We start from the raw sequence: 57,671 nt of genomic DNA on the forward strand, positions 1-57,671 counted from the left end.
TGCGGGTCTGCTTGCGCTTACCTGCGTACTCGGCGTCGGCGAAGGTCATCTGCTTCATGGAAAAACTCGGCTGGCGGGATCAGCGTATTTCAACAGATTCGGGAAGTCTTTTTCAGACCATCCTTAGGTCAATGCCTGTATATGAGTGAATAGGCTAGGCGGCTGAGAATGTACGAGACGTTTCCAGCGTTCCTTGTTAGCTGTATATGCCTCCCTCACAACCAACTCCAAGAAACCCCCGTATACACCCCAAACCCTTCCCCAGGCGTGGAGCGCGCTATATCCGCGCCGTTGTCGTTATAGCCCGGCGTCACGGTGGCGGCGTAGCGTTTGTCGGTGAGGTTGCGCAGGTCGAGCCAGGCTTGCCAGTCGTCTTTTGGCGAGGCGTAGCCGAGGGTGGCGCCGAAGGTGGCGTAGGCGTCGGCGTAGTAGGAGTTGGCGTAGTCCACGGCGACCTTCGAGGCGTACTGGGTATTCACGCCAGCGTAGAAGCCGCTCGGGTGGTCGTAGCGGACTTCGGCTTGGTAGTAGTGGCGCGGCAGGCCGGGCAGGCGGTTGTCGCCGAAGGCGTCGTCATCCCGGTAGTGGAAGTCGCTGAAGGTGTAGGCCTGGCGCAGGCTCAGGGCGCCCGCCGCGCCGCCTTGCCACAGCGGGCTGCTCAGGCCGACTTCGATGCCCTGGTGCACGGTGGGGCTGGCGTTGGATTCGGCGAAGACGTTGGGCTCGATTTCGACGGTGAGCAGTTCGTGGCGTACCTGCGAGTAGTAGTAGGTCAGCTCCCACTGGCCCAATGCGGAATCACCGCGTCCGCCGACCTCGAAGGTGGTGGCGGTTTGGTTGTCCAGCGAGATTGGCGCCCGCTGGCGGTTGCTAGAGGGCAGATTGCTGTCCGGGAAGCGCAGCGGCGAGCTCCAGAGCATCGACCAGGCATGCGGCGGCTCCACCGAGCGGCTGATATTGCCGAATAGCTGTACGTCGGGGGTGAGCTGGTAGCGCAGGCCGAGGCGTGGGGCGTAGTCCCAGGTGTGCTGGCTGAGTGTGTCGTCGGTGGCTGGCTGGGTCACTTGCACTTCGCGGCGGGTGTAGATCAGTGCCAGGCCGCTGGTCAGCCACAGATCCGGGGCCAGTTCGGTGTCGTTGCTGAGGTGCAGCACGTTGTCCGAACCCAGGTGTTCGTAGGCGCGCATCAGGGTGCCGGCTGGGTAACTTGCTGGCGAGCCATTACCGGGTCTAGGTGTCACGGTCAGCGGGCCGTCGGCAGTTTCTCGGGATTGGCTACTGGGCAGGTTGGTCGTCGAGCGAAAACCGATGGTGGTGGTGCTGTCCAGGCCGAACAGGGTATGCCGACGGTTGTAGTTCAAGGTGCCGCTGATATCGCTGTAATCCACTCGTATGCGGTAACCGGTGTTCTGGTAGCGGTTTTCGACGATATCCATGGGGTAGTGGTGGTAGGCCAGGCCGGCCACCAGGGTGGAGTCGTCGTCGATTTGCCAGGTGGTCTTGTTGGCCAGCCAGGTGCTGCCGGGTTGGTCGCGGTGGGCATCGATGCTCAGGTTGCTGCTGGCGGCGGTGCGTGGGTCATGCTCGATCTGTGCCTTGCTCAGGCGGCCGGGCGTTTCGTGCTCGGTTTCGCGGTAGCGCAGGTAAAAGCGCGTTTCCAGGGTGTCGTTGAGGCGATAGCCGAAGTTGGCGGCGATGCCTTTGCCCTGGCCCGATGAGTGATCCTGATAGCCGTCGGTTTCACTGTCGGTGAGGGCGAGGTAGTAGTCAAAATCGCCCAGCACCTGACCGGAGGCGATGTTGCGCTTCTGGTAGCCATGGCTGCCGACTTCATAGCGCAGTTGCAGCTTGGGCGCGGTGTAGCCGGTGTGGCTGATGTAGTCGATGGCGCCGCCCAGGGCCAGCGAACCACGTGTGAGGCCATTGGCGCCACGCAGCACCTCGGCGCGACTTATCCACAAGGGTTCCAGCAATTCGTAGGGCGTGCCGCCAGAACCCGTCAGCGGCAGGCCGTCGAGCAGGATATGGGTGCCGGAGGCGTGCGAGCCGGGGCCTCGGTTGATGCCTGAGCCACGCACGCTGATCTTCACCCCTTCGTTGCCGGGCGATTGGGCATAGACGCCGGGCTGGTAGGCCAGCACATCGGCAACGCCGCCCACGCGCCCCTGCTCGACCTTGGCCATGTCCACCAGGTTGCTGGCGCCGGGTACCTGTGCGAGGTCTTCGCGCGCGGCTTGTGCCTCGCTGGGCTGCATGTCATCGATGTGCAGGGCGTCGAGCTGCAAGGGTTGTGCGGCGAGGGCGATGTGGCTGGTGACGCAGGCGAGAGTCAGCAGGCTCAGACGAGCGGTAGACGGCAGAGGCGGCATGCAGGGGTCCGTTGAACAGGCGCAGAGTGTGTCTGATGACGATGGCGAGGGATGGGTCACGCTGGCGCGAAGGCTGGGTGGGCGCGGTGCTAGGCTTCCTGGCGCGACGCCAGCCACTCGATCAGCCGTGCAGGGGGCATCGGCTTGGCCAGGTGGTAACCCTGCATTTCGTCACAACCGAGGCTGGCCAGCAGGGCTTGCAGTTCAGCCGTTTCCACGCCTTCGGCCACCACGTGGTAGCCAAGCTGTTTGGCCAGTTGGGCGATTGCCTGCACGACGCTCAGGGTGCGGCTGTCGTGGAGCAGGTTGGCGGTCAGTGAGCGGTCGAGCTTCAGGCAATTGGCTGGCAAGTCGCGCAGGTAGATCCAGTTGCTGTAGCCGGTGCCAAAGTCGTCGATGGCCAGCCCTACGCCGAGTTCACGCAGGCGCAGCAAATTACGTCGGGCGTCTTCGGGGCGCGTCATCAGGGCGCTTTCGGTGAATTCCAGTTCGATGGCTGCAGCGGGCAGCGAATGCGTTTGCAGCAGGTCGATAAGCTGATCGACGAACTGGTCGTCCTCCACATCCGCCGCACAGAGGTTGAAGGAGACTTTCCAGGCGCGGCCTTGCTGCCACCAGAGCGCGGCTTGCGCGATAACGTGGCGAGCGACCCAGAGGCTTAGCGGGCGCATCAGGGCGGTTTTCTCCGCCAGCGGGATAAATTCTGCCGGGCTCACCGCGCCCAGTGTGGGGTGCCGCCAGCGCAGCAGGGCTTCGGCACCAGTAATCTGACCGTTGGCCAGTTTGGCCTTGGGTTGGTATTCGAGGTGGAGCTGGTTCTCGCTGTGCACCGCTGTACTGAGGGCGGTGAGCAGGAGAAAGGCACGCTGCTGCGTGGCATCGAGAAGCGGGTCGTACTGGTTCCAGCTCTCGCCATGCTCGCGGGCGTGGTCGGCACTGCTGACCAGCAGGCGCAGCCAGTCATCGTTGCTGTCGTCGGCCTTCAGGTGAAAAACCCCAAGCCCTGGCGAGATCTGAATAGGGATACCGTCGCAGTCGATTGGATGTTCGAACTGGCGAGCCACTGCCGCCGCCAATTGCTCGATATCGGTCTGCGCGGGCAGGATCAGGCCGAAGCGGGTCAGACTGATCTTGTACATCGGGACATCGTGCAGCGCTTCCAGGCGTTGCTTGATGCCTTGCAACAGTTGGTTGGAGAAGGGGTAACCGAGCACCTTGACGATACGATTGAGAAAACTCGGTGCCACCACATCGGCAGCGACGACCAGGGTGTTCTGCTGGCGTTGCCGATGGGCCTGTACGTCCTGCTCGAAACGCAGGCGATTGAGCAGTCCGCTCGCGGCGTCGATGTAGTTGCTATGACGCAGCTCCTCGATGCGCGTCATAACCATCGCCGCGAAACTTTTCAGCATGGCCCGTTCTGACTCGGACATGGGCGGGCGAGGTCGGGTATCGATCACGCACAAACTGCCGAGCGCCAGCCCGCTCTGTGTCACCAGTGGGAAGCCGGCGTAATAGCGGATGCCGGGCTCGCCGGTAACCAGCGGATTGTCCTTGAAGCACTTATCGAGGGTGGCATCGCAGATCTCGAAGAGATCCTGGCCGAGGATGGCGAAGGCGCAAAAAGAGTCCCCTCGTGGTGTCTCACTGGCCTTCAGGCCAGTCCGTGCCCAGAACCACTGGCGGTTGTCGTCGACAATGGAGATCAGCGCGATGGGCAGATTGAAATAACGGGCGCTCAACGAGACCACTTGCTCGAAGATCGGATCTTCGATGCCCTCGAAGCAACGCAGTCGATACACGAGTGCCTGACGTTCCGACTCGTTGAGCGCAGAGGGGGGCAGAATACGCACGGTGTGGCCTGCTCAATGATGATAACGACGTGACATCATCACGGATGGCGTATGAGGCGACAAGCCTTCTAGTCGCCTCAAACGATATAGCGCATAACGCCGAGGATGCCGCGTGCGATCAGCGTACTAGACAGGCGGCGTGATAACGCTTGGCGACGCTCACAAGCGCCTCACTGTTGGTAGTTCAGTGGCCGCTTCGACGACTCCGGTAGCGCCATGCCGCCGATCAGGGCGATCAGGGCCATAACGATCAGATAGTAAGCCGGTGCCATGCGCTCGCCGCTCTGCTCGATCAGCCAGGTGGCCACCAGCGGCGCGGTGCCGCCGAAGAGGGTGTAGGCCACGTTGTAGGTGAAGGCTGAGGCGGTGTAGCGCACCCGCGTCGGGAACTGCTCGGAGAGCAGCACGGCGGTGACCACGCCGCAGATCACCGCGCCAACAGCCAGCAGCATGGCGCCGAATGCCGAGGGCAGCAGTAGCCCCGAGCTGGCCAGGGAAAACGCCGGATACACCGCGACGATCAATGCCAGGCAGGCGGTCAGAATGGTGCGGCGCCGACCGACCCAGTCCGAGTAACGCCCGACGAATGGGCACAGCAGAGCGGCGAAGACCAGCGCCATCAGGTTGGCCAGCAGGGCGGTGGAACGGCTGGCGCCGCCGACCACCTGCATATAGGTGCTCAGGTAGGTGCTGAACATGTAGAACGACAGGGCTGTGGCCGAGATGAATGCGCCTAGGCAGGCGATGGTCGCGCCATGGTTGCGCAGGGTTTCGCGCAGCGGCGAATGCTCCGGCGCTGGTTCGGCGGCCATGGCCCGGAAGGCGGGCGACTCATCCAGGCGCAGGCGCATGTACAGACCGACCAAGCCCAGCGGTGCGGCGATCAAAAATGGCAGGCGCCAGCCCCAGGCCTTCATCTGCTCGTCGCTGATCAACAAATCGAGGCCGAACACCAGGCCGGCTGCCGAGGCGAAGGCGAGAAAGGTCGACACCGGCACGAAGCTGCCATAGCGCGCCTTGCGCTCGGTAGGTGCGTGTTCCATAACAAAGGCGCAGGCACCTGCATACTCACCCCCAGCGGAGAAACCCTGCAGGCAGCGCGCCAGGGCCAGCAGCAGCGGGGCGAGCAGGTTGATGCTGGCGTAGGTTGGCAGTAGACCGATCAGCGTGGTGCTGGCGGCCATCATCAGCACGGTGATCGACAGCACGCGTTTGCGCCCGATGCGGTCGCCAAGCGTGCCGAAGAAGATCCCGCCCAGTGGGCGCAGGGCGAACGATACGGCGAACACCGCGAAGGTCTGCAAGAGCGCTAGCGTCGGATTGCCTTGCGGAAAGAACAGCCCGGAGATGGTCACGGCAAGAAAGCCATAGACCGCAAAGTCGAACCACTCAACAAAGTTGCCGATGGCCGAGGCGGCTATCACCTTGCGCAAGGTGGCTGGGCTCACCTGCGCACTCGTGTGGATGGCATTCATACGGCGCTCCTGATCCCTGAGTTAGACGGCTTCAGGCAGGTTACGGAGCGCGTGGGCTGGCGAACGCTTTGCAGGCGACGACGACGTTGCTGTGAGCGACCTGGCGGCGGGCTGCGCCTCGCACTGGCCGTTGGTTCAGGCCGTAGTGCGGGGCGAGGGTGGCAATCCGGGTTAGCTGTATTGCGGCTGCTTCGAGGCGATGCGCGTCTGATTGCGCCCCGAGCTCTTGGCCTGGTAGAGCTGTTCGTCTGCCAGCTTGAAGAGTTGCTTGAAGCTGTTGCCGTGCTCGGGCCAAAGGGCGATACCGATAGACAGGGTGATCGTACCGATGCCTTCAATCGGCGTGTTTGCCACCTGCTCGCGTAAGCGCTCGGCGACCTGCTGCGCGGTTTCGACGCTGGCATTGGGCAGGAGCATGGCGAACTCTTCGCCGCCCATGCGGCAGAGCAGGTCGCCACTGCGCGAGTTGTCACGCATGAGTGAGGCCAGCCAGATCAGCACCCGGTCACCGGCATCGTGGCCGAAGGTGTCGTTGATACGCTTGAAGTGATCGATGTCCAGCATCAGCAGGGCGAATGGACGCTCTTCGGTTTCCCATAGCGTCAGTGCCTGTTCCAGGCCACGGCGGTTGTACAGGGCCGTCATCGGGTCGGTCTGTACGTCCTGGTGCAGCTTGCCGATGCGTTCGTGCAGCAGATTGACGCCGACCATCAGAGCGCGCTGAATTTCGGCGGACTCCTGATACCAGGTATTGACCGTGCCGATGCGCGCGTCGGACTGCAGTTCGCCCATCTTGCTGGCGCCTTGAGCCAGCTCATGCAGGGGGCGGGTGATGATCTTCGAGTACCACAGGATCAGGAGCAGAGCGATCAATGCCAGCGGCACGGTGTTGATGATCACATCGCGCATTTGATACTTCAGGCCCTTCAACGAGCTCTCCGTGGGCTTCTGCGCGACGACTTCCCATTCGGCCATGGGCACCTGAGCGAAGCCGCTGAGCATATCCAGGCCGTCTTCATCGGTAAGGCGCCTGGAGCCGTTTTGGTTGCCGGACAGGCCGTCGTTGAAGGTGCTGCCGATACGCTCTTGCTGGGGATGAAAGAGCAGGCGTTCGCTTTTGTCGACAACGTAGACCTGTGATCCGTCGCGGTAGTAATGATCGGCCAGTAGTTTGTTGAGAATGCTGGGTTCCTTGAGGTAGATACTGCCCCCCACGTAACCCAGGTATTGGCCGTTCTGATCGACGATCGGTTGCGAAATGAAGATCAGCAGTCGGTTGGTGCTCGACACGTAGGGTTTGGAGATTAGCGGGCGTTTTTCCTGCAACGCTTGCAGCGCGCCCTGGGTTTTCAGGTGCTTGCCACGAATGCTCAGGGCCTCGGGCGAGGTCGCCCGCACGACGCCTTGCGCGTCGACGATGACCACGGAGTTGAAGCTCTCTGTTTGCAGGCGCAGGCGGTTGCTCTCATTGAGCAGTTCGTCGTAATTGTCGAACTTGCGTGCGATTTGCTCGGCGTTATAGGCCAGTTGCTGTTGCGCGACGCGTAAATAGATATCGATGCTGGAGGCAAGCTTGGCCGCATAAGCCTGGTTGGCTTCCAGCGTGGTATCGATCAGCGTTTGCTTCTGTACGCGGTAACTGGCGTAGAAGCTGTTGGCCAGGGTGATCAGGTAAATGAATGACGCAAGGATGACAATGAGGCTGCGCAAGTTCCATTGCAGCCCGGATAGGTAGCGTATGGCCACGGGCATGTCCTATTCAGCGATTTAGACGTCGCGCAACTGTGCCACGTTGAGTGTGTAAAGTGTTGAATTTACAGCGGTGGATATTTGACGGGGCGCCAGATTTTTCAGCGCGCCAGCGGCAGAGCCACGCCGATCAACACGAAGAGCACGCCGCAACTGCGCTTGAAGGTGCGGCCGCCGCGCTGCAGCCATGGGCGTACGCGCACGGCGGTCAGCGCCAGCAGCCGAGATTGGCGTCAGCGATGCCAGCCTGGGCAAGCTGTTTCGCCAGCGTTTCGGTAGCACGCCTGGGACGATGCGCCGCCAAGCCAAACCCACGGCGTAGAAGCGGCTTCAGCCGCGACCGCTCCAAACGCTTGGCAAGCCTGCTGGAGGGCGATGGTTTAGTCGGCCTGGGCGGGATACCAGCGCGGCGTATACACCCACTCGCCGCCGTCGGCGCGGGGGAAGCGACGGGTCTGGCTGGAGCCGATGATCACCAGGGTACGCATGTCGACCATCTCCGGCGTCAGCTCGCCGAGGGTGAGGCTGCGCAGCGCTTCGGCGGGGCGGCCGATATCGCGGCCGAGCACCACCAGGGTGTCGGCGGCGCGGTGCTGGCGCAGCAGCTCCAAGGCGCGCCCGAGCTGCCAGGGGCGGGACTTGGAGATCGGGTTGTAGAAGGCCATGGCCAGATCCGCTGCGGCGGCATGTTCCAGGCGCTTCTCGATCACCGCCCAGGGTTTGAGGTTGTCCGATAGGGAGATCAGGCAGAAGTCATGACCCAGTGGCGCGCCGGCCTTGGCGGCGGTGGCCAGGGCGGCGGACACGCCTGGCAGCACTTCCAGTTCGACGCCGTGCCAGGCTTCGTTCTGCGGGCTTTCCAGCGCCTCCATCACGGCGGCGGCCATGGCGAACACGCCAGGATCGCCGGAGGAGATCATCACCACCCGCCGACCGCTGGCCGCCAGTTCGAAGGCATGGGCAGCGCGCTGCAACTCCTCGCGGTTGTCGCTGGGGTGCAGGCACTGGTCGGCGCGCAGCGGCCCGGCCATCTTCACGTAGGTGTCGTAGCCGAGCAGGTCTTCGGCTTCATCGAGGGCGCGGCGCACGGCGGGGGTCATGTGTTCGGCGGCGCCTGGGCCGAGGCCGACCACGCTGAGGCGGCCACGGCGTTGGCCGAGACGCTCGATATCCAGCGGCTGCTCGCCCAGCAGCAGGCGCAGGCCGTCGCCTGCCTGCTGCTCGGGCGGCAGCTCGGCAGTGCTGTGGATAAAGCGCAGCGGCAGATTCAGCTCACGGGCTGCTGTGTGCAGTTCGGCGTTGGCCATCCAGCTTTTGTCCGCGAGCAGGCAGGCCAGCGCTTGCGGCGCCAGGTTGGCGGCGCTCAGTGCTTGTTGCAGGCGCGCGGGCAGATCGGCGCCGGGGCGTTCGATCAGCACGGCGGCGCTGCGTGGGTGGATCAGCAGTTCATCGGGCTGCGCCGGACGGGCTTGCGCGGTGATGTGGATAACCCGGCTGGCGGCGTTATCCACAGGTAGCTGCGCGTTCTCCAGCCAGGGCGCCTGGCCTTCGATGCGTACGGTTTCGCCGCCGAGCAGGTCGCTGACGAAGCGCTTGCCCTGCTGGATATCGGCTAGCGCATAGCCTGCCGGTGGCTCCAGCAGACAGGTGCCGAAGCGCAGCTCGCCGCTGGTGGTGATGGCGGGCGTGACGCCCAGGTGCGCGGCGATCTCACGGGCCAGGCGGTTGACCCCGGCCAGGCCGCCGAGCAGTGGCACCACGGCGCTGCCGTCTTCGGCCAGGGCCAGTACCGGCGGCTCGGCGCCTTTCTCCGCCAGCAGCGCCGCGAGGCTGCGGATGACGATACCGGCGGCGCACAGCACCACCAGCGGCTGACCGGCGCGATAGAGGGCGCGCAGGTGTTCGCCGAACTCATCGTAGTGACGCTCGGCGCCATCGGCACGCCCGCGCAGGCCGTGGATCACAGCCTGTGGATAAAGCGCCTGGAGGCGTTGTGCAGTGGCCAGCGCGCTGGCGCCGAGGATGACGATGTTCATGCGGCAAATCCTGTAGCCCGGATGCAATCCGGGGATGGGGCGTGATCCGTGGGAGGCGCTTCAGCGGCGACTGTCGCGGCTGAAGCCCCTCCCACAATGAGACGGGTAGGGCGGGTGCAACCCGCCAGTTCGCTGTCGGCGGGTTGCACCCGCCCTACGGGATTAGCCCCGCCACTTCTGGCCGGGCACCAGAATCATGGAGAAATACGGCGAATCCATCGGCTCCACTTCGTCCAACGGCACGATCTTCTGGCTGGCCATGGTCGCGCGTTCGACGTAATGGGCGCGCTCGTCCAGGCCGAGCTTGCGCAGCACGCGGCGCACCTTGTCGAAGTTGCGTCCGAGCTTCATCACCACCGCCGCTTCGGCGTCGCGCAGGCGCTGTTCCAGCTCGTCTTCCGGCAGTACGCCGGAGAGCACGCTCAAGGATTGGTTGCGATACACCAGCGGCGTGCCGAGCACCGAGGCGCAGCCGAGCATCGAGCACACGCCAGGCACCACGTCCACCTCGTAGCGCTCGGCCAGGCGGTCGTGCAGGTACATGTAGGAGCCATAGAAGAACGGGTCGCCCTCGCAGATCACCGCCACGTCCTGGCCTGCGTCCAGTAACTGGGCGATCTGCTCGGCGCAGGTGTCGTAGAAGTCGGCAATCACATCCTCGTAGCTCAGTGGCGCGGCGAGCTTCTCGGTGGTCACCGGGTAGACCAGCGGCAGGCGCTGTTGGGTGTCCTCCAGGTGCTGCTCGATGATGCCAAAGGCGTTACCACCGTGCCCGGCGTTGTGTTTCGCCTTGGCCACGAAGTAGGCCACCACCGGCGCGCCTTTGAGCAGGCGCAGGGCCTTGAGGGTGAGCAGCTCGGGGTCGCCGGGGCCGACGCCCAGGCCAAGCAGACGACCGGCCATCATTCCACCTCCGAGGCCAGCGCGTTGACCGCGGCCACCGCCATGGCGCTGCCGCCGCGACGGCCCCGCACGATCACGTAGGGCACGCCACGGCTGTCGGCGGCCAACGCATCTTTCGATTCCGCCGCGCCGATAAAGCCCACCGGCATGCCGATGATCAGCGCCGGTTTTGGCGCCCCGGCGTCGAGCATTTCCAGCAGGTAGAACAGCGCGGTGGGGGCGTTGCCGATGACCACCACGCTGCCTTCGAGATGTTCGCGCCAGTGCTCCAGGGCCACCGCCGAGCGGGTGTTGCCGACCTCACGGGCCAGCTCCGGCACACCGGCATCGTGCAGGGTGCAGATCACCTGGTTGCCTGCCGGCAGGCGCGGGCGGGTGATGCCCTCGGCAACCATGCGCGCGTCGCAGAGGATCGGCGCCCCGGCCAGCAGCGCGGCGCGGCCAGCGGTGCCAGCGCCGGGTGAGAAGCGTAGATCCTCGACCACATCGACCATGCCGCAGGCGTGGATCACCCGCACGGCGAGTTTTTCCAGGTCGGCGGGAATGCTGTCGAGATTGGCCTCGGCGCGAATGGTGGCGAAGGAGCGGCGGTAGATTTCCTGGCCGTCGCGGATGTAATCAAGCATCGGGTTGTCCTGCGCGAAGGTGGTCGGCGAACCAGGCGCCGACCTCGTCGATGGTCATGGAGGGCACCAGCAGTTGACCGAAACCGGTCGCCTCGGTGGTGCGTCGATAGAGTTGGTAGTGCTCGGGCGAGCAGGCCAGCAGGGTGTAGGGCTGCACGCGGGCGCTGGCACAACTGCGCGGGCAGGCGCTGAGGTGCACCTGCGGGCGGGCGCCGTTTGTGCGCAGCAGCTCGGCCAGGTGCAGGGCGTGCTGCTTGCTGTCGGCCAGGCCGCGCGCGCAGGCCGCTGAGCCAGTGCAGGCGACCAGGCCGAGCAGCGGCTCGGCGGTTTGATTGATCACACCCAGTTCGCTCAGCGCTGTCATCAGCGCCTGGGCGTTGTTCACGGGCACGTTGCCCAGCAACAGACCTTGCCAGGGCGTCAGGCGCAGTTCGCCGTCGCCATAGTGTTCGCTCAGCTCAGCCAGGGCGAGCAGTTGTTCGGCTTGCAGGCGGCCGAGCTGGGCGCCGGCCACCACCATGCACAGGTCAGGTTGCGCCTGTGGATAAATGCCGGCCGGTGGGCGCACGAGTGCAGCACTGGGCTGCCAATGGCGTGGTGCCGGTTGCAGCGGGAAGTCCAGGCGCGCCTGCAGGCGTTGCAGCAGCTCGCTGGCCGGAATCTGCGCCAGCAACTGGCGCATGCGCCTTTGTTCGGGCGTGGCCAGGTCGAGGAACAGCAGCAGAAGTTCGCGCACCAGTTCGAGCGCTTGTGCTGCTGCGATGCGCGCCAATGGCGCGTCAGTCGGGCAGCCAGCCAGGCCCAGCAGCAAGTGCTGATCATCTTCGGCGGCCAGCCACAGGTCGTGTGGGTGTTCGCGCATGGCCAGGGCTTCGCCGCCGTCCAGTTGCAGGGCGAACTTGGGCGACAGCACGTGCAGCGCCGGGGTGTCCTGCAGCAGGTCGAGCAACTGGCTGGCCAGCGGGCGTACGTCCATCCGCGCCTGCGGGTCGAGGCCGACGGCGGGGCTGAGCATCAGGTTACGCACATCGTCGGCGGCGGCCACCCGTGGGCCGAGATTGGCAGCGAGCAGGGCATCGATCAGCGCGCTTTCCTGGCCGGGCAATACGCCGCGAATCTGCAGGTTGCTGCGGTTGGTCAGCTCCAGCACGCCGCTGGCGCAGCGTTGCGCCGCCTCGGCAATCGTCCGCGCCTGGGCACTGCGCAGCACGCCGCCAGGCAGCTTGACCCGGCAGATGCCGCCGTCCAGCGCAGGCACGATGCGCAGCAGACCGGGGCAGGCAGAAGGGCGGACGGATGTGGGCAAAGGATCACCTGTGGATAACGACGCGGCGACCGAACCAGCGAAACCCCTCAAGAGGATTTCATGGCATCGGTACACCCCGCCCGATGTGGGTACTCGCGACCAGCGTTCGTCGGCAGGTCTCCTGGCTGACAGGTCTTCGTCCGCCGCGCCTTCCCGGTTGCCCAGTGGCCGATTGCATAGGACTCGCTGCTTACAGTTGCGGGGGCAGCCACGGTTTGACCGTGTTCCCTCTTCGATCCTGTCTACGATCTGCTGCGCGTCGGCCCTGCCGCGTTAAAAGCAGACTCGGAATGCTCATGTGCTACAGCACACTCCGCTTCCTCGCCTGCTTTTGCCTTGCATGGCTCTAGCTCGCGAGATCGTAAACAGACTCGTAGGCCCGATTCATGGGGCGCCGACGAAGGCGCTATTATGCCCGCTTTGCCCGGCGCCGCGACACGCGCCCTGTCGGCTACTTGTGAGGAAGGTGGATGAAACCCTGGTTGACCCTGGTGGGCATCGGCGAAGACGGCTATCCCGGTCTGGGCAAGGCCGCGCGCCGTGCACTGCTGGCGGCTACACGCATCGTCGGTGCGCCACGGCAACTGGCCTTACTGCCGCCATGCATCGCGGGTGAGCGGCAAACCTGGCCGAGCCCCTTCGACCTTGTGCCACTGCTGGCTCGACGCGGCGAGGCGGTGTGCGTGCTGGCCAGCGGCGATCCGATGTTCTACGGCGTCGGCGCCAGCCTGGCGCGCCAGGTGCCTGCCGACGAGTTGCAGGTGCTGCCGGCGCCGTCTTCGGTGTCGCTGGCGGCGGCACGTTTGGGCTGGCCGTTGCAGGAGGCGCAGGTGGTCTCCTTGGTCGGTCGGCCGCTGGCCACGCTCAACGGCAAATTGTTCCCCGGCGTGCGCCTGCTGCTGTTGAGCGCCGATGGCGACACGCCTGCGCAGGTCGCCGAAGCTCTGCGTACGCGTGGCTTCGGCGCCAGCCGCCTGACTTTGTTGGAACACCTTGGCGGCCCTGAGGAGCGCCGCCTCGATGCTCTGGCCGCAAGCTGGAACCTGCCACGCGCCGCCGACCTCAACCTGCTGGCCATCGAATGCCTGGCCGATGCCGGGGCGCAAGTGCTGCCACCGACCTGTGGCCTGCCCGACGACGCCTATCGTCACGACGGGCAACTGACCAAGCGTGACGTACGCGCCGTCACCCTGGCGCGCCTGGCGCCGTTGCCCGGCGAGCTGCTGTGGGATGTCGGCGCCGGTTGTGGCTCCATCGGCATCGAATGGATGCGCGCGCACCCGGCCTGCCGCGCCATCGCCATTGAGGCCAACGAGGGGCGCCAGGATCATATCCGCCACAACCGCGACGCCCTCGGTGTACCCGCGCTGCAACTGGTCGCCGGGCATGCGCCCGAGGCGCTGGCGGGGTTGCCCGCGCCGGATGCCATCTTTATCGGCGGCGGCGTCACCGTGCCCGGCGTGCTGGATGATTGCTGGGCCGCGCTCAAGCCGGGCGGGCGCCTGCTGGCCAATGCCGTGACCATTCAGAGCGAGGCGGCGCTGGTGAATTTCCGTGAGCAGCACGGCGGCGATTTGCTGCGTCTGACCGTGGCCCAGGCACAGCCGCTGGGCGGTTTCGACACCTGGCGCGCGGCGCTGCCGATCACCCTGCTGACGGTGCGCAAGCCGTGAGTGCGCGCATCCTGCTGCTCGGCGGCACCACCGAGGCGCTGCGTCTGGCCCGTCGGCTGGGGCCGGAGACGATGTACAGCCTGGCTGGCCTGGGCCGCGTGCCGGATGACCTGGCCTGTCGCGTGCGCGTCGGTGGTTTTGGCGGCGCCGAAGGCCTGGCGGCGTTCATGGTCGCCGAGAGCATCGAATTGCTGCTGGATCTGACCCACCCCTACGCCGCGCAGATCAGCCATAACGCTGCCCGCGCCGCCGAAATCGCCTGCGTGCCCTGCTGGGCGCTGCGTCGCCCTGGCTGGCAGCCCGGCCCTGGTGACGACTGGCGCGAGGTGGACGGCTGGGATGAGCTGACCCGCGCATTGGCGCCGTTCAGCAGGCCGTTCTTCACCTCCGGGCGCGAGCCGCTGGCGCATCTGCACGAGATTCCTGAGCACCAGCACTGGACGGTGCGCTGCCTGCAGGCCGAACCGGCGCCGCCACGTGCCGAGATCATTGGCGCGCGCGGGCCGTTCTCTCTGGATGAGGAGCGCGCGCTGTTCGCCCGCATTGGCTGTGACGTGCTGGTGAGCAAGAACAGCGGCAGCGCCTCCACCGAGCCGAAGTTGCAGGTGGCGCGGGAGCTTGGGTTGCCGGTGTTGTTGCTGCGCCGCCCGGCGCTGCCGACAGTGACGCGTGAGTTCGCGGAGTTGGCCGCACTCTGCGAGGCGCTGCCCCTGTAGGGCGGGTGAAACCCGCCAATGCCGATCTGGCGGGTTGCTCCCGCCCTACGGTGCTTTATCAATCCACCGCCTTGGTGGACGTGAAAAGCGACGTCCACCCTACACGCGCTGCTAGACTGCCGCCCCGTTTTGGAGACTGTCATGAGCCAAGCCCCCTACGCGCGCATTCTGTTTATCGGCCCCGGCCTGGGGCGTGGTGCATCGTCCGAGCGTCTGCAGCAGCGTATCGAAGCGCTGCTGGGTGAGGCGCATCTGCATGACACCGAGCAGGATGGTTTCTGGCAGGCCATCGATGAAGCTCCACGCCCGCTGCTGGTGGTCGACCTGGAGCCGCGCGCCGATGCTGCGCACCGCGACTGGCTGCGTGAGCGCATCGCCGAACGCGGTAACGGGAGCGAGGTATTCGTGGTTTGTAGCGCCATGGAAGATGCCTGGCTCGATGGCCTGGGCGTGTTGCTCGAACGCCGCGAAGCGCATCTTTCCTGCAGCGACGTGCCGCCCGTGCCGGAGCACCACGCCTGGTCGCAGATTCCGCCGCATGCTCAGCGCCTGCTGCTGTGCAACGGCCCGCGTTGCACGCGCAAGGGCGCGCTGGGCTTGTGGAAAACCCTGCGCCAGCGGCTCAAGGCGGCGGGCAAGCTGGAGTGCGAGGGCGGCGTGCATATCACCCGCAGCCAGTGCCAGTTCCCCTGCGATCTGGGCCCGACCGCGAGCCTTTATCCACAGGGCGAGTGGTATGGAGTCAAGGATGAAGCAGCGGTGATTCGCCTGGTCGATGAGCGTCTGGTGGCGGGTAGGGCAGTGCCGGAGTTGCGGATCGATGGGCCGGGTGGCAACTAGCCGCCATGGTGGACAAGCTGCGCGTTGTCCACCCTACGTCTGAGTCCAACCCACAGTCGGCCCCGCGCCTTGACTTGAGCGGGTGCGGGTGGTCATATCCGCCCCGCTTCAGGTGTCTTGCGCCGCCGTGCGCAAGGTGAAACGGGAAGTCGGTTGAAGTCCGACGCTGCCCCCGCAACGGTAAGCGAGCGACCGCATCGATACGCCACTGTGCGCCACGCGCATGGGAAGGCGATGCGGTCATGACCCTCGCAAGCCCGGAGACCGGCCTGGAGTCGTTTGTGTCTGGCAACCCGCGGTGGGCGGGCGTTGACTCCAGTAGGGCGCTTCGCGCTCCTGTCTGCTGTTGCGCATTTCCATCGGATTGCCGTGCCTTTTCCCTGACGATGGAACACTCATGGCGCGCCATTTCCGCTTCACTCAACCGTTTTCGGCTGCTATAGCAGCACCGTCCGTACGCCTGCAAGACAGGCTGCGAAGATCAATAATGTTATGTTATAACACTTGCGTTTCATTCATCGATTCTCCGCGCAACAACGGAAGCTCTACCGTGCGAAACCCCGCTCTGCATTGCACCTGGCCGCTGGCCCTGCTATTCAGCAGCCTGGCCCTGGCTGATGGCGCTGTCGATCTGCCCGCGCTCGATGTGCAGGCACAGGCCGCCGAGGAGGGCGAGAGCGATTTGCGCACGCCCACCAGTAGCGGCTCGCGGCTGGAGCTTTCGGCCCTGCAAACCCCGGCCAGTACCAGCAGCCTGAGCGGCGCCGAGGTGCGCGGGCGCAACAACCGCAGTGTGCAGGACGCGGTCACGCGCACGCCCGGTATCACCTTTATCGGCTCGCCCGGCAATGGCGGCACCGCGCTGTCGGCGCGCGGCTTCACCGGCCACTCGGCGACCATGCAGCTCTACGACGGCACTCGCCAGTACGTCGGTGCCGGCACCGTGACCTTCCCGGTGGACACCTGGTCGGTGGCGCGTATCGACGTGCTGCGTGGCCCGGCCTCGGTGCTCTATGGCGAAGGCGCCACCGGCGCGGTGATCAACGTGGTGCCGAAGAAGCCCTTCGCCGGCCCGGTCGAGAATCACCTGCGCCTGGGCTATGGCAGCGACGACCGCCGCCAGGCCGCGCTGGACAGCGGCGGCTCGCTGAGCGACGCGCTGAGCTATCGCTTCAACCTCAACCAGCAGGCCAGCAATGGCTGGGTCGACCGTGGTGATTCCAACAGCCTGGCGCTGAGCGCCGCGCTGCGTTGGGAGGCGAATGACGATCTGAGCTTCACCCTGTTCCACGACCAAGGCGAGCAGAGCCCGGAGCGCTACCTCGGCACGCCGCTGGTCGATGGCAAGTTCCGTGAGAGTCTGCGCGAGCGCAACTACAACGTCGCCAACGCCGATATTCACTACAACGACCAGATCACCCGCCTGGTGACGGATTGGCGCATCAACGACGCGCTGACGGCCAACAACCAGCTCTACTACATCAAGACCCAGCGCTACTGGCGCAACAGCGAGGCCTACCGTTGGCAGCCGGGCGATACGATCGCGCGCAGCGAGTTCTACCGGATCAAACACACCCAGGAGCAGGTCGGCGACCGTCAGACCTTCACCCTAGAGCATCCGCTGTTCGGGCTCGATAGCCGCACAGTGGTGGGCGTGGATTACAACCGCATCCACTTCGCCCGTCAGCATGACTTTGCTAGCGATTCTTTTAATGAATTCAGCGACAGTGTGCCGCTGGCCGGCTCCGGTGGCGGCAACTACCAGAGCAATGAACCGCTTGGTTACCGCCCACGCGAGCGCAACCTGGCCCAGCAATTCTCGCTGTTCGCCGAGAACCGCACTCAGCTCACCGAGCGCTTGTCGCTGGTTACCGGCGTGCGCCGCGATCAGGTGCACCTCGACCGTAGCAATCGGGTCGACGACAGCCGCGTCGACCGCAGCCTCACGGGCGACAACTGGCGTGCCGGGCTGGTCTTCGCCCTGACCCCGGAGCGGTCGCTGTACGGCCAGTACGCCACCAGCACCGAAGGGGTGAACAACCTGCTGACCTTGAACCCGACGCAGCAGCAGTTCGACCTGAGCGAAGCCAAGCAGACCGAGATCGGCCTCAAGCAACTGTTCTGGGACGGGCAGGGCGAGTGGACGCTGGCCGCCTATCATATCGTCAAGAAGAAGCTGCTCAGCCGCGCCACGCCGACTTCGCCCACCGAGCAGATCGGCCAGCAGTCTTCGGATGGCCTGGAGGCCTCGCTGGAACTGGCGCTGGGGCAGGGCTGGCAGGTGTCGGCCAACGCGGCTTTCGTGCGCGCCGAGTACGACGACTTCGTCGAAGGCGGTGGTGATCGCAGCGGCAATCGCCCGGTCGACGTGCCCAAGCGCACGGCCAACCTGTGGCTGAACAAGGATCTCGGCAGTGGCGTGGAGGCCGGCATTGGCGCGCGCTATGTCGATGCGCGTTATGTCGATACGGCCAATACCGAGAAGGTGCCGGGTTACACCGTGATCGATGCGAATATCGCCTGGCAGGTGCTGTCGGACGTGCGCCTGGGCCTGGAGTTGAATAACCTGTTCGACCGCCAGTACGCCACCAGTGCCAGCAGCGATGGCCAACAGTGGTTCCTCGGCGCGCCGCGTTCGCTGTTCGTTACGGCGGATTACAGTTTTTGAAGCGCGCGTGCCTGTGCTGGCGCGCCGCATGTGGAGAGTTCTTGTGTCAGTGAGTAGCGCCTCGGGTTGGTCGTTCAGCCTGTTCTCGCCGCCTGCGAGCCGCCGTACGGCGGCGCCTGAGCCGCGTTTGCGCATTCGCGATCTGGCCTGGTCGCCGGACGGCCAGCGCGCCCTGCTCGACGCCATCGACTTGGAGATCGGCGATGGTGAGCTGCTCGGCCTGATCGGCCCCAACGGCAGTGGCAAGACCAGCCTGCTGCGCTGCGCCTATCGTTTTCAGCGGCCTTGCAGTGGCAGCGTCGAGCTGGGCGGTGAAGCGCTGTGGCAGCGCCCGCCGCGCTGGAGCGCGCAGCGCGTGGCGGTGGTGTTGCAGGAATTCCCGCAGGACTTCGGCCTGCGCGTGCACGAGGTGGCGGCCATGGGGCGTACGCCGCACAAGGGGCTGTTCGACGGCGACGATGGTGAGGATCAGCGTCTGGTCGATGAGGCGCTGGCGCGGGTCGGCCTGAGCGAGCGGGCGCAGCAGGATTTCGCCCATCTGTCCGGCGGCGAGAAGCAGCGCGCCTTGCTCGCCCGCGCCCTGGTGCAGCAGCCGCAACTGCTGATTCTCGACGAGCCGACCAACCACCTCGACCCGCGTTACCAGATCGAGCTGCTGCGGCAGATCAAATCGCTGGGCCTGGCGACCCTGGCCAGCTTCCATGATCTGAACCTGGCGGCGGCCTTCTGCGACCGCCTGTGCGTCATCGACCAGGGCCGCCTGGTGGCCGTCGGCACGCCCGCCGAGGTACTCACTGCCGAGCTGCTGCAACAGGTGTTCGGTGTGCAGGCGCTGGTCGACACCCATCCACTGGCGGGTTATCCGCGCATTACCTGGATAGTCTGATGACTCTGTGCCCTTCGCGGCTGAAGCCGCTCCTACCCATGCTTGTGCTCTCGGTGCTGGTGCTGGCCAGCCCCGCCTGGGCCGTCACCGTCACCAGTTGCGACCGGCAAATCACCATCGACCAGCCGCCGCAACACGCGGTCAGCCATGACGTGAATATGACCGCCATGCTCCTGGCTCTGGGACTCAAGGAGCGCATGGCCGGTTACACCGGCATCAGCGGCTGGAAGACCCTCGATCCGAGCATGCGTAAGCAGCTCGATGGTTTGCCCGAGCTGGCCGCGCGCTACCCGTCGCTGGAAAACCTGCTGGGCGCTGGCACCGATTTCGTCTTTGCCGGCTGGAATTACGGCATGCGTATGGGCGGCGAAGTCACGCCGGCCAGCCTGGCGCGCTTTGGCATCCCGGTGTACGAGCTGAGCGAGTCCTGCGCGCATGTGATGCCGGGCCGCGTCGCCAGCCTCGACGATGTCTACACCGACCTGCGCAACCTCGGTCGAATCTTCGCCGTCGAGGATCGCGCCGAGGCGCTGGTGCAGGGCATGCAGGCGCGGGTGGCGGCGGTGCAGGCGCGCCTCGGTGGGCAGCCGACGCGGCCACGCGTGTTCGTCTACGACAGCGGCGAAGACCTGCCTTTCAGCGCCGGGCGCCAGGGCATGCCGCAGCCGCTGATCGAGGCGGCCGGCGGGCGCAATGTGATGGATGGGGTGGCCGGTAGTTGGATCAAGGTGGGCTGGGAGGCGGTGGTCGAGCAAGACCCCGAAGTCATCCTGATCGTCGACTACGGCGAGCGCACGGCGGCGCAGAAGCGCGACTTCCTGCTGCAGCACCCGGCGCTGCAGGGCGTCACCGCGATCCGTGACAAGCGCTTCGTGGTGCTGCCGTATCTGGCGGTGACGCCAAGCCTGGACAACGCCGCCGCCATCGAAACCCTGGCCGCCGCGCTGCACCCCGAGGCCTTCGCCCGGTGAGTCGCTATCGCCTGCTGTTGCTCGGGCTGGCTGTGCTGCTGGCGCTGTCCTGCGCCTGGTCGCTGGCCTTTGGTGCGGCGCAGGTGCCGCTTGAGCGCGTGGTGGCGATCCTCGGCCAGCACCTGTTCGGCATCGCGTCCGAGGTGCCGGTCAACAGCGGCCAAGACAGTATCGTCTGGCAACTGCGTGCACCACGGGTGCTGCTCGGTGCGCTGGTCGGCGCGGGGCTGGCGCTGGTGGGCACGGTGCTGCAGGCGGTGACGCGTAACCCGCTGGCCGACCCTCATCTGCTCGGCGTCAGCTCCGGTGCGGCCTTCGGTGCGGTGATCGTGGTGCTCTACCTGGGCGAATTTGCCGGCTTGCTCAGCCTGCCGCTGGCGGCCTTCGTCGGCGCGCTGGCGAGCATGCTGCTGGTGCTGGCCATCGCCAGCCGGGGCGGGCGCCTGGAGAGCGACCGCCTGCTGCTGGCCGGGGTGGCGGTGTCTTTCGTGATGATGGCGGCCAGCAACCTGCTGCTGTACCTGGGCAACCCGCATGCGGCCAGCTCGGTGTTGTTCTGGATGCTCGGCGGCCTTGGCCTGGCGCGCTGGGAGCTGCTCTGGCTGCCGGCGGTTTGTCTGGCTCTGGCCATGATCGTGCTGCTCGGCCTGGGCCGCGCGCTCAACGCGCTGATGGCCGGCGAGCAAAGTGCGGTGAGCCTCGGTCTGGAGCCGCGCCGGGTGCGCCTGCTGGTGTTCGTGGTGGCGTCCCTGCTCACCGGCGTGCTGGTGTCGCTGTCTGGCGCCATCGGCTTTGTCGGCCTGATGCTGCCGCACGTGGCGCGCTTTCTGGTCGGCGCCGAGCATCGCCGCGTGCTGCCGGTGGCGGCGCTGCTGGGGGCGCTGTTCCTGGTCTGGGTCGATGTTGCGGCGCGCACCTGGCTGGCGCCGCAGGATCTGCCCATCGGCATCGTTACCGCTGCCATCGGCGGGGTGTTTTTCGTCGCGCTGCTGCGGCGTCGGTAGCGGGCAAGCGCTGTCGGGTGCAGTAAGATGCCCGAGGTTTTCACCAGTCGAGCCTCTGCATGCCTGTGCTACGCCCGCGCTATCGCGTTCTGTTCACCGTTCTGGCAATCCTTGCCGGTTTGCTGCTGAGCGTCTGGCTGGGCGGGCGTTACGCTGAGCGGCATGCTTGGGATGAGCGCAGCGTCGAGTCGCGTGGGCAGTTGCAGCTCTACGCTCAGTCGATTCGCACCCTGGTCGAGCGCTTTAGCTCGGTGCCCGAGGTGCTGGCGCTGGACAGTGACATCAAGGCGCTGCTGCGCACGCCGGATGATCAGTCGTTGCGCCAGGCCCTGAACCTGCGCCTGGAGCGCCTCAACGCGGCGGCGGGCTCCACCGTGTTGTACCTGCTCGATACCCAAGGCGAGGCGCTGGTGGCGAGCAACTGGCGTGACTGGAGCAGCTTCGTCGGCAACAACTACGCCTTTCGCCCTTACTTTCAGGATGCCCTGCGCAACGAGGGCGCGCGCTATTTTGCGGTGGGGGTGACCACCGGCATTCCCGGTTATTTCCTCTCCCATGTGGTGCGTGACGACGACGGCCGCCTGCTCGGGGTGCTGGTGGTCAAGCTGGAGCTGGAAGAGCTGCAGCGCGATTGGGTTGGCCAGCCGGGCGTCCTGCTGGTGGCCGACAGTTATCAGGTAGTGATCCTGAGCAATCGTCCGGCCTGGCGCTTCCGCGCTCTGCAACCGTTGAACGAGGCCGCACGCGCCGAGTTGGTGGAGGTGCGCAAGTACGCCGAGCAATCGCTGCAGTCGTTGGCCAGTGTGCAGCACCGGCGCATCGATGCTGACGCCGAATGGGCGCGGGTCGATGGCCCGGATGGCCCGCGCGATTACCTCTGGCAACGCCTGCTGATGCCCGAGGAAGGTTGGACGCTGCACCTGCTCAGCGAACCGTCCGGCCTGGCCGACAGCGTGCGCAGCTATCGCCTGGCCGCTGCCGGGGTGTGGACAACTTTGGCCTTCCTGCTGCTGTTCCTCGTGCAGCGGCGCAAGAATCAGCGGTTGCAGGCTGGTATCCGCGAGCGTCTGGAGCGTGAAGTGGAGTTGCGCACATCTGAGCTGCGCGAAGCCCAGGAAGGCCTGGTGCATGCCGCCAAGATGGCCGCGCTGGGGCAGATGTCGGCGGCGCTGGCGCACGAGATCAATCAGCCGCTGACTGCCTTGCAGATGCAGCTCGGCAGCCTGCGCCTGCTGCTCGACAGCGGCCGCCCGGAGGCCGTGCGCGACGGCCTGCAGCGTGTCGACGGCCTGCTGCAACGCATGGCCGCGCTGACCGGCCACCTGAAGACCTTCGCCCGCAAGAGCCCGGCAGGCTTGAGCGAACGCCTGAGCTTGGCCGATGTGCTGGAGCAGGCCCTGCAACTGCTGGCGCCACGCATGCGCAGTGAACAGGTGGAACTGCGCCGCGAGGTGGATGCCGGGGCGCAGGTGTTGGGCGATGCCATTCGCCTCGAACAGGTGATCCTCAATCTGCTGCACAACGCTCTCGATGCCATGGTCGAGCGCGATACCCGCGTGCTGCTGGTGCGTATCGCCCGTGATTGCGACGACTGCGTGCTGAGCGTCGAGGACAGTGGCGGTGGCATCGCCGAGCAAGCGTTGGGGCGCGTCTTCGAACCCTTCTTCACCACCAAGCCGGTGGGGCAGGGGTTGGGGCTCGGGTTGGCGGTGTCTTACGGCATCGTGCGCGATCTGGGTGGCAGCCTGGAGGCCGACAATAGCGAGCTGGGCGCGGTGTTTACCCTGCGTTTGCCGGCTGCGTGATGACCTGGTGGGCCGGTCGGCGCTCCGCTTTAGCTCTGTAGGGTGGGCTTTAGCCCACCAAGCAAAGGTGAACCCTAGTCGGTGGGCTGAAGCCCACCAGTTCGGCGTAATGACCTGTAGGGTGTTTTCATCCACCGAGGTTGCCGTGGTCTTGGTGGATGGGGGAAGCGTCATCCACCCTACGTCTATCGCGGCTAAAGCCGCTCCTACGTGAGCGTGCTCGGGCTACACTGCCAGCCGTTTTGATGAGGAGGTGGCATGAGCGCTCAGGTCATAGTGGTTGACGACGAAGCGGCGATTCGCGAAGCGGTGCAGCAGTGGCTGGAGTTGTCCGGCTTCAACGTACGCACCTGCGCCAGCGCGACCGAGGCATTGGCGGTGGTGGATCGCGATTACCCCGGCATCATCGTCAGCGATGTACGCATGCCCGGAAGTGATGGCCTGCAACTGCTCGACAAGCTGCTGCAGATCGATCGCGACCTGCCGGTGATCATGGTCACCGGCCATGGCGACGTGCCGATGGCCGTGCAGGCGCTGCGCAGCGGTGCCTATGACTTCATCGAGAAGCCCTTCGCCCCCGAGCGTCTGCTCGACAGCGTGCGCCGGGCGTTGGACAAGCGCCGCCTGGTCTGCGAGAACCGCGAGCTGCGTCGCCAGGTGGCGGACAAGGGGCGCATCGAGAGCCAGTTGATCGGTATTTCACGCGCGATGGAGAACCTGCGGCGGCAGATCCTCGAACTGGCCGGCACTTCGGTCAACGTGCTGATTCGCGGGGAAACCGGCAGTGGCAAGGAGCGTGTGGCGCGCTGCCTGCACGACTTCAGCCCGCGTGCCGGCAAGGCCTTCGCCGCACTCAACTGCGCGGCGATCCCCGAGAGCATCTTCGAGAGCGAGCTGTTCGGCCACGAGAGCGGCGCCTTCACCGGCGCCCAGGCGCGGCGCATCGGGCGTATCGAACATGCTGATGGCGGCACCCTGTTCCTCGATGAGGTGGAAAGCATGCCGCTGGCGCAGCAGGTCAAGCTGCTGCGCGTGCTGCAGGAAAAGACCCTGGAGCGTCTGGGTTCGAACAAGAGCATCAAGGTGGACCTGCGGGTGATCAGCGCGGCCAAGCCGGATCTGCTCGACGAGGTGAAAGCCGGGCGTTTTCGCGAAGACCTGGTGTATCGCCTCAACGTCGCCACCCTGCATATTCCGCCGCTGCGCGAGCGCCGTGAGGACATTCCTCTGTTGTTCGACCACTTCGCCCATGAGGCCGCCCTGCGCCATGGCCGCGAGGTTGCACCGTTGGCCCCGAGCGAGCTGGCGCGGCTGCTCGGGCATGACTGGCCGGGTAATGTGCGCGAATTGATCAACGCCGCCGAGCGCCATGCGCTGGGGCTTTCCAGCCCGTCGCCGGACGAGCGTTTTGCCGGGCAGGCGCTGGCCGAGCAGATGGAGGCCTTCGAGGCGCGCTGCCTGCATAACGCCCTGCTGCAATGCCAGGGCAACATCGCCGCGGTGATGGAGATGTTGCAACTGCCGCGACGCACGCTCAACGAAAAGATGCAGCGCCACGGGCTATCACGCAGCGACTATCTACCCGCCGGAGAGGAGTAGCGTGCGCCCCCAGCGGCTGGGGACCCGTCGTAGCCCGGATGCAATCCGGGGCTGGTTTCGCACTGATTTCCCGGATTACATCTGGGCTACGCATAGGCGGATTTTTGCCGACTGCGTCACAGATGTCGGCGGTTTCCCGCTCAGTGACCCCTGGGTCATCTGGTTGAACCCTTCTATTGCGGGCATTTCAGGCACTGGCACGGCATCTGCTAAAGCCTTGTCAGCCGCGCGCTCTTTTGCCGATGCGGCGACCATAAGAACGACAAGAGGTCAGCCCATGAACTGCCATGCCCCTTGCACCCTGTCGCAGCCATTGCTGCTCATGGGCTGCCATCCGACCGCCACCGCTGCGGTACTTGTCCGATGCTGCACCCGGCGCCGCTAATCGCGCCGCGCGACGACGCCTTGCCGCTGGTCGCGGTAGGCATCGTCTAGAGTGAACCTCTGCATAAAGCCATAACAACGACGGAGATACTTCCATGCAACTGACCAAGAAACTCGGCCTTTTCGCCGCTGCTGCGGCCCTCACTGCCAGTACGGCGGTACTTGCTGCGCCCACCTTCATCAACGTGCTCACCGGCGGTACCAGCGGCGTGTACTACCCCATCGGTGTGGCCCTGTCGCAGCTCTACACCACGGGCATCGAAGGCTCCAAGACCTCGGTACAGGCCACCAAGGCTTCGGTGGAGAACCTCAACCTGCTGCAAGCGGGCCGTGGTGAACTGGCCTTCGCCCTGGGTGATTCGGTCGCTGATGCCTGGAATGGCGTGGAAGATGCTGGCTTCAAGGCCCCGCTGAAGAAGCTGCGCGCCATCGCCGGTACTTACCCGAACTACATCCAGATCGTCGCCAACGCCGATTCCGGCATCAAGACCCTGGCGGATCTGAAAGGTAAGCGCATCTCCGTGGGTGCGCCGAAGTCCGGCACCGAGCTGAACGCGCGCGCCATCTTCGCTGCCGCCGGCCTGACCTACAAGGACATGGCAGCGGTGGAATTCCTGCCCTACGCCGAGTCGGTTGAGCTGATCAAGAACCGCCAGCTCGACGCCACCCTGCAATCCTCTGGCTTGGGTATGGCGGCCATCCGCGATCTGGCCTCGACCATGAAGATCAACTTCGTCTCGATCCCGGCAGACGTCACCGCCAAGATCGGCAACGCTGCCTATCAACCGGCGACCATTCCGGCTGGCACCTATGACGGTCAGGACGCCGACGTGCCCACCGTGGCCATCACCAACATTCTGGTGAGCCATGAAGGCGTGTCCGACGAGGTGGCCTACCAGATGACCAAGCTGATGTTCGACAACCTCGACCGCCTGGGCAACGCCCACTCTGCGGCCAAGGACATCAAGCTGGAAAGCGCTGCCAAGAACCTGCCGATCCCGCTGCATCCGGGCGCCGAGCGTTACTACAAGGAAGTCGGCGCGCTGTAATGCCGAGTCAGGCCGCGACATAAATCGCGGCCTTACGCACGGGCTTTTGTAGGAGCGGCTTCAGCCGCGATGCTCACGAGCCAATCGCGGCTGAAGCCGCTCCTACAGCGCCAAGACCGAAATCGGCAGAACCCCCAGAATCGCGAATAAAACCGGCGCTCATCGGCGGTGGGTTTTGTTGGCGACTTTGCCTCCGCATCCTATGTAGTTATGAGGTTTGCACTCCATGAGTGATCAGAACAACGACCTGTCCGCCAGTCCTTCGGACTGGCCCAAGGCACTCTTTGCCGTTGCGCTGCTGTTTTCCGTTTTCCAGATCATTACGGCGGCTTTCCATCCGTTTTCCACTCAGGTGCTGCGTGCCGTGCACGTGGGCTTCCTGTTGTTGCTGGTGTTCATCAGCTACCCGGCGTTGGGCAAGGGTCGCCCATGGCAGCCGCTGGCCTGGTTGCTGGGCCTGGCCGGTATGGCCACCGCGCTTTATCAGTGGTACTTCGAGGCGGATCTGATCCAGCGCTCGGGGGACATGACCAGCACCGACATGGTCGTTGGCCTGGTGCTGATCGTGCTGGTATTCGAGGCCGCACGCCGGGTCATGGGCATCGCCCTGCCGATCATCTGCGCGCTGTTTCTCGCCTACGGTCTGCTGGGGCAGTACCTGCCGGGCGACCTGATGCACCGCGGCTATGACATCGACCAGATCGTCAACCAGTTGTCGTTCGGCACCGAAGGCCTGTACGGCACGCCAACCTATGTGTCGGCTACCTACATCTTCCTGTTCATCCTGTTCGGCGCCTTCCTTGAGCAGGCCGGGATGATCAAGCTGTTCACCGATTTCGCCATGGGCCTGTTCGGCCACAAGCTCGGTGGCCCGGCCAAGGTGTCGGTGGTGTCGTCGGCGCTGATGGGCACCATCACCGGTTCCGGCGTGGCTAACGTGGTCACCACCGGGCAGTTCACCATCCCGCTGATGAAGCGCTTCGGCTATCGCCCGGCCTTCGCCGGTGGTGTCGAGGCCACTTCGTCGATGGGCAGCCAGATCATGCCGCCGATCATGGGCGCCGTGGCTTTCATCATGGCCGAGACCATCAACGTGCCGTTCTTCGAGGTGGCCAAGGCTGCGCTGGTTCCGGCGCTCTTGTACTTCGGCTCGGTATTCTGGATGGTGCATCTGGAGGCGCTGCGCGCCAATCTGCGCGGCCTGCCCAAGGATGAATGCCCGAACCCGTGGAAGGCCGTGCGTGAGCGCTGGTTCTTGCTGATCCCGCTGGCCATTCTGGTCTACCTGCTGTTCTCCGGGCGCACGCCGCTGTTCTCCGGCACTGTCGGCCTGGCGCTGACCGCCATGGTCATCCTCGGTTCGGCGATCATCCTGCAGGTGTCGTCTAAGGCCATGCGCTTCGCCTTCTGGATTGCCCTCGGCGTGCTCTGCGCTGGTTTCTTCCAGCTTGGTATCGGTGTGGTGTTCGGCGTCATCGCCGCGTTGGTGGTGGTGTGCTGGTTCATCAAGGGTGGCCGCGACACCCTGACCCTGTGTCTGCACGCCTTGGTTGAAGGTGCGCGCCATGCCGTGCCGGTGGGTATCGCCTGCGCCCTGGTCGGGGTGATCATCGGCGTGGTGTCGCTGACCGGGGTGGCTTCCACTTTCGCCGGCTACATCCTCGCCATCGGCCAGGACAACCTGTTCCTCTCGCTGGTGCTGACCATGCTCACCTGCCTGGTGCTGGGCATGGGCATTCCGACCATCCCCAACTACATCATCACCAGCTCCATCGCTGCACCGGCGCTGCTTGATCTGGGTGTGCCGCTGATCGTCTCGCACATGTTTGTCTTCTACTTCGGCATCATGGCCGACCTCACCCCGCCGGTGGCGCTGGCCTGCTTCGCGGCGGCACCGATCGCCAAGGAGCGTGGCCTGAAGATCAGCCTGTGGGCGGTGCGTATCGCTGTGGCCGGCTTCGTCGTGCCGTTCATGGCGGTGTACTCGCCGGCGCTGATGTTGCAGGGCGACAGCCTATTGGCGACGTTCTACGTCATCTTCAAGGCGGTACTGGCCATCGGCCTGCTCGGTGCGATCTTCACCGGCTACCTGCAGGCCAAGCTGAGCTGGTGGGAGCGCCTGCTGGGCTTCGCCGCGGGTGCCAGCCTGATCCTGGCCACGCCGTCGAGCGATGAAATCGGCTTCGCCCTCAGCGCGCTGTTCATCGCTCAGCACCTGTGGCGCGCACGGCGTGCCCAGGTGGCCGCGGCGTGATCGGCCTGTGTCTGGGGATGGCCGGTGTGGTGTGGGCGTCGCTGCCCACACCCGCGTTCACTCTGGCCTGGAACCACACCATCGAGAAGATTCGCTGGGAAGAGGATTACCGCGTCAGCGCCGAGGGTTTGATCCTCGGCGAGGCGCGGGTCAAAGGCTCGGGCGCCGGGATGGAGATTCCCACCGGCGCCGAACTGCGCAATGGCAGTTGGCACTACCAGCGCCAACTACCGCCCTTGCAACCCCTGCGCGTTGGGCGCACGCCCGAAGCTGGGGATTACCAACTGTGTATCGACCAGCGTTGTCGCCCGATGAGCGACTGGCTCGGCCCGCCAAAAGCGAGCCAGCCGGCGTTGGAACTCTGGAGCTGTGAGCTGAGCACCCCCGCCCCCGACGCGGGTTAGGTTCGCCAGCGCGAACCAGGCTCCCGGCGCCACAAGCGTCGGCGCAAGGAAGAAACCCCCATATGGCGAGAGCCTGTGGGGGTTTTGTTCGTCTGGGGTGGTTTGGCTCGGGGACGATAATTTGGATTAAATGCGATTTATTAGCATTGACTGCCTAGCCATCAGCAGTGACCATGCCGGGGCAAACCTGCCACCCAGGCACAGACTGCACAGCGCCTATGGCGCCCCTTACTGGAAGTATCGAGCCAACGGGCCTTTCTAGCGCCCTGGCTGCTCGACGAGAGACTGTCATGCGCCCAATTCTGGTCATGCTGCACCGCTGGTGCGGCCTGTTCATTGCTTTGTTCCTGTTCACCGCCGGTCTGACCGGCGCGATCATTTCCTGGGATCACGAGCTCGATGAGTGGCTCAATCCGCACCTGTTCGATGCGCAAAGCCAAGGGCCGAGCCAGGACCCGCTGCAACTGGTCGACACGCTGGAGGCGCGCGATCCACGTTTGCAGGTGAGCTTCATGTCGCTGGCGCTGGAGCCGGGCCATGCGTTGAACATCTTTGTCGATCCGCGCGTCGATCCGGCTACCGGCAAGGCTTACGAGCTTGGTTTCAACCAGCTCGGCATCGACCCGGTGACGGCGCAGGTGCAGGGCCAGCGCGAGTGGGGGGTGATTTCCCTGAGCCGGGAAAACCTGCTGCCGTTTCTCTACAAGCTGCACTACAGCCTGCACATCCCGGATGGCTTCGGCATCGAGCTGGGCGTACTGCTGTTCGGTATCGTCGCCATCGTCTGGTGCCTGGACTGCCTCGTGGCGCTGTGGCTGTCGTTCCCCAACTGGCGCAGTTGGCGCAAGTCGCTGGCCTTCCGTTGGCGCCAGGGCGGCTACAAGCTGAACTTCGACCTGCACCGTTCCGGTGGCGTGTGGATCTGGCTGTTGCTGCTGATCATGGCGGTGACCTCGGTGTCGATGAACCTCGGAAATCAGGTGGTGCGGCCGTTGGTGGAGCGCTTCTCGACGCTGACGCCGAGCCCTTTCGCCAGCCGTACACCGGTCACGCTGGACGAGCAGGTCGTGCCGCAGATCGACCGCCGCGAGGCCATCGCGATTGCCGCTGCCGAGGCCAAGCGCCTGGGTTGGCAGGCGCCGCCGGGTGGCTTGTTCCTCTCTGCCGAATTTGGCGTCTACGGCGTCGGCTTCTACGCGCCGGGCGAAGATCACGGCGATGCCGGTCTGGGCAATCCGTGGATCTATGTCGACAGCCGCAGCGGCGAGTTGGCAGGCGCGCATGTACCGGGTAGCGGCAGTGCTGGGGATATCTTCCTGCAGGCGCAGTTCCCGCTGCACTCGGGACGCATCATCGGTTTGCCGGGGCGCATCCTGGTCTCGCTGCTGGGCCTGGCGGTGGCCGGCCTGTCGCTGACCGGGTTGGTGATCTGGGCGAAGAAGCGTCGCTCGCGGGTGTTGAGCGCGCGCCGTCAGGGGGCGGCGCAATTAGTGCAGTAACGCGTGTAGGCCGGCCCTGGGGATGTGTCTCCTGGCCCTCTGTTCAGTTGGGTAGACGCTCCAGGGTTATCCGTGGATCGCCCTCGAAATCGCCCAACTGTTCGTTGCTACCCGTGCTGATCAGCGTCCAATGGGTGTTGATTGGCGTCCAGTATTGTTGCTGGTCGCGCCCCAGTTTGCTGGCATCGGCGAGCACGAAGACCTCCGCTGCCTGGCGGATCATCAGTTCCTTGAGATAGGCCTGGCTGGCGCTCGCTTCGCATAGGCCGCGACCTGCCACTACGCCATCGGCACTGACGAAGACTTTGTCGGCGCTCAGGCGCTCCAACATGGCCATGGTCGCTGGGCCGAAGGTGGCCATGCTGCCGAGGCGCAGGTCGCCGCCGAGCACGGTCACCCGGCCTTGCGGCAGCTCATGCAGGGCGCTTAGTGCTAGCAGGTTGTTGGTTATCACGTGCAGCCCTGTGCGTTCGTGCAGCAGTCTGGCCAGGCTGGCGGTTGAGGTGCCGCTGTCAAGCAGTATGGTGTCGTTGTCTTGCACGTGGGCCAGTGCGGCGCGGGCGATTCGTTCCTTCTCCAGGCTGGAATGGCTGCTGCGCTCTTCCAGTGAGGGTTCAGGGGCATGCTTGCCGATATGCGCAGCGCCGCCGTAGGTCCGCATGATCACGCCTTGCTCGGCGAGTGAGGTCAGGTCGCGGCGAATGGTGGCTTCGGATACGCCAAGTGAGCTGCACAGGGTGTCTACGTTGACGTTGCCGTTGTTCGAGAGCACCAGTTCGAGAATGGCCTGGTGGCGTTTGGCGACTTTCATGGTGTTGCTCCTGCTAGAGGCCGTGCACTGTACCACTTAGCATGGCGCCTACTCACAGTGAGGCGCCACCGCATATGACCAGTTGCTGGCCAGTCACCGCGCCGGCATCGGGGCCCAGCAGGAAGGCGGTCATGGCGGCCACTTCGCGGGGCTGGATGAAGCGCCCGATGGGCGGTTGGCGTGGTGGTGTGCCCTGGCGGGCCGGATCATTGAGCATTGGTGTTTCGGTGGCGCCGGGGGCCACCAGATTGACGGTGATGCCCTGCGGCGCCAGTTCGATGGCCCAGGAGCGCACCAAGCCGATCAGGGCCGCTTTGGTGGCGGCATATTGGCTTCTGCCGGCCGCGCCATACATGGTGCGACTGCCGATCATGACGATACGTCCCGGCGCTTGCAGGCGGTCAAGCAGGCCGTTGACCAGTTGTGTGGCGGCGCTGACGTGGACTTGCCACATGGCGGCGCCATCCTCGTAGCGCAGTTCACCCAGTGGCGCGGTACGCATGAACCCCGCAGCGTGCACGATGGCATCGAGTGTGGGGATGTGTTGCAGGGCATCGTTCAGCGATGCAGGGTCGGCCAGGTCGGCTGCGACCCAGCTCAGGTTCGGGTGCTGCAGGTCTGGTGTGCGGCGGCTCATGCCGATGACCTGCCAGCCGTCAGCCAGCAGGCGCAGGGCGATGGCCGCGCCGATGCCCGAGCTGACGCCGGTAACCAGAGCGCGGCGCTGAGAATTGCTCATCGAAAATCTCCAGACAAAAGGGCGCCGTAGCCGAGGGGGGAAGCGGCCATGCTGCGTTAAAACGGCTGGGGGGTGCTAGCCCGCTCGAATGCCCGCTTGCAACGCGGAAAGTCTGAGCGTTTTCAGCCGTTTTGCTGGCTATGTGTTCACCCTGTTTGCTAGGGCGCCTGTTGTGTTCAGCGGATAGCCGCCAGAGGGATGTGCACGTGCTTGATCTTCTGCCGGAAGTAGGTGAAGGCCACATGCAGGCTGCCGTCACGAGCCTGGATGATGCTCGGGTAGGAGTACTCGCGGTTGAGTTTCTCCTGGGAGTTGTTGGTCATGCAGAAACCATCTCCCAGTTCGATATCCAGGCGTACTGGCCAGCTATGGCCGTCATCGGTTGAGATCGCCAGGCTCATGGGGGCACGCGGAATACCCCAGATCGCGCCGCGACCATCCGCATTGGTGGTGGGTGTGATGCGCTCATCACCTTCGTCTTCTATCTCGTCGTACAGCGAGGCGCGGCGTTCGGCAATGCCTTCGGCGTTGATCGGGTTATAGACCAGCGCCAGTTCGCCGCTGGCCAGGCGAATGTACTGGATCGAGGAGTTGTTGTTCGGCAGCTCGGTGGGCGTCGGTACGCTCCAACTGCGGCCACGATCCGTCGAGCGGCTGGCGTAGATGTGATCGGCCCAGCGGCTGCGGAACAGGCCGAGCAGCGTGCCGTCGGCCATCTGATGGACGTTCATGTGTACGCAGCCGGTGCTCTGCGGCACGTCGTGGCGGCTCCAGGTGCGGCCTTGGTCGCTGCTGATCATGACGGCGCTGACATCGTGGTTGCCGATCCATTTTTCGCCGGGGTGGGTGATGCAGTACCACACGGGCAATACCCAGTCGCCGTTGTCCAGCACCGCTGGCGGATGGCGCACAAAGGTGCCCACTTCATCGAATAGCGTCTCGATTGGCCCCCAGCTAAGGCCGCCATCCTTGGAGAGGCGGTGGCGCACGATAGCGGTCTCCTGGTTGCCGGAAATCTGCGCCGTCCAGATCAGCCACAGTGGGCCTCCGGGTGCTTGGAACAGAATGGGGTTTTGCTCCGATCGGGTTGCATCGTCCGACATCTTCTGTGGCGCGCTCCAGATGCCGGTTGCTGCATCACGGCGCGAGAGCAGGACGAAGATATCGGCCATGCCTTCCTGAGTGCCGGCGAACCAGGTGCACAGCAGGCTGCCATCGGCCAGCTCATGCAGGTTGGCTGCGTGGTTTTGCGCATATGGCGTGGGCAGATAGGCGTCTTGGCGCTGTTCAAGAGTTGGCATTGGGAACCTCCGAAGCATGGGTGTCGGCCTTGTTGCTGCGTGGCAGCAGACGTTCGATGCAAACGACCACTGCTGGGGTGAGCAGAGCGATGTACATGTTGTCGATACCGTAGGGGTTGTCCAGCAGGTACCACAGGCTGGTCGTAATGGTCGATGCGCCAAGGCCGATGGCGGTGCCGCGACCGGTAGCGAACAACGGCAGGTAGATGGCCACCAAAGCGATCACGGTGATCGACAGACGCAGGGCGCGGGTGAAGAACGACAGGTTGAGAATCTCGGGGGCGGCGAACACGAATATCAGCGGCAGGAAGCCAATCACCAGGCTGATTACTTTGGTCATCTGAAATTCGCGTTCAGCGTTGGGCTTGAACATCGGCACGTAAAAGTCGCGCACGACCAGGGAGCTGATCGCCAGGGCCACGGTGCTCACACCGACGAATACCGAAGCAACCAGCGAGATGGTGACCACGCCAGCCAGCCAGGGACTCATCGATTGCAGGAACACGGGCAGGGCGTAGAGGCTGTTCATGTCCGGGTGCAGGTATTTGGAAATGACCCCGATCAGGCCCAGGGCGATGGAGATTGGCAGGCACATCAGGCCGGCCCAGAGCGCGGCATTGCGTGCCGATTTAGGGCTCTTGGTGGTGCTGATCGCCTGCATGATGTACTGGGTAGAGAAGATTGCGCCGATAGTGCCGATGATCCAGGCCATGACCTTGGAACCACCGATCTTGCCGTCCCAGGTGAAGTAGTGCTCCGGCAGGCTCTGATAGACGTTGTCGAAACCACCACTGAGTTTGATCGCCAGCCACAGCACGATCAGTACGCCGATGTATTTCACTACCGTGTGCAGGACGCTGATGTAGGCCACGCTCTTCATACCGCCGAAGGCGTAGTAGAGGGTGCTGACGATGGCGGTGATGAAGGCGGCGGTGGGCAGGTTGATGTGCATGACCGTGGAGATGGCCGCTGCGCCGCTGACGTAGTTCCCCACGTTCACCAGCAGCAGGGCATAGATCATGATGACCGACACCATCAGCTTCGTCGCATAGCCGTACTTGCGCTCGATGAAGCCGGAGATGGTGTATTCGCCTGAGCTATAGAGCTTCTTGGCCATGAACAGGCCGAACAGCGGGAAGCCAATAGCGGCGGCGACCACGGCCCAGGAGGCGGCCATACCACTCTCGAACGCTGCCTGGGCCGTGCCGATGGTGGATTTGGCGCCGATGTACTCGGACATCATCAGCATGCCGACGATGAATGCAGGCATGCTGCGTGAGGCGACCATATATTGTTCGCTGTTCTTGCTGCGAATACGCATCGTCAGCCAGGAAGTGAACAGGATGTAGACGATCACCATGCCTATGATGATCACGGTACCTTGGGTGTTGAAGGTTTCCATCATTCGCTCCGATTGTTTTTGTCTGGGGCTTGCGTGAGGAATTTCCGGGTGACTCAAGCGTGTGTGGGGGTTGTGTGTTTGCGTTTACGGGTGGCCAATTCCACGGCCTGACGCAGAGCCTCGATGAGGCTGCGTTCGTCGGCGATACCCTTGCCGGCGATGTCGAAGGCGGTGCCGTGGTCGACCGAAGTGCGGATTACCGGCAGGCCGATGGTGACGTTGACACCGGCCTCCAGGCCCATGACTTTCACCGGGCCGTGGCCCTGGTCGTGGTACATGGCGACGACGGCATCGAAGTCGCCACGGCCCGCGCGGAAGAACAGTGTGTCGGCCGGCAGCGGCCCTTCGATCCGCCAGCCTCGGGCACGTAATTCGTCGATGGCGGGTTGAATCTTGGTGGCCTCTTCGCCGTAGCCGAACAAGCCGTTCTCTCCGGCATGAGGGTTGATGCCACACACCGCGATCAGTGGGTTATCGATACCGGCGCGCACCAGCGTCTCGTGGGCACGTTCGATGGTGCGGCGTACCAGACCCGGTTCGATACGGGCGATGGCGTCGATGATGCCGATGTGAGTGGTGACGTGGATGACCCGCAGGTTGGGGGTCATCAACATCATCGACACTTCTTCGATGCCGGTCAGGTGCGCCAGCATCTCGGTGTGGCCAGGGAAGATGTGCCCGCCAGCGTGCAGCGCTTCCTTGTTCAGCGGTGCGGTGCAGATGGCGTCGAGCTCGCCCGCTTCAGTCAGTTGTACGGTGCGCTCGATGTAGCGAAAGGCCGCATCGCCGGCAATCGCCGAGAGCTGGCCATAGGGCAGGTCATCGGGAATCAGGTTGAGGTCGATGCAGTCCACCACGCCAGGCTGGAAACGCGCCTGATGAGGGTGCTCGATGGCGTTGACCTGCAAGCTGCCACCGACGATGCGGTTGGCATCGGCCAGACGTCTGGCGTCGCCGATGACCAATGGTCGGCACATGGCGTAGACGCTGTCATGGGCCAGGGACTTCATGATGATTTCCGGGCCTACGCCAGCGGCATCGCCCAGGGTGATGCCGATTACGGGGCGTTCAGACATGGTGCGCTTCCTGTTTATCGGAGAGGGGTTGGCAATGGCTGGCGCCGTGCAGGCAAGACCAAGCCAGGTACAGGGTTTCCGGCTGGCCGAAGCCGCCGGCTTTGGTGACGATGGGCCGCTCACGGTCGTGCTGCTGAGTGCTCGACAGCACCACGCCAGGGGCGAGCTCGCCATGTAGGCGCAGCGTGTTGAGGGAGGCAGCCTTGAGCAGTGCGCGGGCGGTTTCTCCGCCCGTGGCGATCAGTGCACCGGCCTGCTCGATAGCGGGCAGCAGCAGTTGCCCCAGGGGCGCACCGAGCAGAGCCGCCTGGGCTGGATTGCGCTCGTGCTGATCGAGGCTGATCAGCAGATCGCTGCCGGTGGCCAGGTATTGCGCCAGGTGTGCGCTCAAGGCTTCACGCTCTGCCTGGGCATTGGCGTCCAGCAAGAGTTGCGGAGCGATCCGCTGCCAATGCTGGCCGCTGCGCTCAGCCAGCAGGGCTGCTTGGGCCTGGGAATGGCGTGACATGCTGCCGACTACCGTTAGCACGGGGCCATTGCTTTTTGGGGCGGTGGCGACTGGCCTTTCCACAAGCGCCAGCGCTGCCGGTAGATGCTGGGCCAGGCCTGCGCTGCCGACCCAGAAAAGCGCGTCGCTATGCTTGACCGACGCCTGCGCCAGGGTCTGCAGATCGCTGTCCAACTGTGCGTCGCATACCAGCACCTGAGTGCCTTTGTGCAGATGCTCGGCCAGCAGTTCGGGCAGGTTACCGGCGCGCACATCTGTCAGACCCAGGGCGGCGCAGCGCAGGTTCTGGGCGATGAACAGTTCGAGCAGATTGGCAGTGCCGCTGAGATGCTCGTTGCGCCACAGATCACTGCGATCCACGGCAACGCCATCGACGTACTGCACGCTGCCTAGGGTGGTTCGGCCCATGGTCGGCAATGCCGGTGCGACCAATGCCATGCCCTTGCTCAGCAGTGCAGTGACTTCGCTGGCGATGTTACCGCGCAAGGTCGAGTCGACCTTCTTGTACAGGGCATGGCCAGCAAAGATGACGCTGTCGGCCACGGCGCGATTAAGCTGTCCAGCCTGCTCGGGTGGCAAGCGCCGGGTGTCGAGGTCGAGCGCTGTGACCGCTTGTGGGCGGTGAGCATTGTCTTGATCCAGCAGCACTTCGGTCGCGACATAACGGGCGAAGCCAGCGGCGCAGTCGGCTGCGCCGGAGAGGTCGTCAGCGATCACCAGCAGTGGCCGTTTCATGGCAGCAAGCACCGATACAACTGCTCAATGTCGTCCAGGCTGAGTGCTTTGGGGTTGTTGGTCATCAGTCGGGTGACTTTGGACGCGGCCACGGCCATGTCCGCCAGATGCTCTTCGGCCACACCGAAATCGCGCAGGTTTTGCGGAATATCCAGGGTGGCGGTCCAGGCGCTGATCTGCTCGATCAGTTTGCGCGCCGCGACCTCGTCGCCGTCGGACTCGTGCGCCAGGCCACAGACACACGCGGCACGCTTCAGGCGCGTGGCGCAGCTATCGAGGTTGAAGGCCATGACGTGCGGTAACAGCATGGCGTTGGCCACCCCGTGGGTGACGTGGAATTTGCCGCCCAGTGGGTAGGCCAGAGCATGCACAGCCGCAGTGCCTGCCGCAGTTAGGGCTAGGCCGCCATACATCGAGCCGAGCAGCATGTCGCTGCGGGCCTGTACCGATTCAGGCTGTTGATAGGCTTCGACAATGCTGCCGGCGATCAGCCGCATCGACTCCAGGGCGAAGGTGTCGCTGATGGGGTTGGCCTTGGTGGAAATGAACGACTCCAGCGAATGGGTGAAAGCGTCCATGCCGGTGGCGGCTGTGATCGGTTTGGGCAGGCCGAGGGTCAGCATGGCATCGAGAATCACCAGCGTCGGCAGCAGATGTCGGCTGACCACGCCAATTTTCAGCTCCTCGTCCGCCAGCGTGACGATGGCGTTGGGGGTGACTTCCGAGCCGGTGCCCGAGGTGGTCGGCACCAGCACCATGGGCGCGCCGACATTGGGCACCTTGTCGATGCCGAGCATGTCGCGCAGCGGCATATCGTTGGTCAGCAGCACGGCGAACAGCTTGGCGGCGTCCAGCACGCTGCCGCCACCAATGGCGATCAGAGCATCCGGCGCGGCGGGTGCTACGGCGCGGCGAAAGACACCTTCGATATTCTCCAGCGTCGGCTCGATCTCGACGTCATCGACCACGGTGACGGCGATTGATTGAGCTTGCAGTTGAGCGATTACCCGCTCGGTGACGCCCAGCCGGTGCATGGCATTCTGAGTGACCAGCACCACGCGTTGCAGCGGTGTGTCGAGCAGGGCCAGCTTGTCGCCCAGCGTATTTAGGCTGTCCGGGCCGTGGACGATATGTTTGACGGTCTGAAAGTGGTACATGGCAATCCTCCGGCTCAGTGGCGATAGACAGCCAGCAAGCTTTCGAGCTTGTGGACGGTCTGTTCATCGAGATTGGCTGTGGGGGCGCGGCAGGGGCCTACCTGTACGTTGAGCAGATCCGTGGCCTTTTTTAGTACCGATGGCATGGTGCCCAGCACGAAGGCGTCGCGCAGAGGGCGAAGCATTTCTTGAGCGGCGCGGGCTGCCTCGTGGTTACCGGCCTGGAACTGGTTCCAGATTTCCATGAACACGCCGGGCACGGCATTGGCCGTTGCTGCCACTGCGCCGTCGCCGCCTGCCAGCAGGTTCCAGTAAATGAGCGAGTCGGTGCCTGCGAACACGGCGAAGTCATCGCTGCGGTAACGCATCATTTGCACCAGGCTGTCGAAGTTGCCGGCGCTGTCCTTGATGCCTTTGATCATCGGGTGCTGCGAGAGCGTGGCGACGGCGCTGATGCCAATGGACATGCCGGTCTTAGCCGGGATGTTGTAGAGCATGATCGGTAGGTCGGAGTCGTCGCCGATGCGCTGGTAGTGATTGATCAGCTCGCTTTGGCTGACCGCATTGAAGAACGGGGTAATGACCGATAGGGCCTGAACGCCCACATCGCTCATTTTTTTGTTCAGTTCGATCACGTCGCGAGTCGCAAAGGCGCCGGTACCGGCGATTACCGGCACGCGACCGTTAGCAATTTCGACGGTCAAGCGGGCGATACGCACCTTCTCCGCATCAGACAGGGCGAAAAACTCGCCATTGGTGCCCAGTACGAATAGGCCATGTACGCCCGCGGCGATGAGGCTTTCGATCAGTGCGACAAGCGCAGCTTCATCGACTTCTTGAGCCGCATTGAAGGGGGTGACGAGGGCTGGGACGATACCGTGGAATTTCATGGCGTATCCTGGTTTATGATTGTTGTGGTCATAATGAATACCACTTAGTGATTGATTCGATCAAATGAATCGTCATTCGTTTGCGACAAACGGGCGTTTATGATCGAAATGATCCTTCTTGAATGCCTCGCGATTGCCGCGCTATGGCTGCTGTCACGAGGTGAAGGTTTGGGGGCTCAGAGGATCGGCGAGATCAGCCGCGCCACGCGCATGCCGAGCTGCTGCAGGCGGTGCAGGTTGCGCCGGTCGGCATTGACCAGCTCGCGTGAGCGGCTGAAGTCGTCTTCCAGCATGGCGGCGACCTGGGTGTTGAAGCCGGTGTCGACGATCAGCAGGCTGGCCTCGAAGTTCAGGCGCAGGGAACGGTTGTCCAGGTTGGCGCTGCCGAGGATGCAGGCGTCATGGTCGATCAGCAGGGCTTTCTGGTGCAGAAAGCCCGGCTGGTAGCGGAAGATCCGCACGCCGGCGCGCAGGGCTTCGAAGGCATACAGGCTGGAGGCGGCGTAGACGATGCGGTGGTCGGGGCGTGCCGGTAGTAGCAGGCGTACGTCCACGCCGCGCATCACCGCCAGGCGCAAGGCGGCGAACAGGGCTTCGTCGGGGACGAAGTAGGGGCTGCTCAGCCATACGCGCTGGCGTGCGGCGTGAATCGCTTCGACGAACATCAGCGAGGCGGTTTCCTGGGCGTCGGCCGGGCCGCTGGCGATCATCTGGCAGAGCAGGCCGGGGTCGTCCTGCAGGCTGGGCAGCAGCAGTGGCGGCAGCTTGCGGCAGGCCCAGTACCAGTCTTCGGCGAAGGTTTCCTGCAGGCTCGCCACCACCGGGCCGCGCACTTGCACATGGGTATCGCGCCAGGGCGCCAGTGGCGGTTTTTGCCCGAGGTATTCGATGCCGATGTTGAGTCCGCCGAGAAAGCCGATTTCGCCGTCGACCACGACGATTTTGCGATGGTTGCGGAAATTCAGTTGGAAGCGATTGAGCAGCCCGGCACGGGTCGGGAAGTCATGCATCTGCACGCCGCCTTGGCGCAGGCTGGCAATGAATGTTTTGCTCAGCGCGTGGCTGCCGACGCCGTCGTACAGCACGTGTACCTGCACGCCAGCGGCGGCGCGCTCCAGCAGTACGTCGCGCAGGCGCCTGCCGAGGGCATCGTCACGGATGATGAAGAACTGCAGCAGGATCACCTGCTGGGCGTTGGCCAGGGCTTCGAAGATCGCCTTGAAGGTGGCTTCGCCGTCGATCAATAACTGCACATGGTTGCCGCTTAGGCCGGGCTGAGACGACAGACGCGGCAGGGCACCAAGGCGTTGATAGGCCGGTGACTGGTGGGCGGCTTTGGCTTGCTCGACCCAGGGGCGCCAGTCCTGTGCGGCGACTGCCTGGTGCATTTGTTTGTCGGCGCGGCGTCTGGCCTTGACGTAGGCATCGAAACGGCTGCGACCGAATACCAGATAGGGCAGCAGGGTCAGGTAGGGCATGAAGAATAGCGACAGGCCCCAGGCCAGTGCGCCCTGTGCGGTGCGAACGGTGAGCACGGCATGTATGGCGGCCAGTACGCCGAGCACGTGAGTGGCGGCGATCAGGTAGGCGAACAGGTGGGGAATGCCGAAGTCCGTAGGCATGCCGGTCTTCCTTTGCACGGGCTGTGTGTAGCTGACCACGGGGTTTGTGTGGCGTTCGCAATCATCCTGCCATGGGCGTCTGGGTAAATGGCAGAGACAGGCGAGTGGCCATCGACTAGGGAATTATTCGGGGCGTTCACGTGTCTTGATTTCTGGGTGAGCGAAATTCATGTGTTACTCTTACCCGTTCGACCCTTTTGTCGGTCGGTTTCTATTGGAGGGCATTCGTCCTGTTCACGCTTGGCCAGTGAGCCAAAACACATCAAGGAGTACGCCACGTATGGGAAACGCCCCTTCGCATGACACGACCCCGCCATCTGCCGCCCAAACGCAAGAAGGCATCCCGGCACCGACCGGTGAGGCCAACCTGATCGACACCGATTACGTTATCGGTCAGGACAATATTCAGGGGCAGTTCGTTTTCTCTCTGGATATCCACGGCAAGGTTTTCACCATTTCTGCTCTGGTGGCCGTGATCTTCGTGATCCTCGCCCTGGCCCTGCAGAACCAGATCGAGCCGCTGTTCAGCGGTGTACGCGACTGGCTCACCCACCATATGGCCTGGTTCTTTATCGGCGCCGCCAATATCTTCGTCCTGCTCTGCCTAGGGCTGATCGTTTCGCCGCTGGGCAAGGTGCGTATCGGCGGCAAGGATGCGACGCCCGATTACACCTACATGGGCTGGTTCTCCATGCTGTTCGCTGCGGGTATGGGCATCGGTTTGATGTTCTATGGCGTGTCCGAGCCGATGTCGCACTACAGCTCGGCAATGGCTGGCATCACTGTCGGCGACGACGGCGTGCGAACCGACTGGGCGCCGCTCGGCGGCGCGCAGGGCAATGCCGAAGAGGCCGTGCGCCTGGGCATGGCCGCGACCATCTTCCACTGGGGCCTGCATCCCTGGGCGATCTACGCCATTGTCGCGCTGGCGCTGGCGCTGTTCTCCTTCAACAAGGGCTTGCCGCTGTCGATTCGCTCGATCTTCTACCCGATTCTCGGTGAGCGGGTGTGGGGCTGGCCGGGGCATATCGTCGATATCCTCGCGGTGTTCGCCACGCTGTTCGGTCTGGTCACTTCGCTGGGCCTCGGTGCGGAGCAGGCGGCTGCAGGTGTCGAGTACCTGTTCGGCATCCCAGCGACCGATACCACCAAGGTGCTGTTGATTGTCGCCATTACCCTGATCGCCCTGGCCTCGGTCGTCGCCGGCCTGGACAAGGGGGTCAAGCGCCTGTCGGAAATCAACATGGGGCTGGCCCTGGCGCTGCTGCTGTTCGTCATCATCGCGGGGCCGACCCTGGTGATTTTCACCGACTTCTTCAAGAACCTCGGCGCCTATCTGCAGTACCTGCCCGCGTTGGCCAATCCGGTGGGGCGTGAAGACGTCAATTTCAGCCAGGGCTGGACAGCCTTCTACTGGGCCTGGTGGATTAGCTGGTCGCCGTTCGTGGGTATGTTTATCGCCCGCGTCAGTCGTGGCCGTAGCGTGCGTGAGTTTCTGGTTGCCGTACTGCTGGTGCCGTCGCTGGTATCGGTGTTATGGATGACCGCCTTCGGTGGTACGGCCATTCACCAAGTGTTGGCCGATGGTTTCACCGGCGCGCAGGATGCCGGTCTTGAGCTGAAGCTGTTTAGCATGCTTGGCGAGATGCCGCTGACCAGCATCACCTCGTTTATCGGCATCGTGCTGGTTGTGGTGTTCTTCATCACCTCGTCGGACTCCGGCTCGCTGGTGATCGACACCATCACCGCTGGTGGCAAGGTCAACGCGCCTGTGCCGCAGCGCGTGTTCTGGGCCAGCATCGAAGGCGTTATCGCCATCGCTCTGCTGCTCGGCGGCGGCTTGGTGGCGCTGCAGGCGATGGCGGTTTCCACCGGCCTGCCATTCACCGTAGTCCTGTTGGTGGGCTGCATCTCCATCATCAAGGGCCTGATGAGCGAGCCGCGCTGATAGGCGTTGCACGCCACTGACAAGAGCGCGCCATGGGCGCGCTTTTTTATGCCGGGTCGTTAATGAGAAAGCCTGCGGCGTTTGCGCAGCGTAGGTCTGATTTTCCTTCTGATAGCGTCAGCCTCCGCTTATGGCAGCGGCGCTTGTCGCATCGCTCGCGAATAAAAAAGAAGGAGCAGTCCCTTGAGCCAAGGCCCCGCATCGCGCAAAAACGACTCAACCGCAGACGGTATTCCCGCCCCGAGTGGCGCCGCCAACCTCATCGATACTGACTATGTGGTTGGCCAGGACAACATCCGTGGTCGCTATGTAGTCAATCTCGATATTCATGGCGTGGTCTTTTTGATCTCGGCTGTGACGGCATTGATCTTCGTTACCTTGGCGCTGGCCATGCACGAGCAGGTGGAGCCGTTGTTCAAGGCCGTGCGTGACTGGTTGACGGTGCACCTGTCCTGGTTTTTTATCGGCTCGGCCAACATCTTCGTGCTGTTGTGTCTGGGGCTGATCGTTTCTCCGCTGGGTCGAGTACGCCTTGGCGGCACGCTGGCGCGGCCCGATTACTCGTACTTTTCCTGGTTCGCCATGCTGTTCGCGGCAGGTATGGGCATTGGCCTGATGTTCTACGGCGTCGCCGAACCGATGTCGCACTACGGCACTGCCCTGGGGGGGACAGCCGTGGATGCCAATGGCGCGCGAACCGACTGGGCGCCGCTGGGGGCTGCCGCGGGCGATTCTGCTGAGGCCGTGCGCCTGAGCATGGCCGCTACCATCTTCCACTGGGGCCTGCATCCCTGGGCGATCTACGCCATCGTAGCGCTGGCGTTGGGCCTATTTGCCTTCAATAAGGGCTTGCCGCTGTCGTTTCGTTCGATCTTCTATCCGCTGCTCGGCGAGCGCGTCTGGGGTTGGCCGGGCCACATCATCGACATCCTGGCGGTGTTCGCTACCTTGTTTGGTCTGGTGACTTCCTTGGGCTTGGGGGCCGAGCAGGCTACCGCTGGTCTGCACGCGCTGTTCGGCTTGCCCGCCGATACCACCACCAAGGTGTTGTTGATCACCGTGATAACCCTGATCGCCTTGTGCTCGGTGCTGGCCGGTGTGGACAAAGGCGTGAAGATTCTCTCCGAAGTAAACATGGGGCTGGCCTTCGCGCTGCTGGCATTCGTGCTCGTCGTTGGCCCTACCGCGCTGCTGTTTACCGGTGTGCTGGATAACCTCGGAGCCTACCTGCAATACCTGCCCGCATTGGCCAACCCGGTTGGCCGTGAAGACGCCAACTTCAGCCAGGGCTGGACGGCGTTCTACTGGGCCTGGTGGATCAGTTGGTCGCCGTTCGTGGGCATGTTCATCGCCCGCGTCAGCCGTGGCCGTACCGTGCGTGAGTTCCTCACAGCCGTACTGCTGGTACCGTCGCTGGTTTCGGTGATCTGGATGAGTACCTTCGGTGGCACTGCGCTGCATCAGGCCCTGGGTGGCCTGAGCGAGCTGAGCCAGGCTGCGCTGGAGCTGAAGATGTTCGTCATGCTCGATCAGTTGCCGATCAGCGCCATCAGCTCCTTCGCTGCCATCGTCCTGGTCGTGCTGTTCTTCATCACCTCGTCGGACTCCGGTTCGCTGGTGATCGACACCATCACCGCTGGTGGCAAGATCAACTCACCGGCTTCGCAAAAGGTGTTCTGGGTGATCATGGAAGGCGCGCTGGCCGTTGCGCTGCTGCTCGGCGGTGGCCTGGTGGCCCTGCAGGCCATGGCGGTGTCCACCGGTCTGCCGTTTACCATCGTGCTGCTGGTCGGCTGCGTGGCGATCGTCAAAGGGCTGATGAGCGAACCGCGCTAAGCAGTAAGCTGATGCCGCTATCGGTGGCCTTGGTCTGATGCAACGCCTCTATCTCAGGATAGGGGCGTTGTCGTTTATGGGCGTTGAGCATGGATGAGCGTCACTGCTCAAGGCTGGAGACTTGGTGCATGGCGTGGGCTAGCAGGGGCTGTTTGATTGATACCGGATTGGCAAATTTGTGTGTTGGGTGGTGGCTTGTTGGGTGTTCTGGACGCCGCTGCTGTGTGTTCAGTGATTCCGGGTTTCGCCCCTTCGGGCGACTCACTTTTCTTTGAAGTGCGCAAAGAAAAGTAAGCAAAAGATGTTCGACCAGCTCCTTAGGAATCTCAGGCAGCTCTTTCTTGGCCTTGATGGCCGGGGTCTTTTTGCTAGGCATGTCATGCACCTTAAACGCATGTGATGCCCGAACACAAAATTACTGACAGTCCCTTGTGTGTTGGCTTGCTGGTTGTTCGGGTGTCTGTTCCGGATTGCCGCGTTTTTGCTGATGTTTTTGGTTTCGCCCTCCCGGGCGAGTGACTTTGCGGGCAAAGTAACCAAACCCTTCCGCCCGTTCATCCGGCCCTCGCTACGCGAGGGTTCGTTCACTCCATCGCCGCTCCAGAGGCCCGCCACGATGGGCCATCCATGGCCCTCCGTGGCTCTCGCGACATCCTGTCGCTCAACCTCTTCCACGACGACTCCGTTCACCCTCCTGGGCGGGCTCTGCACGCGCCTGAACGCCAGGTAACCCAGAAGGGATAAGGAGTGGTCAGCCAGAGGGCTGACCGGAATGCCGGCTGCAGGCCGGCAAGCTATCCACGTATATGAAACTACTTGAATGAAATAACGCGACGGCCACATCGCGACTACACAGCCACCAGAGCACGCAGGACTATCCTTGCATACCTGTTCGCTCAGGCGCGCGAATGGCCCCTTCAGGAGGGTGAGTGGAATCGTTGCGCAGAGGGGCGAGCGGCATGGATGCCGCGAGAGGCGTAATGGGCCAGGGATGGCCCATGTACGCCGACCCTCGGAGCGGCGATGGAGCGAACGAACCCCGGCGAAGCCGGGGCCGGATGATGGGGTGCGCTTTCTTTTGCTTACTTTTCTTTGCGCACTTCAAAGAAAAGTGAGTCGCCCGAAGGGGCGAAACCCGGAATCACTGAACACACAGCAGCGGCGTCCAGAACACCCAACAAGCCACCACCCAACACACAAACTTGCCAATCCGGTATCAAGACCGACTCCACGAAAACGCAAAAAACCCGATGCCAAGACCTGGCATCGGGTTTTCAATAAAGCCTGCTGGGGCTCAAGCCATCAAGAACGGCATTACGCAGCAGCAATCATGGCTGGCCATCAGCACTCGATGATATTCACCGCCAGGCCGCCGCGTGCGGTTTCCTTGTACTTGGTCAGCATGTCGGCGCCGGTCTCGCGCATGGTCTTGATCACCTTGTCCAGACTCACGTAGTGCGAGCCATCGCCGTACAGCGCCATGCGCGCGGCGTTGATCGCCTTCACCGAGGCGATGGCATTGCGCTCGATGCAGGGGATCTGCACCAGGCCGCCGACCGGGTCGCAGGTCAGGCCCAGATGGTGCTCCATGCCGATCTCGGCAGCGTTCTCGACCTGCTCGGGCGTGCCGCCGAGAACCGCACACAGCGCGCCTGCGGCCATCGAGCAGGCCACGCCCACTTCACCCTGGCAACCCACTTCGGCGCCGCTGATCGAGGCATTTTCCTTGTACAGGATGCCGATGGCACCAGCGGTCAGCAGGAAGTCGATGATGCCGCGCTCGTTGGCGCCGGAGATGGCATTGACGTAGTAGTGCAACACCGCCGGGACGATACCGGCGGCGCCGTTGGTGGGTGCGGTGACCACGCGACCACCGGCGGCGTTTTCCTCGTTCACCGCCAGTGCCCACAGGTTGACCCAGTCGAGCATGCGCAGTGGATCTTCCAGATAGCTGCGCTGAAAGCCGCCCAGCTTGCGCGCCAGAATGGCGGCGCGGCGGCGCACCTTGAAGCCCCCAGCGAGGATACCCTCGGTGCGGCAGCCACGATCAACGCAGGCCTGCATCACCTTCCAGATGTTCAGCAGGCCAGCGTCGGTTTCCTCGTCGCTGCGCCAGTGACGTTCGTTGCGCCGCATCACTTCGGCGATGCCGATGCCGTGCTCGCGGGTTAGCTTGAGCAGATCGGCGCCGCTGCGAAACGGCAGCGGCAGCGAGGTGGCATCCGGCGCGATGACCTTCTGCTTGCTGCCATCGGCCAGCACCGCCTCGCTGACCACGAAGCCGCCGCCGACCGAGTAATAGGTGGCCTCGTGCAACTGAATGCCAGCGGCATCGAAGGCGGCGAAGCGCAGGCCATTGGCGTGCAGCGGTAGCGCCTTGCGGAACATCTTCAGGTCGGCTTTCTCATCGAAGGCCACGGCATGTTTGCCCGCCAGAACGATGCGCTTGTCGCGGCGGATGCTCTCGATGTACTCAGGCACCTGATCGACATTGACGGTATCCGGCTCATGGCCGCTGAGGCCGAGCAGCACCGCCTTGTCACTGCCATGGCCCTTGCCGGTGGCGCCCAGCGAGCCGTATAGCTCGGCGGCGACGCGTTTGACCTGCGCCATGTAGCCATGATTTTCCAGCGCGTTGGTAAATAGCACCGCCGCACGCATCGGGCCGACGGTATGAGAGCTGGAGGGGCCGATACCGACTTTGAACAGGTCGAAAACGCTGATAGCCATGGCGGAGTTCTTCTGGTCGATGAAATGGCCACGCGCCCGGTTACGCGCATGGGGATGCCTTATCTAAGAACGGCCATATCATTATGTATACTGATTTATTTTTAACGTATTCGTTAGCGTCACTTAACCATTGAGATTGCGTCATGGACCTCACCCGCCTGCGCACCCTGCGTGAACTGGCCCGCTGCCGCACCATGGCAGCCGCTGCCGAGTCGTTGCACCTGACGCCCTCGGCGGTATCGCAGCAGGTCGCCCAGCTCGAACGCGAAGTCGACATGGCGCTGATCGAGCGGCGCGGGCGCGGCGTGGTGCTGACCCCGGCGGGTGAGCGCTTGGTGGCGCATGCCGAGCGCATCCTCGCGGTACTCGATGAAGCGCGCTCGGAGCTGGCACTGCTGCGTGGGGAAATCGCCGGTGAACTGCGCGTGGCAGCCTTCCCCTCGATCGCCGTGGCGGTGATCGCGCAAACCGTACAGGCGCTACGCAGTGCCTATCCACGCTTGAGTGTGGTCGTGCTGGATCTGGAACCACAGGAAAGTTTAAGTGCCCTCGGATCCTGGCAAATTGATGTGGCGGTGATCGACGACCTGGCCGTGACCCCGGACGAGAACCGCGAGCATTACGCGCTGATTCCCCTGACTCAGGATCTGCTGCACGTGCTTTTGCCCATCGACCATGCATTGGCCAGGCGCGACAGCTTGAGCGTCGCCGACCTGCGCGACGAAGCCTGGGCGCTGGACTCCAGCGGCAGCTCGTTCGGCGAGTTCATCACCAACCTGTGCCGCCGCTCCGGCTATGCGCCGCGTATCAACGCCCACTGCGCCGGTTTCGAAATGGTCGCGGCCATGGTCGCCTCGGGCAACTCCATCTCCATCGTCTCCGGCCTACGCCTGGTGCGCCCACTGCCGGGCGTTATCGCCGTGCCGCTGCAGCCGGACATCCAGCGCGGCGTGTTCCTCGCCTACCGCAAGGGCGAGCGCGATCACCCGGCGGTGAATGCCTTTCTCGATGAGGCGGTGTACACGGCGGACAGAGTGCTGGGTTAGCCCCATACGGTCAGCCGCGATGCTTTTCGTCTGGAAACACGCGCAGTTTTAGGTGGGGGAATGAATACCCGGCTTGACCATTCCTGGATGTATATGTACAAGTATTTGTACATATCGAGGATATCCCCATGGACGCCATTACCTACAGCACCGCACGTGCCAACCTGGCTAATACCATGGATCGCGTATGCGAGGATCACGAACCCATCATCATCACCCGCAACGGCCAGCAGGCCGTGGTGATGATGTCGCTCGACGACTACAAAGCGCTGGAAGAAACCGCCTATCTGCTGCGTAGCCCTAAGAACGCACAGCGTCTGCTCGAAAGTATCGCCGCGCTTGAGACGGGCAAGGGAGTGACGCGAGAGCTTGAACTGTGAACCTGGTGTTCTCCGAGCAAGCCTGGGCGGATTACCTCTACTGGCAAGGCCAGGACAAGAAGACCCTGAAGCGGATCAACGAACTGCTCAAGGAAATCAAAAGAACGCCATTCGAGGGCATGGGCAAACCCGAACCGTTCAAGCACGCCCTGGCTGGCTACTGGTCGCGGCGGATCAACGAAGAGCATCGCCTGGTGTACAGGCTTCGAGAGCATGAAATTCTGATCGCCCAGGTGCGGTATCACTATTGATGCTGAGCCAGAAGTGAAAGGCAAAGTGGATCAACTGTGACATAGGCATACGCCGATCTGCCGGTGGATAAGCTTCGCGTTATCCACCTACGTCCTGGGTTAGCCCGCTCGTGTGGGAGGGGCTTTAGCCGCGATGCGATTGGCTTCTCGATGGGCCCCATCGCTCCCGCACGCCCCATCATCCGTCTATCCGGCTTTTACTCCACGGGCGCGAGAGGCTCTTGAGCCTCAGCCTCCAGCTTCGCCCTGTCGGCTTTGCTGATGTACTTGGGTTTATTGCTTTTGGGCGCGAGCTTGGCATTGGCCTTCTTGGCGTGGGCTTCGAGCAGTTGCTTGATCTTTTTGCGGCGATTCATGGGGATATGTCTGCGTTGTCCTAAATTGGGCGCACGGTATCGCGTCGGCTGCCCCGTAGGATGGGTAGAGCACCGCGAAACCCATTATGTGTGAGTTCCTGGGTTTCGCGTTGCTCTACCCAGGCTACTCTGCTTGCTTGCCCTGTTAAATTGCCGGGTTAATGTTCCATGGGCCACAAAGCCTGTTTGTAAGCGAGATGCATAGCTGCATTTTCAAAGGAAGGCATTAAAGTTAACTTTGATACGTCAAGCCTGTAAAGCAAGCGTAGAAGATTATCTGCTTCATCCGCAGGCAATGAAAGCCGAATCAGTGGAGGGCGGGTATACATTGTATTAGGGGCTCGCTCATTTTTTACTACATCCTCGATGCTAGGCCATGTGCCATTTTCTAGGAAATATTGATTGGCATTTTTGATCAGCGTGAAAGCACCATGCTGAGCTTTTAGAAAGTTATTGCTTGCTCGTGGTGCGGAAACATATTTTAAACTGCTTACTTTACGAAGAAGTTTTGTGTTGAGACAAATAATTGAGAAGTCTGATTGTTCTCTATTAGAGCTTGCTAGTGAGGAAGCCTTTTCGGCAGCGAAGTAAGCTGCTATTAGCGGCGATTCCGTCCAATCCAGAAGTCTGGTTGGGACGCCGTAATGTTGAGCCATTGCCATACTTGTTAAGAACTGTGGAGCTGGAAATCCTGAATCCAATTCAGTTTCTTGGCCTGAAATTAAATCGTCAAAAAACTTTTGCTGTAGAGCCAAAGAACTGTAGTCAAGCGGTGTATTAATTCCTATCTTGTCAGCCGACTCCAAAAAGAGTTGAACTGCTCTTAGTTCTGCGTGAATATGTAATGCCAAATACTCCCTGCGACCACTTTTCTCCGGTATCTTCTGGTCAGGTGGTTGAGGTGTGTATTTGTTGAGCGCCATAGGCGTACGATGCACTGATGGTAGAAGGGACCAATCCTTTCGCGCTTGCCCACGAAATAGATACCCACTTGTGAGTCGCTCACTAACATCAAAAAGGTGTCCAGGAACAAAAACTTCATTATCGAGAAGAAAATCAATTAGATCTCTAGCGCTTTTGAATGAAATATCTTTGTCAAACATCTGTATTCCTTCAGTAGCCCTAACTTTTACTTAAATGGCGGCACGTAGTGCCGTCCAATTTCAAGTTTTGTTATGTTTTTAATCGAAGCTTTTAAGTTTTGCGTTTTTTAGGTCATGCGGGAGATATTGAATCCAATTATTTAAACCGTCTATTTGTTTTTGAGTCAAATAGCAATTGTTTTGCAAGAATTCTTGTAATGATTCAACAAATGGGATTCCGGTCTTGTTGTTATGTTTGCTTAGGTTGACACATATTCGCTTTAAAATGAAATTATACGCATGACATGTGGATAGATTTTTTATTGATAATTTCTTATCGACTTTGTTTATTGAGTAAGATTCTATATTTAATATGTGATTTATCTCATTGTCAGACAAGCTACCTGTCTGTAGATATGTATTGTAATAGTTGCGTAAAGTTGCATATGAAAGAGTGCGGTTATTTATTTTAAAATCATGAAGTAATTCTTCGCGTAGTAATAAATAAGCAATAGCTAATGATTTTTTTTGATCATCATTTGCAGCACCAGCACCAGCACCAGCACCAGCACCAGCACCAGCACCAGCACCAGCACCGCCAGTTGCTAGAGATACTAGCGACTTTGTTAAGTCTGGTACGTCTTTGATGTTATTTGTGCCATGCATTTCGGCACAATGTCGACCGCCGTAATGAATAACACCATTTGCATCTTGCATATAATAGGCTGTGCCTGATGAAAGTATACGGCCAGTTCCACAGTAGGATTCAGTATCTTCGTTGACAAAATCTTTCTTTATAATCTTCATAATTTTTAAAGAATGACCCTATAAGGTATCGATGATGATTGGATAAAACATAACAGTGATTAGATGAAAGTCGCTACTAATCCGATAGTAGAGCCTTCTATCTAACTCCGCACCACTCCGTTTTGCTTTGCACTAAAAGGTCTTCCTAATCATGATCTTATCCCTGGCCGACGGCCCGGGCAGTGTATTCGCTTGACTCCCGCTTTTTGCTTTCCCGTTCTGACAAGGGCATACGCGCATGCTCATATCAGCTCCAAACCGCCCCCACCGGCGTATGCGCAGGGTAGTGCGTTGCCACTTGCGCCTGTAGCAGTTCAGCACAGGCCAGGGCGTCGGTCAGGGCGTGGTGGGCGCTGTATAGCGGCAGGCCGTAGCGCAGGCGGCTGTCGGCGAGGCGGATGGAGAGGCGTTCGCGACCGCGCAGGCGATCCCACCAACTGATATTGCGCTTGGGGTGCACTCGGGCTTCCAGTTCCATGGTGTCGATGATCGGGAAGATCAGTCCTTCGCCCAGGTATTGGCGTACGGCCTGGTCGAGGAAGTTGCGCTCGATATTGCGGTAGTGCGCCACCACCACTTTGCCGGCCAGGGCTTCGAGCAGTTCATCCAGTACATGGGCCAGGCGCGGGGCATGGCGGATGTCGGAGTGGGTGATGTGGTGGAAGGTCACCGATTCGGCGTTTAGTTCACCGGTAGGTTTAACCACCCAGTAGCGCGATTCGGCGCAACGGATGCGTTGCAGATCCAGCGGCACCAGGCCGAGGCTGACGATGGCGTTTGCTTGTGGATCGAGGCCGGTGGTTTCCACGTCCAGTGCCACCAGTGGCACATCGGCTAGTGGTGTGTCGGCGGCGATGCAACCGGCGCTGTAGTAGGCGCGCAGGCGTTGATCCTGGCTGTTGGCGGCGAGTTCGGCGAAGCGTTGTGGCCAGTCGAGGGCCCGATAGATCGTCATTAAGGGCGCGCCATGGGTTGCGCCGGGTAGCGAAAGCGCAGGAATTTTTGCGCGTTGCTCACCACCTGGAAGGCTTCTTTGAGGTGCTGGCGTTCGCTGGCGCTGAATTTTTCCGGCTCGACGTAGTTGTCGGGCGGGTTGCCGGCCTCGACTTCACGGGCCTGGTGGCGGATGCGTACCAGGCTGAGAAATTCGAGTGCGTAGCGCAGGTGCTCCAGGGCTTCTTGGGGCAGCAGTTTGGTCGCGGCGATGGCGTCGAGGCGCTCCAGTGAGTTCTGCGCCTTGGAGCCGCAGGCCAGGGCGTGCACGCGGATCAGGTCGGTCAGTGGTGCGGTGCCGCGACCTTTGAGGTTGATGATGTTCTTCTGGCGCCCATCGGTTTCCATCACGAAGGTGCGGAAGAAGCCCAGCGGCGGCGTGCGGTTGAGCGCGTTGCGCGCCAGCGCGGCGAGAAAGGCGGGCGTGGCGCTGGCCTTTTCCGCCAGCAGTTCCTTGAGGTTTTCCACCAGTGCGGTCTTGCCGTATACGCCATCGAGGTCGAAGAAGATGCTGCTGTTGAGCAGGGTCTCGGGGTTGGGCCGTTCGATCCATTCGCTGAAGTACTGCCGCCACACGCTCAGCGGTTGGCGCCATTTCGGGTTGCTGGCCATGATACCGCCCTTGCAGTAGGCATAGCCGCAGGCGGCCAGGCCGTTGCTGACGAACTGCGCGAGCTCGGCGAAGTAGGGGTCGTGCAGCTCCGGGTTGAAGCTGTCGTCGAGCACCAGGGCGTTGTCTTGGTCGGTGAGTAGCAACTGCTCGTCGCGAGCCATTGAGCCGGCGATCATGAAGCAGTAAGACACGGGCGGTGGGCCGAGTTTTTCTTCGGCCAGTACCAGCAGGCGCCGGGTGAAGGCGCGACCGATGCTGCTCATGGCGCGGCTGACCATGTGCGCGCTGGCGTCGTCGGCGACCATGCGGATAAAGGTGGCGTGCAGATCCGGTAGCAGGCTCTTGAGGCCATCCACGGAGTTTTTGTTGAAGATGCTGTTGACCAGATAGAGGCTGCTGCGCGACTCGTAACGGATAACGTCGGCCAGCGAGATCATCCCCACCGGGCGCCGCCGTTGCAGCACTGGCAGGTGGTGGATGTTGTTGCGCAGCATGCACAACATGGCTTCGAACACCGACTCGTCAGCCTGCACGGTGACGGGGCCGGGGGTCATCACCTGGCTCACCGGGGTGTCGCCGGGCAGCCCTTCAGCCAGTACGCGCACGCGCAGATCGCGGTCGGTGAGGATGCCTGCCATCACCTGATCCTGCTGGTCGGCCACCTGCACTTGCGCGGGGTTGGGCCAGCGCCTGCTGGGGTTGACGATGATCACCGAGGATACGCTCCGCTCGCTCATCACCTTGGCCACCTGCTGCACGGGCATGTCCAGCGGCACGCTGACTGGCGAGCGGCCGATCAGCTTGCGCACCTTTATTTTCATCAGTTCGCTGGCCTTGCCATGGCTGTCTTCCAGGGCCGACTTGAGCCGCGATTGCCCCTCGGCTTCGACGAAATCGGCGAAGCTGTCGAATTGATCGCACAGTTGCTGAAACAGCGGGCCGGGGATGAAGTAGATCAGGCTGTCTTCCAGCGCGCGGGCGGCCAGACGCACTTTGTTGCCGCGTAGCAGGCCTGCCTGGCCGAAGATATCGCCTTCGGTCAGGCGGTTGTGCAGCTCGCCGCCGCGCCGATGAATTTCCACCGCGCCACTGCGCACATAGTGCAGCTCATGAATCGGCGCGCCGGAGGCGAGAATCTCGCTGCCTGCTTTGAAATAGCTGACTTGCACGTGCCGGGCGATCTCGTCGAGGGTCTGCTCCGGCAGGTTGTCGAAGGGGGCGAAGCGATTCAGGTGATCGCGTATTTCGATCAGCTCGATCTGCATAGGGCCGTATGTCATGAGGAGTGGTTCTCCACCATAACGGCTGATTCTGGTGGCGCAAGGCTGATGTGGTTATTGCAGTCGATGGAGGTCGTTTTGGCCGTGTTGTAACGATTGCCTTGAGATGCTTCACGTAGCCAGGCGCGGCACTGGGCAACACCTGCGTGAGTAGGAAGTCACTGCGCTATCTGAAGGGTTTCACTGATGCCGCTTCGATGTGCGGGTGTGCTTCATGCCCAGTTGCAACTGCTTTGCGCCACGGCGTCGTGGGCGTGCAGGCTTTCCGCGTGGACGACTTGCAGGCGAAAGGCGCTGGCCTGCGGTAACTGGCGCAGGGCGTGGTGCAGGCGGCGGGCGGCGTCTTCGCAGAACATCAGGTTCTGCCCGTTGGCGAGGGCGAAGGCTTGTTCGTCGGCACGTTTCACCGCCGTTTGCACCGGTGTGCCGAGGGCTTGTTCGGCGCTGTCGATCAGCGCCAGCACGGGCAACTCGACGCAACTCTCGGCCAGGCGTAGCCGCAATGTTGCCTTGCTGCGCTGGCTGTGCGGCGTGGCGACGATACCTTGGGGCGAACCGAGCCAGTCGAGCACCTCGACGTAATCGGCCTGATGTGCGGGGAAGTCGTCGCTGAAGCGTTGTTGGATCAACTTGCGAGCCAGGGCGGCTGAGCAGGGGCAGGTGGAGGAGTAGGTGACCTCGACCTGCAGTTCGATATTCACGCCATGACCGTCCTGGCGTGCGTTCACTTCGAAGGGGTAGGTTTTCCAGCCACTCAGTGGACTGATCAGCGCCGTGCGTTCGAGCGGTAGCTCACCACGCAGGGTGAGACTTGCGCTGTCGGAAAGCCCGTGGTGGCTGCCCAGGCATTCATCCAGCAGCCTTAGCATGCTCGGTATATCCAGCGTTTGATGTGTCAGCCGTTGCAGGGCCAGGTACAGGCGCGACATATGGATGCCACGCGCGTCGGCGGCGTCGAGGCTGACGCCGATGTCGATGCTGGCGCTCACGACTGCGCCGCCCAGTTGGATGGGCAGGGCGATCCCGGCCATGCCGACCCAGTCCAGCGGCAAGTTGTGGTAAGTGGCTTGGGCGGCGATATCCGGTAGGGGGTGGTTCATCGCGAATCCATGGGTTGTTTGAATTATTAAATGTTATGTTATAACAAATAATAAAGCCAGCCGGATCGTACCCGGCAATCCCGTGTGAGCGTGACTGAATGAGGCCCCTGATGAACCCGCGTCTACCCGTTACTGTGCTGTCCGGCTTTCTCGGTGCCGGCAAGAGCACCCTGCTCAACCATGTGCTGAAGAACCGCGAAGGACTCAAGGTCGCGGTGATCGTCAACGACATGAGCGAAATCAACATCGACGGCAGCGAAGTGCAGCGTGACGTCAGCCTCAACCGCGCCGAAGAAAAACTGGTGGAGATGAGCAACGGCTGCATCTGCTGCACCCTGCGCGAAGACCTGCTCGAAGAGGTGGCCCGCCTGGCCAGCGACGGCCGCTTCGATTACCTGCTGATCGAGTCCACCGGCATCAGCGAGCCGCTGCCGGTGGCTGAAACCTTCACCTTCCGCGATGAGCAGGGCCGCAGCCTGTCCGACCTGGCACGGCTCGACACCCTGGTTACGGTGGTCGACGGGGTCAACTTCCTGCGCGACTTCCACGCCGCTGAGAGCCTGGCCAGCCGTGGCGAGACGCTGGGCGAGGAAGACGAGCGCTCGATCACCGACCTGTTGATCGAACAGGTGGAGTTCGCCGACGTCATCCTGATCAGCAAGATCGACCTGATCAGCCAGGCCGAGCGCGAGGAACTGGAGGCCATCCTGCGTGGCCTCAATACCCATGCCGACATTCAGGCCATGAGCATGGGCCGCATCGCCCTGGACAAGATCCTCAATACAGGCCGCTTCGACTTCGACCGCGCCTCGCAGGCGCCGGGCTGGCTCAAGGAACTGCGCGGCGAGCACGTGCCGGAAACCGAGGAATACGGCATCGCCTCCAGCGCCTACCGGGCGCGTCGGCCGTTCCATCCGCAGCGCTTTTTCAGCTTCCTCTCGCAGGAGTGGACCAATGGCCGCCTACTGCGCTCCAAGGGCTTCTTCTGGCTGGCCAGCAAATATCAGGAGGCTGGCAGTTGGTCACAGGCCGGCGGGCTGATGCGTCATGGCCTGGCCGGGCGCTGGTGGCGTTTCGTACCCAAGCAGCACTGGCCGCAAGACGAGGAGGGCCTACGGACAGTCATGCAGCACTGGCACGCGGAGGTCGGCGACTGCCGCCAGGAGTTGGTATTTATCGGGCAGAACATCGACTTCGCGCGCCTGGTGCGTGAGTTGGACGCCTGCCTGCTGACGGATGCGGAAATGGCTGGCGGCCCAGAGGCCTGGGGCCTGCTCGCCGACCCGTTCGGCACCTGGCAGCAGGAGGCGGCCTGATGTACGCACTCAAGTTGCCGCCTGCGCCACGCCAGGTATTGGCCGAGGAAATTGAGGTGCTCACCGAGGTGCTGCATGACGGCATCAATCTGGCCGTCTGGCAGCGCCGTCTACCGGCGCAGATTGCCGATTTCGCCGCAGCGTTGTTGGCGCAGGGTGAACCGTTGGCGCAATCGATGACGTTGGAGCTGGCGCAGCCGGAGGATGCGGCAAATCTTTCCGGCCTGGTGGCGCACTACGCCGACCTGCCGGGGCAGGCCGCCTTTCTCGCCGATGTGGCCTGGCTGGTACGTGCCTATGCCTGCCTGCTCGACGCCCGGCGTATCGGTCTGCGCCTGCGCGTGCTGGACAAGGCCATGTGCCCGCGTTTTCACGTCGACCACGTGCCGCTGCGGCTGATCACCAGTTACGCCGGGGTTGGCAGCGACTGGCTGGCGGAGGGCGCCATGCCCCGCAGCGCGCTCGGTCAGCCTGGCGCCGAGCCGCAGGATGTGCGCCTGATCCAGCGCCTGGGCGTTGGCCATGTGGCGTTGGCCAAGGGCGAGAAATGGCAGGGCAATGAAGGACGTGGGTTGATCCACCGTTCGCCGCAACCGCCAGCGGGGGAGCGACGCTTGTTGCTGACGTTGGACTGGTTGGCCTAAGACCGCCGTGCTCATCAGGCGGCTGGGGCCCTACGATACGGAGAAAAAAATAGGCCGCAGCGGCTGCTGCGGCCTTAAGCACCAAGAGATCATGTCGAGGCGTGTTTCGACATGGAGGGTGTGTTGAGTACCCACACCTATTAGGCGCTCGTTTGATGACGCTTTGATGTCAGGGTTTCCGCGTAGGGCGGGTGCAACCCGCCAGGCAGGGATTGGCGGGTTGCGCCCGCCCTACAACAGTCGACTCAGGGCTTGATCCACTTACCCTGATACTGCCCGGTGCAGGCTGGCTGCAGGTAAGCGGCATCGCTGGCCACGCCGTAGTAGTGGATATCCTGCCGATACAGACCGCTGCCGACGTGAGCTTGCTGACAGACGCCATAAGCGCCGGATGGGCACTGCTCGACGAACTCCACTTCGACTGTCTGCCCCTTCAACTGCGGCTGGCAGAAGCCCTCACGAAACAGCTTGCTGGGGATGTTGTGGTTCTGCTGGCAGACCTTCACATCCAAACGCTCGGCTTGGCTGCGCACCACACAGGCATCGGCCAGGGCCAGGCCTGGCAGCAGGGAGAACAGCAACAGCCATGCACGCATCGTATGAGCCCTCGCGGAAAATGTCGGCGAATCTAGCACGTCGCCTTGTTGCAGTCTGTGCACCGAAGCGCCGACCATAGCGCCATGCTCAGTCAAATCCCCACCCATCTGATTGGCGGCCCGCTGGGGGCCGGCAAGACCAGCCTGATCCGTCACCTGCTGGCGCAAAAGCCTGCGCATGAACGCTGGGCGGTGCTGATCAACGAGTTCGGCCAGATCGGCCTGGATGCTGCCTTGCTCGAACAGGGCGATGATGGCATCGCCCTGGCTGAAGTGGCCGGTGGCTGCCTGTGCTGCGTCAATGGCGCGCCGTTTCAGGTTGGCCTCGGCCGCCTGCTGCGCAAGGCCAGACCCGAGCGGCTGCTGATCGAGCCGTCCGGCCT

47 protein-coding genes, 1 pseudogene and 2 riboswitches (1 of these 50 running past the window's edge) are annotated in these 57,671 nt (G+C 62.9%); of the genes and pseudogenes, 21 read left to right on the forward strand and 27 right to left on the reverse strand.

What is annotated here, in order from left to right:
• Nucleotides 1-215: 215 nt before the first annotated feature.
• The 9 genes and pseudogenes from AERO9A_RS09380 to cobG form a co-directional block, all read right to left on the reverse strand.
• A complete protein-coding gene (locus tag AERO9A_RS09380; RefSeq protein WP_159971677.1) occupies nucleotides 216-2,369 on the reverse strand; it encodes a TonB-dependent receptor domain-containing protein in 2,154 nt (717 codons plus the stop codon).
• An 89-nt stretch (nucleotides 2,370-2,458) separates the two neighbouring features.
• The gene (locus AERO9A_RS09385; RefSeq protein WP_159971678.1) at nucleotides 2,459-4,222 is read right to left on the reverse strand and encodes a sensor domain-containing phosphodiesterase; all 1,764 of its coding nucleotides are present in this window, start codon (nucleotides 4,220-4,222) and stop codon (nucleotides 2,459-2,461) included.
• A gap of 170 nt (nucleotides 4,223-4,392) precedes the next feature.
• A complete protein-coding gene (locus AERO9A_RS09390) occupies nucleotides 4,393-5,697 on the reverse strand; it encodes an MFS transporter (protein ID WP_159971680.1) in 1,305 nt (434 codons plus the stop codon).
• A gap of 171 nt (nucleotides 5,698-5,868) precedes the next feature.
• The gene (locus tag AERO9A_RS09395) at nucleotides 5,869-7,443 is read right to left on the reverse strand and encodes a sensor domain-containing diguanylate cyclase (RefSeq protein ID WP_256665896.1); all 1,575 of its coding nucleotides are present in this window, start codon (nucleotides 7,441-7,443) and stop codon (nucleotides 5,869-5,871) included.
• A 104-nt stretch (nucleotides 7,444-7,547) separates the two neighbouring features.
• Nucleotides 7,548-7,667, reverse strand: a pseudogene (locus tag AERO9A_RS09400) (LysE family translocator); the annotation flags it as partial.
• Between the two features lie 159 nt (nucleotides 7,668-7,826).
• Nucleotides 7,827-9,482: a precorrin-3B C(17)-methyltransferase gene (cobJ, locus tag AERO9A_RS09405; protein WP_159971682.1), complete on the reverse strand. Its 1,656-nt coding sequence runs from the start codon at nucleotides 9,480-9,482 to the stop codon at nucleotides 7,827-7,829.
• A gap of 162 nt (nucleotides 9,483-9,644) precedes the next feature.
• The gene (locus AERO9A_RS09410; protein WP_178111123.1) at nucleotides 9,645-10,388 is read right to left on the reverse strand and encodes a precorrin-2 C(20)-methyltransferase; all 744 of its coding nucleotides are present in this window, start codon (nucleotides 10,386-10,388) and stop codon (nucleotides 9,645-9,647) included.
• A complete protein-coding gene (locus AERO9A_RS09415; RefSeq protein ID WP_159971685.1) occupies nucleotides 10,385-11,011 on the reverse strand; it encodes a precorrin-8X methylmutase in 627 nt (208 codons plus the stop codon). Before AERO9A_RS09415 ends, AERO9A_RS09410 begins: the two co-directional genes overlap by 4 nt.
• Nucleotides 11,004-12,317, reverse strand: coding sequence for a precorrin-3B synthase (cobG, locus tag AERO9A_RS09420; RefSeq protein WP_159971687.1), 1,314 nt, complete (start codon nucleotides 12,315-12,317; stop codon nucleotides 11,004-11,006). Before cobG ends, AERO9A_RS09415 begins: the two co-directional genes overlap by 8 nt.
• Nucleotides 12,318-12,410: 93 nt before the next feature.
• Nucleotides 12,411-12,596, reverse strand: a riboswitch (cobalamin riboswitch).
• A 191-nt stretch (nucleotides 12,597-12,787) separates the two neighbouring features.
• Between cobG and cbiE the strand changes: the two genes are divergently transcribed.
• The 13 genes from cbiE (at nucleotide 12,788) to AERO9A_RS09485 (ending at nucleotide 30,069) form a co-directional block, all read left to right on the forward strand.
• Nucleotides 12,788-13,990 (forward strand): precorrin-6y C5,15-methyltransferase (decarboxylating) subunit CbiE, encoded by a 1,203-nt coding sequence (gene cbiE, locus AERO9A_RS09425; protein WP_159971688.1) that lies wholly within the window; start codon nucleotides 12,788-12,790, stop codon nucleotides 13,988-13,990.
• Nucleotides 13,987-14,706: a cobalt-precorrin-6A reductase gene (locus AERO9A_RS09430; protein ID WP_159971690.1), complete on the forward strand. Its 720-nt coding sequence runs from the start codon at nucleotides 13,987-13,989 to the stop codon at nucleotides 14,704-14,706. Before cbiE ends, AERO9A_RS09430 begins: the two co-directional genes overlap by 4 nt.
• A gap of 141 nt (nucleotides 14,707-14,847) precedes the next feature.
• On the forward strand, nucleotides 14,848-15,546 hold the full coding sequence (locus AERO9A_RS09435; protein WP_159971691.1) for a ferredoxin: 699 nt from the start codon (nucleotides 14,848-14,850) through the stop codon (nucleotides 15,544-15,546).
• Nucleotides 15,547-15,639: 93 nt separating this feature from the next.
• A riboswitch (cobalamin riboswitch) is annotated at nucleotides 15,640-15,834 on the forward strand.
• A gap of 262 nt (nucleotides 15,835-16,096) precedes the next feature.
• Nucleotides 16,097-18,214 (forward strand): TonB-dependent siderophore receptor, encoded by a 2,118-nt coding sequence (locus AERO9A_RS09440; protein WP_159971693.1) that lies wholly within the window; start codon nucleotides 16,097-16,099, stop codon nucleotides 18,212-18,214.
• Nucleotides 18,215-18,257: 43 nt separating this feature from the next.
• On the forward strand, nucleotides 18,258-19,100 hold the full coding sequence (locus AERO9A_RS09445; protein WP_256665897.1) for an ABC transporter ATP-binding protein: 843 nt from the start codon (nucleotides 18,258-18,260) through the stop codon (nucleotides 19,098-19,100).
• Nucleotides 19,100-20,071, forward strand: coding sequence for an ABC transporter substrate-binding protein (locus AERO9A_RS09450; protein ID WP_159971694.1), 972 nt, complete (start codon nucleotides 19,100-19,102; stop codon nucleotides 20,069-20,071). Before AERO9A_RS09445 ends, AERO9A_RS09450 begins: the two co-directional genes overlap by 1 nt.
• Nucleotides 20,068-21,075 (forward strand): iron ABC transporter permease, encoded by a 1,008-nt coding sequence (locus AERO9A_RS09455; RefSeq protein ID WP_159971695.1) that lies wholly within the window; start codon nucleotides 20,068-20,070, stop codon nucleotides 21,073-21,075. Before AERO9A_RS09450 ends, AERO9A_RS09455 begins: the two co-directional genes overlap by 4 nt.
• A gap of 59 nt (nucleotides 21,076-21,134) precedes the next feature.
• Nucleotides 21,135-22,880 (forward strand): ATP-binding protein, encoded by a 1,746-nt coding sequence (locus AERO9A_RS09460; RefSeq protein WP_159971696.1) that lies wholly within the window; start codon nucleotides 21,135-21,137, stop codon nucleotides 22,878-22,880.
• A gap of 258 nt (nucleotides 22,881-23,138) precedes the next feature.
• Nucleotides 23,139-24,479 (forward strand): sigma-54 dependent transcriptional regulator, encoded by a 1,341-nt coding sequence (locus AERO9A_RS09465; RefSeq protein ID WP_159971698.1) that lies wholly within the window; start codon nucleotides 23,139-23,141, stop codon nucleotides 24,477-24,479.
• Between the two features lie 479 nt (nucleotides 24,480-24,958).
• Nucleotides 24,959-25,912 carry a TAXI family TRAP transporter solute-binding subunit gene (locus tag AERO9A_RS09470; protein ID WP_159971699.1) on the forward strand — a complete coding sequence of 318 codons (954 nt, stop codon included), beginning with the start codon at nucleotides 24,959-24,961 and terminating at the stop codon, nucleotides 25,910-25,912.
• A gap of 226 nt (nucleotides 25,913-26,138) precedes the next feature.
• Entirely contained in the window at nucleotides 26,139-28,166 is a 2,028-nt protein-coding gene (locus tag AERO9A_RS09475) for a TRAP transporter permease (protein WP_159971701.1), read from the forward strand.
• A complete protein-coding gene (locus tag AERO9A_RS09480; protein ID WP_159971703.1) occupies nucleotides 28,163-28,570 on the forward strand; it encodes a DUF1850 domain-containing protein in 408 nt (135 codons plus the stop codon). The genes AERO9A_RS09475 and AERO9A_RS09480 overlap by 4 nt, the downstream gene beginning before the upstream one ends.
• A gap of 290 nt (nucleotides 28,571-28,860) precedes the next feature.
• Entirely contained in the window at nucleotides 28,861-30,069 is a 1,209-nt protein-coding gene (locus tag AERO9A_RS09485; RefSeq protein ID WP_159971704.1) for a PepSY domain-containing protein, read from the forward strand.
• A gap of 43 nt (nucleotides 30,070-30,112) precedes the next feature.
• On the opposite strand, the gene AERO9A_RS09490 is transcribed toward AERO9A_RS09485, so the two are convergent.
• The 9 genes from AERO9A_RS09490 to cls all read right to left on the reverse strand — a co-directional run bounded on the left by AERO9A_RS09490 (nucleotide 30,113) and on the right by cls (nucleotide 40,310).
• Nucleotides 30,113-30,880, reverse strand: coding sequence for a DeoR/GlpR family DNA-binding transcription regulator (locus AERO9A_RS09490; RefSeq protein ID WP_159971705.1), 768 nt, complete (start codon nucleotides 30,878-30,880; stop codon nucleotides 30,113-30,115).
• 52 nt (nucleotides 30,881-30,932) lie between these two features.
• Nucleotides 30,933-31,619: an SDR family NAD(P)-dependent oxidoreductase gene (locus AERO9A_RS09495; RefSeq protein ID WP_159971707.1), complete on the reverse strand. Its 687-nt coding sequence runs from the start codon at nucleotides 31,617-31,619 to the stop codon at nucleotides 30,933-30,935.
• A gap of 176 nt (nucleotides 31,620-31,795) precedes the next feature.
• Nucleotides 31,796-32,920 (reverse strand): exo-alpha-sialidase, encoded by a 1,125-nt coding sequence (locus AERO9A_RS09500; RefSeq protein WP_159971708.1) that lies wholly within the window; start codon nucleotides 32,918-32,920, stop codon nucleotides 31,796-31,798.
• The gene (locus AERO9A_RS09505) at nucleotides 32,907-34,322 is read right to left on the reverse strand and encodes a sodium:solute symporter family protein (RefSeq protein ID WP_178111124.1); all 1,416 of its coding nucleotides are present in this window, start codon (nucleotides 34,320-34,322) and stop codon (nucleotides 32,907-32,909) included. Before AERO9A_RS09505 ends, AERO9A_RS09500 begins: the two co-directional genes overlap by 14 nt.
• A 53-nt stretch (nucleotides 34,323-34,375) precedes the next feature.
• Nucleotides 34,376-35,398, reverse strand: a complete 1,023-nt coding sequence (gene pdxA, locus AERO9A_RS09510; RefSeq protein WP_159971710.1) for a 4-hydroxythreonine-4-phosphate dehydrogenase PdxA — start codon at nucleotides 35,396-35,398, stop codon at nucleotides 34,376-34,378.
• Complete coding sequence (locus AERO9A_RS09515; protein WP_159971711.1) at nucleotides 35,391-36,641, reverse strand: four-carbon acid sugar kinase family protein; 1,251 nt, start codon at nucleotides 36,639-36,641, stop codon at nucleotides 35,391-35,393. Before AERO9A_RS09515 ends, pdxA begins: the two co-directional genes overlap by 8 nt.
• Nucleotides 36,638-37,798: an iron-containing alcohol dehydrogenase gene (locus AERO9A_RS09520; RefSeq protein WP_159971712.1), complete on the reverse strand. Its 1,161-nt coding sequence runs from the start codon at nucleotides 37,796-37,798 to the stop codon at nucleotides 36,638-36,640. Before AERO9A_RS09520 ends, AERO9A_RS09515 begins: the two co-directional genes overlap by 4 nt.
• Nucleotides 37,799-37,812: 14 nt before the next feature.
• Nucleotides 37,813-38,688: a 4-hydroxy-tetrahydrodipicolinate synthase gene (gene dapA / locus AERO9A_RS09525; RefSeq protein ID WP_159971713.1), complete on the reverse strand. Its 876-nt coding sequence runs from the start codon at nucleotides 38,686-38,688 to the stop codon at nucleotides 37,813-37,815.
• A 176-nt stretch (nucleotides 38,689-38,864) separates the two neighbouring features.
• Entirely contained in the window at nucleotides 38,865-40,310 is a 1,446-nt protein-coding gene (gene cls / locus AERO9A_RS09530) for a cardiolipin synthase (RefSeq protein ID WP_159971714.1), read from the reverse strand.
• A 280-nt stretch (nucleotides 40,311-40,590) separates the two neighbouring features.
• On the opposite strand from cls, the gene AERO9A_RS09535 reads away from it, so the two are divergent.
• Nucleotides 40,591-42,258, forward strand: coding sequence for a BCCT family transporter (locus AERO9A_RS09535; RefSeq protein ID WP_159971715.1), 1,668 nt, complete (start codon nucleotides 40,591-40,593; stop codon nucleotides 42,256-42,258).
• Nucleotides 42,259-42,441: 183 nt separating this feature from the next.
• Nucleotides 42,442-44,094 carry a BCCT family transporter gene (locus AERO9A_RS09540; RefSeq protein ID WP_159971716.1) on the forward strand — a complete coding sequence of 551 codons (1,653 nt, stop codon included), beginning with the start codon at nucleotides 42,442-42,444 and terminating at the stop codon, nucleotides 44,092-44,094.
• A 100-nt stretch (nucleotides 44,095-44,194) separates the two neighbouring features.
• Here AERO9A_RS09540 and AERO9A_RS09545 read toward each other — a convergent pair whose 3' ends face one another.
• Nucleotides 44,195-44,470, reverse strand: a complete 276-nt coding sequence (locus AERO9A_RS09545; RefSeq protein WP_159971717.1) for a hypothetical protein — start codon at nucleotides 44,468-44,470, stop codon at nucleotides 44,195-44,197.
• Nucleotides 44,471-45,435: 965 nt separating this feature from the next.
• A complete protein-coding gene (locus AERO9A_RS09550) occupies nucleotides 45,436-46,824 on the reverse strand; it encodes an L-serine ammonia-lyase (protein ID WP_159971719.1) in 1,389 nt (462 codons plus the stop codon).
• A 143-nt stretch (nucleotides 46,825-46,967) separates the two neighbouring features.
• On the opposite strand from AERO9A_RS09550, the gene AERO9A_RS09555 reads away from it, so the two are divergent.
• From AERO9A_RS09555 to AERO9A_RS09565, 3 genes are all read left to right on the forward strand, one after another.
• Nucleotides 46,968-47,870, forward strand: a complete 903-nt coding sequence (locus tag AERO9A_RS09555) for a LysR family transcriptional regulator (protein ID WP_159971720.1) — start codon at nucleotides 46,968-46,970, stop codon at nucleotides 47,868-47,870.
• Nucleotides 47,871-47,998: 128 nt separating this feature from the next.
• Entirely contained in the window at nucleotides 47,999-48,250 is a 252-nt protein-coding gene (locus tag AERO9A_RS09560; RefSeq protein WP_159971721.1) for a type II toxin-antitoxin system Phd/YefM family antitoxin, read from the forward strand.
• The gene (locus tag AERO9A_RS09565) at nucleotides 48,247-48,501 is read left to right on the forward strand and encodes a Txe/YoeB family addiction module toxin (RefSeq protein WP_159971722.1); all 255 of its coding nucleotides are present in this window, start codon (nucleotides 48,247-48,249) and stop codon (nucleotides 48,499-48,501) included. Before AERO9A_RS09560 ends, AERO9A_RS09565 begins: the two co-directional genes overlap by 4 nt.
• Before the next feature lie 197 nt (nucleotides 48,502-48,698).
• Here the strand turns inward: AERO9A_RS09565 and AERO9A_RS09570 are convergent, their stop codons facing one another.
• From AERO9A_RS09570 to folE2, 6 genes are all read right to left on the reverse strand, one after another.
• On the reverse strand, nucleotides 48,699-48,857 hold the full coding sequence (locus AERO9A_RS09570) for a DUF2986 domain-containing protein (RefSeq protein ID WP_159971723.1): 159 nt from the start codon (nucleotides 48,855-48,857) through the stop codon (nucleotides 48,699-48,701).
• Nucleotides 48,858-49,015: 158 nt separating this feature from the next.
• A complete protein-coding gene (locus AERO9A_RS09575) occupies nucleotides 49,016-49,960 on the reverse strand; it encodes an FRG domain-containing protein (protein ID WP_159971724.1) in 945 nt (314 codons plus the stop codon).
• Between the two features lie 78 nt (nucleotides 49,961-50,038).
• Nucleotides 50,039-50,746 carry a hypothetical protein gene (locus tag AERO9A_RS09580; protein WP_159971725.1) on the reverse strand — a complete coding sequence of 236 codons (708 nt, stop codon included), beginning with the start codon at nucleotides 50,744-50,746 and terminating at the stop codon, nucleotides 50,039-50,041.
• A gap of 247 nt (nucleotides 50,747-50,993) precedes the next feature.
• Nucleotides 50,994-51,701 (reverse strand): 3'-5' exonuclease, encoded by a 708-nt coding sequence (locus tag AERO9A_RS09585; protein WP_159971726.1) that lies wholly within the window; start codon nucleotides 51,699-51,701, stop codon nucleotides 50,994-50,996.
• Nucleotides 51,701-53,617, reverse strand: a complete 1,917-nt coding sequence (locus AERO9A_RS09590) for a DUF294 nucleotidyltransferase-like domain-containing protein (RefSeq protein ID WP_159972299.1) — start codon at nucleotides 53,615-53,617, stop codon at nucleotides 51,701-51,703. Before AERO9A_RS09590 ends, AERO9A_RS09585 begins: the two co-directional genes overlap by 1 nt.
• A gap of 227 nt (nucleotides 53,618-53,844) precedes the next feature.
• Nucleotides 53,845-54,732, reverse strand: coding sequence for a GTP cyclohydrolase FolE2 (gene folE2, locus AERO9A_RS09595; protein WP_159971727.1), 888 nt, complete (start codon nucleotides 54,730-54,732; stop codon nucleotides 53,845-53,847).
• A gap of 110 nt (nucleotides 54,733-54,842) precedes the next feature.
• On the opposite strand from folE2, the gene zigA reads away from it, so the two are divergent.
• Both zigA and AERO9A_RS09605 read left to right on the forward strand, forming a co-directional pair.
• On the forward strand, nucleotides 54,843-56,048 hold the full coding sequence (gene zigA, locus AERO9A_RS09600; RefSeq protein ID WP_159971728.1) for a zinc metallochaperone GTPase ZigA: 1,206 nt from the start codon (nucleotides 54,843-54,845) through the stop codon (nucleotides 56,046-56,048).
• The gene (locus AERO9A_RS09605; RefSeq protein ID WP_159971729.1) at nucleotides 56,048-56,692 is read left to right on the forward strand and encodes a DUF1826 domain-containing protein; all 645 of its coding nucleotides are present in this window, start codon (nucleotides 56,048-56,050) and stop codon (nucleotides 56,690-56,692) included. Before zigA ends, AERO9A_RS09605 begins: the two co-directional genes overlap by 1 nt.
• A 245-nt stretch (nucleotides 56,693-56,937) precedes the next feature.
• Here the strand turns inward: AERO9A_RS09605 and AERO9A_RS09610 are convergent, their stop codons facing one another.
• A complete protein-coding gene (locus AERO9A_RS09610) occupies nucleotides 56,938-57,288 on the reverse strand; it encodes an NADH:ubiquinone oxidoreductase (RefSeq protein WP_159971730.1) in 351 nt (116 codons plus the stop codon).
• An 84-nt stretch (nucleotides 57,289-57,372) separates the two neighbouring features.
• Between AERO9A_RS09610 and AERO9A_RS09615 the strand changes: the two genes are divergently transcribed.
• Nucleotides 57,373-57,671, forward strand: the 5' end (the start) of a protein-coding gene (locus AERO9A_RS09615) for a GTP-binding protein (protein ID WP_159971731.1). Its footprint extends 679 nt past the window's final position; 299 of the gene's 978 nt are visible here — the first part of the coding sequence; its start codon is at nucleotides 57,373-57,375; its stop codon lies beyond the right edge, outside the window.

Source organism: Pseudomonas sp. 8Z (assembly GCF_902506535.1).
GTDB lineage: Bacteria > Pseudomonadota > Gammaproteobacteria > Pseudomonadales > Pseudomonadaceae > Aquipseudomonas.

Bases quoted from the DNA above. Each gene is read 5' to 3' on its own strand.
- AERO9A_RS09380 (WP_159971677.1), bottom strand. From the start codon at position 2,369: ATGCCGCCTCTGCCGTCTACCGCTCGTCTGAGCCTGCTGACTCTCGCC.
- AERO9A_RS09390 (WP_159971680.1), bottom strand. From the start codon at position 5,697: ATGAATGCCATCCACACGAGTGCGCAGGTGAGCCCAGCCACCTTGCGC.
- cobJ (WP_159971682.1), bottom strand. From the start codon at position 9,482: ATGAACATCGTCATCCTCGGCGCCAGCGCGCTGGCCACTGCACAACGC.
- AERO9A_RS09410 (WP_178111123.1), bottom strand. From the start codon at position 10,388: ATGATGGCCGGTCGTCTGCTTGGCCTGGGCGTCGGCCCCGGCGACCCC.
- AERO9A_RS09415 (WP_159971685.1), bottom strand. From the start codon at position 11,011: ATGCTTGATTACATCCGCGACGGCCAGGAAATCTACCGCCGCTCCTTC.
- cbiE (WP_159971688.1), top strand. From the start codon at position 12,788: ATGAAACCCTGGTTGACCCTGGTGGGCATCGGCGAAGACGGCTATCCC.
- AERO9A_RS09435 (WP_159971691.1), top strand. From the start codon at position 14,848: ATGAGCCAAGCCCCCTACGCGCGCATTCTGTTTATCGGCCCCGGCCTG.
- AERO9A_RS09450 (WP_159971694.1), top strand. From the start codon at position 19,100: ATGACTCTGTGCCCTTCGCGGCTGAAGCCGCTCCTACCCATGCTTGTG.
- AERO9A_RS09460 (WP_159971696.1), top strand. From the start codon at position 21,135: ATGCCTGTGCTACGCCCGCGCTATCGCGTTCTGTTCACCGTTCTGGCA.
- AERO9A_RS09465 (WP_159971698.1), top strand. From the start codon at position 23,139: ATGAGCGCTCAGGTCATAGTGGTTGACGACGAAGCGGCGATTCGCGAA.
- AERO9A_RS09470 (WP_159971699.1), top strand. From the start codon at position 24,959: ATGCAACTGACCAAGAAACTCGGCCTTTTCGCCGCTGCTGCGGCCCTC.
- AERO9A_RS09475 (WP_159971701.1), top strand. From the start codon at position 26,139: ATGAGTGATCAGAACAACGACCTGTCCGCCAGTCCTTCGGACTGGCCC.
- AERO9A_RS09485 (WP_159971704.1), top strand. From the start codon at position 28,861: ATGCGCCCAATTCTGGTCATGCTGCACCGCTGGTGCGGCCTGTTCATT.
- AERO9A_RS09490 (WP_159971705.1), bottom strand. From the start codon at position 30,880: ATGAAAGTCGCCAAACGCCACCAGGCCATTCTCGAACTGGTGCTCTCG.
- AERO9A_RS09495 (WP_159971707.1), bottom strand. From the start codon at position 31,619: ATGAGCAATTCTCAGCGCCGCGCTCTGGTTACCGGCGTCAGCTCGGGC.
- AERO9A_RS09500 (WP_159971708.1), bottom strand. From the start codon at position 32,920: ATGCCAACTCTTGAACAGCGCCAAGACGCCTATCTGCCCACGCCATAT.
- AERO9A_RS09505 (WP_178111124.1), bottom strand. From the start codon at position 34,322: ATGGAAACCTTCAACACCCAAGGTACCGTGATCATCATAGGCATGGTG.
- pdxA (WP_159971710.1), bottom strand. From the start codon at position 35,398: ATGTCTGAACGCCCCGTAATCGGCATCACCCTGGGCGATGCCGCTGGC.
- AERO9A_RS09515 (WP_159971711.1), bottom strand. From the start codon at position 36,641: ATGAAACGGCCACTGCTGGTGATCGCTGACGACCTCTCCGGCGCAGCC.
- AERO9A_RS09520 (WP_159971712.1), bottom strand. From the start codon at position 37,798: ATGTACCACTTTCAGACCGTCAAACATATCGTCCACGGCCCGGACAGC.
- dapA (WP_159971713.1), bottom strand. From the start codon at position 38,688: ATGAAATTCCACGGTATCGTCCCAGCCCTCGTCACCCCCTTCAATGCG.
- cls (WP_159971714.1), bottom strand. From the start codon at position 40,310: ATGCCTACGGACTTCGGCATTCCCCACCTGTTCGCCTACCTGATCGCC.
- AERO9A_RS09535 (WP_159971715.1), top strand. From the start codon at position 40,591: ATGGGAAACGCCCCTTCGCATGACACGACCCCGCCATCTGCCGCCCAA.
- AERO9A_RS09545 (WP_159971717.1), bottom strand. From the start codon at position 44,470: ATGCCTAGCAAAAAGACCCCGGCCATCAAGGCCAAGAAAGAGCTGCCT.
- AERO9A_RS09550 (WP_159971719.1), bottom strand. From the start codon at position 46,824: ATGGCTATCAGCGTTTTCGACCTGTTCAAAGTCGGTATCGGCCCCTCC.
- AERO9A_RS09555 (WP_159971720.1), top strand. From the start codon at position 46,968: ATGGACCTCACCCGCCTGCGCACCCTGCGTGAACTGGCCCGCTGCCGC.
- AERO9A_RS09560 (WP_159971721.1), top strand. From the start codon at position 47,999: ATGGACGCCATTACCTACAGCACCGCACGTGCCAACCTGGCTAATACC.
- AERO9A_RS09570 (WP_159971723.1), bottom strand. From the start codon at position 48,857: ATGAATCGCCGCAAAAAGATCAAGCAACTGCTCGAAGCCCACGCCAAG.
- AERO9A_RS09575 (WP_159971724.1), bottom strand. From the start codon at position 49,960: ATGTTTGACAAAGATATTTCATTCAAAAGCGCTAGAGATCTAATTGAT.
- AERO9A_RS09580 (WP_159971725.1), bottom strand. From the start codon at position 50,746: ATGAAGATTATAAAGAAAGATTTTGTCAACGAAGATACTGAATCCTAC.
- AERO9A_RS09585 (WP_159971726.1), bottom strand. From the start codon at position 51,701: ATGACGATCTATCGGGCCCTCGACTGGCCACAACGCTTCGCCGAACTC.
- AERO9A_RS09590 (WP_159972299.1), bottom strand. From the start codon at position 53,617: ATGCAGATCGAGCTGATCGAAATACGCGATCACCTGAATCGCTTCGCC.
- folE2 (WP_159971727.1), bottom strand. From the start codon at position 54,732: ATGAACCACCCCCTACCGGATATCGCCGCCCAAGCCACTTACCACAAC.
- zigA (WP_159971728.1), top strand. From the start codon at position 54,843: ATGAACCCGCGTCTACCCGTTACTGTGCTGTCCGGCTTTCTCGGTGCC.
- AERO9A_RS09605 (WP_159971729.1), top strand. From the start codon at position 56,048: ATGTACGCACTCAAGTTGCCGCCTGCGCCACGCCAGGTATTGGCCGAG.
- AERO9A_RS09610 (WP_159971730.1), bottom strand. From the start codon at position 57,288: ATGCGTGCATGGCTGTTGCTGTTCTCCCTGCTGCCAGGCCTGGCCCTG.